Annotated in this window: 54 protein-coding genes (1 of these 54 running past the window's edge); 21 read left to right on the plus strand and 33 right to left on the minus strand. The window is 48.9% G+C overall.

Translation table 11 applies throughout. The features are described 5' to 3' along the window. Positions 1 to 5: 5 nt before the first annotated feature. From ACXIT9_RS07660 to ACXIT9_RS07675, 4 genes are read right to left on the minus strand one after another with little or no spacing between them, the layout of a single operon-like run. Positions 6 to 161, minus strand: a complete 156-nt coding sequence (locus ACXIT9_RS07660; protein WP_458055647.1) for a hypothetical protein — start codon at positions 159 to 161, stop codon at positions 6 to 8. Between the two features lie 21 nt (positions 162 to 182). Next, positions 183 to 3308, minus strand: coding sequence for an efflux RND transporter permease subunit (locus ACXIT9_RS07665; RefSeq protein WP_458055648.1), 3126 nt, complete (start codon positions 3306 to 3308; stop codon positions 183 to 185). Next, on the minus strand, positions 3305 to 4399 hold the full coding sequence (locus ACXIT9_RS07670; RefSeq protein WP_458055649.1) for an efflux RND transporter periplasmic adaptor subunit: 1095 nt from the start codon (positions 4397 to 4399) through the stop codon (positions 3305 to 3307). Before ACXIT9_RS07670 ends, ACXIT9_RS07665 begins: the two co-directional genes overlap by 4 nt. Next, positions 4396 to 5709 carry a TolC family protein gene (locus ACXIT9_RS07675; RefSeq protein WP_458055650.1) on the minus strand — a complete coding sequence of 438 codons (1314 nt, stop codon included), beginning with the start codon at positions 5707 to 5709 and terminating at the stop codon, positions 4396 to 4398. Before ACXIT9_RS07675 ends, ACXIT9_RS07670 begins: the two co-directional genes overlap by 4 nt. 228 nt (positions 5710 to 5937) lie before the next feature. On the opposite strand from ACXIT9_RS07675, the gene ACXIT9_RS07680 reads away from it, so the two are divergent. Both ACXIT9_RS07680 and ACXIT9_RS07685 read left to right on the plus strand, forming a co-directional pair. Then, entirely contained in the window at positions 5938 to 6459 is a 522-nt protein-coding gene (locus tag ACXIT9_RS07680) for a hypothetical protein (protein ID WP_458055651.1), read from the plus strand. A gap of 99 nt (positions 6460 to 6558) precedes the next feature. After that, positions 6559 to 7929, plus strand: coding sequence for a PAS domain-containing protein (locus ACXIT9_RS07685; protein WP_458055652.1), 1371 nt, complete (start codon positions 6559 to 6561; stop codon positions 7927 to 7929). Positions 7930 to 7945: 16 nt separating this feature from the next. Here the strand turns inward: ACXIT9_RS07685 and ACXIT9_RS07690 are convergent, their stop codons facing one another. The 7 genes from ACXIT9_RS07690 to ACXIT9_RS07720 form a co-directional block, all read right to left on the minus strand. Beyond that, positions 7946 to 8647, minus strand: a complete 702-nt coding sequence (locus tag ACXIT9_RS07690) for a methyltransferase domain-containing protein (RefSeq protein ID WP_458055653.1) — start codon at positions 8645 to 8647, stop codon at positions 7946 to 7948. A gap of 61 nt (positions 8648 to 8708) precedes the next feature. Further along, the gene (locus ACXIT9_RS07695) at positions 8709 to 10037 is read right to left on the minus strand and encodes a RagB/SusD family nutrient uptake outer membrane protein (RefSeq protein WP_458055654.1); all 1329 of its coding nucleotides are present in this window, start codon (positions 10035 to 10037) and stop codon (positions 8709 to 8711) included. Between the two features lie 14 nt (positions 10038 to 10051). Beyond that, positions 10052 to 13030, minus strand: a complete 2979-nt coding sequence (locus tag ACXIT9_RS07700) for a SusC/RagA family TonB-linked outer membrane protein (protein WP_458055655.1) — start codon at positions 13028 to 13030, stop codon at positions 10052 to 10054. Positions 13031 to 13253: 223 nt separating this feature from the next. After that, a complete protein-coding gene (locus tag ACXIT9_RS07705) occupies positions 13254 to 14210 on the minus strand; it encodes a DUF4097 family beta strand repeat-containing protein (RefSeq protein ID WP_458055656.1) in 957 nt (318 codons plus the stop codon). Between the two features lie 35 nt (positions 14211 to 14245). Then, complete coding sequence (locus tag ACXIT9_RS07710) at positions 14246 to 14608, minus strand: NINE protein (protein ID WP_458055657.1); 363 nt, start codon at positions 14606 to 14608, stop codon at positions 14246 to 14248. Between the two features lie 2 nt (positions 14609 to 14610). After that, positions 14611 to 14907 (minus strand): DUF2752 domain-containing protein, encoded by a 297-nt coding sequence (locus tag ACXIT9_RS07715; RefSeq protein WP_458055658.1) that lies wholly within the window; start codon positions 14905 to 14907, stop codon positions 14611 to 14613. A gap of 117 nt (positions 14908 to 15024) precedes the next feature. Next, the gene (locus tag ACXIT9_RS07720) at positions 15025 to 16107 is read right to left on the minus strand and encodes an oxygenase MpaB family protein (RefSeq protein ID WP_458055659.1); all 1083 of its coding nucleotides are present in this window, start codon (positions 16105 to 16107) and stop codon (positions 15025 to 15027) included. A 51-nt stretch (positions 16108 to 16158) separates the two neighbouring features. On the opposite strand from ACXIT9_RS07720, the gene ACXIT9_RS07725 reads away from it, so the two are divergent. Further along, complete coding sequence (locus tag ACXIT9_RS07725) at positions 16159 to 17007, plus strand: hypothetical protein (protein WP_458055660.1); 849 nt, start codon at positions 16159 to 16161, stop codon at positions 17005 to 17007. A 224-nt stretch (positions 17008 to 17231) separates the two neighbouring features. Here ACXIT9_RS07725 and ACXIT9_RS07730 read toward each other — a convergent pair whose 3' ends face one another. Further along, a complete protein-coding gene (locus ACXIT9_RS07730) occupies positions 17232 to 18785 on the minus strand; it encodes an AbgT family transporter (RefSeq protein WP_458055661.1) in 1554 nt (517 codons plus the stop codon). Positions 18786 to 19217: 432 nt separating this feature from the next. On the opposite strand from ACXIT9_RS07730, the gene ACXIT9_RS07735 reads away from it, so the two are divergent. The 10 genes from ACXIT9_RS07735 (at position 19218) to ACXIT9_RS07780 (ending at position 28871) form a co-directional block, all read left to right on the plus strand. After that, on the plus strand, positions 19218 to 19907 hold the full coding sequence (locus tag ACXIT9_RS07735; protein WP_458055662.1) for a GNAT family N-acetyltransferase: 690 nt from the start codon (positions 19218 to 19220) through the stop codon (positions 19905 to 19907). A gap of 10 nt (positions 19908 to 19917) precedes the next feature. Continuing rightward, on the plus strand, positions 19918 to 21117 hold the full coding sequence (locus ACXIT9_RS07740) for an argininosuccinate synthase (RefSeq protein WP_458055663.1): 1200 nt from the start codon (positions 19918 to 19920) through the stop codon (positions 21115 to 21117). Beyond that, positions 21104 to 22075 (plus strand): N-acetyl-gamma-glutamyl-phosphate reductase, encoded by a 972-nt coding sequence (gene argC, locus ACXIT9_RS07745; protein ID WP_458055664.1) that lies wholly within the window; start codon positions 21104 to 21106, stop codon positions 22073 to 22075. The genes ACXIT9_RS07740 and argC overlap by 14 nt, the downstream gene beginning before the upstream one ends. 9 nt (positions 22076 to 22084) lie before the next feature. Continuing rightward, entirely contained in the window at positions 22085 to 23245 is a 1161-nt protein-coding gene (locus ACXIT9_RS07750; RefSeq protein WP_458055665.1) for an aspartate aminotransferase family protein, read from the plus strand. Between the two features lie 41 nt (positions 23246 to 23286). Next, a complete protein-coding gene (locus tag ACXIT9_RS07755; protein WP_458055666.1) occupies positions 23287 to 24234 on the plus strand; it encodes an acetylornithine carbamoyltransferase in 948 nt (315 codons plus the stop codon). 81 nt (positions 24235 to 24315) lie between these two features. After that, positions 24316 to 25116 carry an acetylglutamate kinase gene (argB, locus tag ACXIT9_RS07760; protein WP_458055667.1) on the plus strand — a complete coding sequence of 267 codons (801 nt, stop codon included), beginning with the start codon at positions 24316 to 24318 and terminating at the stop codon, positions 25114 to 25116. A 22-nt stretch (positions 25117 to 25138) separates the two neighbouring features. Beyond that, complete coding sequence (locus tag ACXIT9_RS07765) at positions 25139 to 26212, plus strand: M20/M25/M40 family metallo-hydrolase (protein WP_458055668.1); 1074 nt, start codon at positions 25139 to 25141, stop codon at positions 26210 to 26212. Next, positions 26209 to 27543 (plus strand): argininosuccinate lyase, encoded by a 1335-nt coding sequence (argH, locus tag ACXIT9_RS07770; RefSeq protein WP_458055669.1) that lies wholly within the window; start codon positions 26209 to 26211, stop codon positions 27541 to 27543. Before ACXIT9_RS07765 ends, argH begins: the two co-directional genes overlap by 4 nt. Further along, positions 27540 to 28232, plus strand: a complete 693-nt coding sequence (locus ACXIT9_RS07775) for an SIR2 family NAD-dependent protein deacylase (RefSeq protein WP_458055670.1) — start codon at positions 27540 to 27542, stop codon at positions 28230 to 28232. The genes argH and ACXIT9_RS07775 overlap by 4 nt, the downstream gene beginning before the upstream one ends. A gap of 36 nt (positions 28233 to 28268) precedes the next feature. Next, complete coding sequence (locus ACXIT9_RS07780; protein ID WP_458055671.1) at positions 28269 to 28871, plus strand: DUF2911 domain-containing protein; 603 nt, start codon at positions 28269 to 28271, stop codon at positions 28869 to 28871. A 104-nt stretch (positions 28872 to 28975) separates the two neighbouring features. Here ACXIT9_RS07780 and ACXIT9_RS07785 read toward each other — a convergent pair whose 3' ends face one another. After that, positions 28976 to 29665, minus strand: coding sequence for an SIMPL domain-containing protein (locus ACXIT9_RS07785; protein WP_458055672.1), 690 nt, complete (start codon positions 29663 to 29665; stop codon positions 28976 to 28978). A 121-nt stretch (positions 29666 to 29786) separates the two neighbouring features. Between ACXIT9_RS07785 and ACXIT9_RS07790 the strand changes: the two genes are divergently transcribed. Then, complete coding sequence (locus ACXIT9_RS07790; RefSeq protein WP_458055673.1) at positions 29787 to 30335, plus strand: hypothetical protein; 549 nt, start codon at positions 29787 to 29789, stop codon at positions 30333 to 30335. 128 nt (positions 30336 to 30463) lie between these two features. On the opposite strand, the gene ACXIT9_RS07795 is transcribed toward ACXIT9_RS07790, so the two are convergent. Both ACXIT9_RS07795 and ACXIT9_RS07800 read right to left on the minus strand, forming a co-directional pair. Then, positions 30464 to 30721, minus strand: coding sequence for a YtxH domain-containing protein (locus ACXIT9_RS07795; protein WP_458055674.1), 258 nt, complete (start codon positions 30719 to 30721; stop codon positions 30464 to 30466). 152 nt (positions 30722 to 30873) lie between these two features. Further along, on the minus strand, positions 30874 to 31986 hold the full coding sequence (locus ACXIT9_RS07800) for a DUF1573 domain-containing protein (protein ID WP_458055675.1): 1113 nt from the start codon (positions 31984 to 31986) through the stop codon (positions 30874 to 30876). A 72-nt stretch (positions 31987 to 32058) separates the two neighbouring features. Between ACXIT9_RS07800 and trpS the strand changes: the two genes are divergently transcribed. Then, complete coding sequence (gene trpS, locus ACXIT9_RS07805) at positions 32059 to 33030, plus strand: tryptophan--tRNA ligase (protein WP_458055676.1); 972 nt, start codon at positions 32059 to 32061, stop codon at positions 33028 to 33030. Between the two features lie 113 nt (positions 33031 to 33143). Here the strand turns inward: trpS and ACXIT9_RS07810 are convergent, their stop codons facing one another. Further along, positions 33144 to 33569: a hypothetical protein gene (locus tag ACXIT9_RS07810; RefSeq protein WP_458055677.1), complete on the minus strand. Its 426-nt coding sequence runs from the start codon at positions 33567 to 33569 to the stop codon at positions 33144 to 33146. Positions 33570 to 33595: 26 nt separating this feature from the next. On the opposite strand from ACXIT9_RS07810, the gene ACXIT9_RS07815 reads away from it, so the two are divergent. Then, positions 33596 to 34108 carry a nuclear transport factor 2 family protein gene (locus tag ACXIT9_RS07815; RefSeq protein WP_458055678.1) on the plus strand — a complete coding sequence of 171 codons (513 nt, stop codon included), beginning with the start codon at positions 33596 to 33598 and terminating at the stop codon, positions 34106 to 34108. A 21-nt stretch (positions 34109 to 34129) separates the two neighbouring features. On the opposite strand, the gene ACXIT9_RS07820 is transcribed toward ACXIT9_RS07815, so the two are convergent. From ACXIT9_RS07820 to ACXIT9_RS07850, 7 genes are all read right to left on the minus strand, one after another. Then, positions 34130 to 36004 (minus strand): cystathionine beta-synthase, encoded by a 1875-nt coding sequence (locus ACXIT9_RS07820; RefSeq protein ID WP_458055679.1) that lies wholly within the window; start codon positions 36002 to 36004, stop codon positions 34130 to 34132. Positions 36005 to 36191: 187 nt separating this feature from the next. Further along, the gene (locus ACXIT9_RS07825) at positions 36192 to 37871 is read right to left on the minus strand and encodes an AMP-binding protein (RefSeq protein ID WP_458055680.1); all 1680 of its coding nucleotides are present in this window, start codon (positions 37869 to 37871) and stop codon (positions 36192 to 36194) included. A gap of 296 nt (positions 37872 to 38167) precedes the next feature. Continuing rightward, a complete protein-coding gene (locus ACXIT9_RS07830) occupies positions 38168 to 39325 on the minus strand; it encodes an acyl-CoA dehydrogenase family protein (RefSeq protein ID WP_458055681.1) in 1158 nt (385 codons plus the stop codon). A gap of 197 nt (positions 39326 to 39522) precedes the next feature. Beyond that, complete coding sequence (locus ACXIT9_RS07835) at positions 39523 to 41058, minus strand: M20/M25/M40 family metallo-hydrolase (protein WP_458055682.1); 1536 nt, start codon at positions 41056 to 41058, stop codon at positions 39523 to 39525. 160 nt (positions 41059 to 41218) lie between these two features. Continuing rightward, the gene (locus tag ACXIT9_RS07840; RefSeq protein WP_458055683.1) at positions 41219 to 41848 is read right to left on the minus strand and encodes a hypothetical protein; all 630 of its coding nucleotides are present in this window, start codon (positions 41846 to 41848) and stop codon (positions 41219 to 41221) included. 423 nt (positions 41849 to 42271) lie between these two features. Further along, positions 42272 to 42409: a ribosomal protein L7/L12 gene (locus ACXIT9_RS07845; protein ID WP_458055684.1), complete on the minus strand. Its 138-nt coding sequence runs from the start codon at positions 42407 to 42409 to the stop codon at positions 42272 to 42274. Positions 42410 to 42442: 33 nt separating this feature from the next. After that, on the minus strand, positions 42443 to 43936 hold the full coding sequence (locus tag ACXIT9_RS07850) for a hypothetical protein (RefSeq protein ID WP_458055685.1): 1494 nt from the start codon (positions 43934 to 43936) through the stop codon (positions 42443 to 42445). 226 nt (positions 43937 to 44162) lie between these two features. Here ACXIT9_RS07850 and ACXIT9_RS07855 point away from each other — a divergent pair, with 226 nt between their 5' ends. Beyond that, complete coding sequence (locus ACXIT9_RS07855) at positions 44163 to 44912, plus strand: DUF6733 family protein (protein WP_458055686.1); 750 nt, start codon at positions 44163 to 44165, stop codon at positions 44910 to 44912. Positions 44913 to 45047: 135 nt separating this feature from the next. Here ACXIT9_RS07855 and ACXIT9_RS07860 read toward each other — a convergent pair whose 3' ends face one another. The 7 genes from ACXIT9_RS07860 to ACXIT9_RS07890 all read right to left on the minus strand — a co-directional run bounded on the left by ACXIT9_RS07860 (position 45048) and on the right by ACXIT9_RS07890 (position 51163). Further along, entirely contained in the window at positions 45048 to 45569 is a 522-nt protein-coding gene (locus ACXIT9_RS07860; RefSeq protein WP_458055687.1) for an acyl-CoA thioesterase, read from the minus strand. A 3-nt stretch (positions 45570 to 45572) separates the two neighbouring features. Beyond that, positions 45573 to 47522, minus strand: a complete 1950-nt coding sequence (locus ACXIT9_RS07865) for an OmpA family protein (RefSeq protein WP_458055688.1) — start codon at positions 47520 to 47522, stop codon at positions 45573 to 45575. Positions 47523 to 47533: 11 nt separating this feature from the next. Then, positions 47534 to 48505 (minus strand): deoxyhypusine synthase family protein, encoded by a 972-nt coding sequence (locus tag ACXIT9_RS07870; RefSeq protein WP_458055689.1) that lies wholly within the window; start codon positions 48503 to 48505, stop codon positions 47534 to 47536. Between the two features lie 123 nt (positions 48506 to 48628). Beyond that, positions 48629 to 49240, minus strand: coding sequence for an OmpH family outer membrane protein (locus ACXIT9_RS07875; protein ID WP_458055690.1), 612 nt, complete (start codon positions 49238 to 49240; stop codon positions 48629 to 48631). Positions 49241 to 49334: 94 nt separating this feature from the next. Further along, positions 49335 to 49577 (minus strand): hypothetical protein, encoded by a 243-nt coding sequence (locus tag ACXIT9_RS07880; RefSeq protein ID WP_458055691.1) that lies wholly within the window; start codon positions 49575 to 49577, stop codon positions 49335 to 49337. A gap of 69 nt (positions 49578 to 49646) precedes the next feature. Beyond that, positions 49647 to 50549: a histone deacetylase family protein gene (locus ACXIT9_RS07885; protein ID WP_458055692.1), complete on the minus strand. Its 903-nt coding sequence runs from the start codon at positions 50547 to 50549 to the stop codon at positions 49647 to 49649. Positions 50550 to 50599: 50 nt separating this feature from the next. Continuing rightward, positions 50600 to 51163, minus strand: coding sequence for a hypothetical protein (locus tag ACXIT9_RS07890; RefSeq protein WP_458055693.1), 564 nt, complete (start codon positions 51161 to 51163; stop codon positions 50600 to 50602). 350 nt (positions 51164 to 51513) lie between these two features. Between ACXIT9_RS07890 and ACXIT9_RS07895 the strand changes: the two genes are divergently transcribed. Beyond that, the gene (locus tag ACXIT9_RS07895) at positions 51514 to 51948 is read left to right on the plus strand and encodes an AlbA family DNA-binding domain-containing protein (RefSeq protein WP_458055694.1); all 435 of its coding nucleotides are present in this window, start codon (positions 51514 to 51516) and stop codon (positions 51946 to 51948) included. A gap of 53 nt (positions 51949 to 52001) precedes the next feature. Here the strand turns inward: ACXIT9_RS07895 and ACXIT9_RS07900 are convergent, their stop codons facing one another. After that, positions 52002 to 52388 (minus strand): phage holin family protein, encoded by a 387-nt coding sequence (locus tag ACXIT9_RS07900; RefSeq protein ID WP_458055695.1) that lies wholly within the window; start codon positions 52386 to 52388, stop codon positions 52002 to 52004. A 128-nt stretch (positions 52389 to 52516) separates the two neighbouring features. On the opposite strand from ACXIT9_RS07900, the gene ACXIT9_RS07905 reads away from it, so the two are divergent. Both ACXIT9_RS07905 and ACXIT9_RS07910 read left to right on the plus strand, forming a co-directional pair. Further along, positions 52517 to 53266, plus strand: a complete 750-nt coding sequence (locus ACXIT9_RS07905; RefSeq protein WP_458055696.1) for an acyl-CoA desaturase — start codon at positions 52517 to 52519, stop codon at positions 53264 to 53266. Between the two features lie 313 nt (positions 53267 to 53579). Then, positions 53580 to 53936 carry a BlaI/MecI/CopY family transcriptional regulator gene (locus ACXIT9_RS07910; protein WP_458055697.1) on the plus strand — a complete coding sequence of 119 codons (357 nt, stop codon included), beginning with the start codon at positions 53580 to 53582 and terminating at the stop codon, positions 53934 to 53936. A 196-nt stretch (positions 53937 to 54132) separates the two neighbouring features. Here the strand turns inward: ACXIT9_RS07910 and ACXIT9_RS07915 are convergent, their stop codons facing one another. Next, complete coding sequence (locus ACXIT9_RS07915; protein WP_458055698.1) at positions 54133 to 55200, minus strand: agmatinase family protein; 1068 nt, start codon at positions 55198 to 55200, stop codon at positions 54133 to 54135. A gap of 96 nt (positions 55201 to 55296) precedes the next feature. Continuing rightward, entirely contained in the window at positions 55297 to 55773 is a 477-nt protein-coding gene (locus ACXIT9_RS07920; protein ID WP_458055699.1) for a SixA phosphatase family protein, read from the minus strand. A 190-nt stretch (positions 55774 to 55963) separates the two neighbouring features. On the opposite strand from ACXIT9_RS07920, the gene topA reads away from it, so the two are divergent. Next, positions 55964 to 57098 carry the start of a type I DNA topoisomerase gene (gene topA / locus ACXIT9_RS07925; protein ID WP_458055700.1) on the plus strand. The gene runs 1268 nt beyond the window's last position, so the window shows 1135 of its 2403 coding nt (coding positions 1-1135); its start codon is at positions 55964 to 55966; the stop codon falls past the right edge of the window.

Here is a 57098-nt window from a genome sequence, read left to right on the forward strand (position 1 = left end):
CGAACTTAACGACTAGAAAAAACCCTGAAAAATCCTTCGGGAAGCGCTAGAGAGCAGCCCTGCTGTCGGGCCTCTGCCTCCGGCAAAATGTCACAGTTGTCCCAAATCCCCGTACTCAAGGTCAGCGCATAGGCTTCCGGCCGACTGTGGCTAGGGAGCATTTCGTTTCGCTTGCTTCTTGTTTATGCTTTGCGGGAACCGCGCACCCTGGCAATCACCACGTATAAGGTAGGAACGAAAATCAAGGTTAACAAGGTCGCGGCCAGCATGCCTCCAAAAACGGTCCAGCCTATCGTCTGTCGAGCTAGCGCCCCTGCACCTGTCGCGAAGGCCAAGGGCAACACCCCAAAAATAAATGCCAAAGAGGTCATCACGATCGGCCGGAAACGCAGTTGAAAGGCAGTCAAAACCGCTCGAAGCGTGCCCTCCCCTTTTTCCTCCAGCACCTTGGCATACTCCACGATTAAGATGGCATTTTTGGCCGTTAGGCCCACCAAGGTGAGAAGACCGATCTGCGCATACACATTATTATCCAGTGAGGGAAAGAGCAAGAGGGTCAAGATGGCCCCAAATGCACCCACCGGCAGCACAAATAAAACGGTAAAAGGCAGGCTCCAACTTTCATAGAGGGCTGTCAAGCAGAGGAAAACCATGAGAATCGATAAGGTGAAGATAAAAAAGGTCGCCGAACCAGCTGCCACTTCTTCCCGACTGATGCCTGAAAAACTGTAGCTATACCCTGCCGGTAACAGCTCCGCCGCACGCCGCTCCAAAGCCGCAATGGCATCCCCAGAGCTTTTGCCCGGAGCACTTTCACCATTTATCGCCGCCGAGCGGAAAAGATTGAAATGCGTAATCAGGGGCGCCTGTTCGATGCGCTCCACCTCAAATAAGCTGCTGAGAGGCACCCTGCTGCCTTCGGGGCTTTGGACGAAAAGCCGGCGCAGGTCGTCTTCCGAACGGCGGAAAGCGCTGTCAGCCTGTACGATCACCCGGAAATTCCTGTTGTATAAGATAAAGTCATTTACATAAAAACTCCCAGAATACACTTGAAGGGCCTCGTACACCTGCCCGATCCCCAAGCCCAAGCCAGCCGTTTTTTCTCGGTCTAAGTTGTAACGCAGCGCCGGTGTAGAGGCACTGAAAAAGGAAAAAACATTGCCGATAGCCTCGTCCTCACGAAGAGCCGCTAAAAACTCCTGCAAATTATTTTCGAAATCCTTCACGCTCCCGGTGGCATCCAGTGCCTGCAGGTTGAAGGTAAACCCTGCCGTGCTCCCTAAACCCGGTATGGCGGCAGGGGCGATGATCACGACGCTGGCCTCCGGCAAAAGAGCAGCCAGTTCTCGCTCCATGCGCGCTTTTACCGCAAAGGCCCCTTGCTCCCTGCCACTCCGCTTCTCCCAAGGCTGCAGCTGCGTAAAAACAGTCCCCGCACTTGTTTTCGTGGCGAAATTAACCGCATTTAGACCCGTTACGCCGGAGTAATGCAGCACTTCTTCCTGCTCATCCAAGTAGGTCATCAACTTTTGAATAGTGGTCAATGTGCGTCGTGTCGAAGCTCCTTCGGGTAGCTCAAAGGTAATAAACAGGCGCCCTTCGTCTTCTGTGGGAATAAATCCGGTACTTTTCAACGAAAACATGCCCACTGTGGCCAGTGCCAACAGCAGCAAAGCACCTAAAGCAAGTGGGATACGCCGTAAACCATGCCGCATCCCAGCCTGAAAAAGCCCTTGAAAGCGATCAAAACCCCTGTTGAAGGCAGCAAAAAAGCCATAGCGTGTGGCGTTTTCCTCTTTTTTAATCGGTTTTAACAGCAGCACGCAAAGTGCTGGCGTGAGGGAGAGGGCTACAAAACCACTGATCAGGCCAGAGACAGCGATGGCCATGGCGAACTGCAAGTAAAGGCGTCCTACGATGCCCGGGATGAAGCCAACGGGAATAAAAACCGCCGCCACGATTAAGGACATGGCGATGACAGGTCCTGAAATTTGGCCCATGGCCTCCTCTACTGCCTCTCTTACGCTGCGCTTGCCTGATTCCAGAAGCGCCAGGCTGGCCTCCACCACGACGATGGCATCGTCTACCACGATGCCGATAGCGAGCACAAAACCAAAGAGGGTAAGTGTATTGATGGTGAAACCAAGAGGTAAAAACACCGCAAAAGTCCCGATGATGGAAACGGGAATGATCAACAAGGGAATAAGTGTGGCACGCCAGTTTTGTAAAAACAGAAAGACGACGACAGAGACTAGGGCTAGCGCCAAAAAGAGCGTTTTGACCACCTCATTTATGGAGGCCCGGACGACGGAAGCAGACTCGAAAGGCACCACATATTCCAAATCAGGTGGAAAACGCTCCTTTAGTCGCTCCATTGTCTCCCGAATCCCGGCTTCGGTGTCTAGCAAATTACTGTCCGGGGTCTGGTACACCAATAAATAGGCTGCAGGCAGCCCATCGGTAAAGTTATTCGTGGCATAATCGAAGCGCCCCAACTGCACACGGGCTATATCTTTTAAAAACACGAGGGCCTGACTATCGGTGCTGCGCTTGATGATGACGCGCTCAAACTCCTCGACTTCTTGTAGACGGCCATTCGTAAAGACTGTATATTCGAAAGCCTGCGCATCTACCTGCGGTGGGGCGCCCACACGTCCAGCCGCCACCTGAAGGTTTTGCTCTCGAAGTGCGGCGAGCACCTCGTCTACGCTCACTCCGATGGCTGCCATTTGCTCTGGGTCCAGCCAGACACGCATGCTAAAATCCTCTGCCCGCGCAAAAATATCACCCACGCCGGGAACGCGAAGGAGCTCCTCCTTGACGTAGATATTGATGTAATTATTTATAAAATCTATTCCATGCGTTCCATCGGGCGAAAAGAGTGAAACGATGAGTAAGATGCTGGGATTCCGCTTCTTGGTCGTAACCCCAAGGCGGCGCACCTCCTCAGGTAGCAGTGCCTCGGCCACAGCTACGCGGTTTTGAACCTCTACAGCGGCGATGTCCACATCTGTCCCCACCTCGAAGGTTACATTTAGCGTCACACGCCCATCGCTGCTAGCAGTACTTTCGATGTAAGCCATGCCGGGTGTCCCATTAATTTCGGTTTCCAAGGGGGTAATAACCGTTTGTTCTATGGTTTCCGCATCCGCTCCCGTATAGGTGGCTGTTACTTGCACCACAGGAGGCGTAATGGACGGATACTGTGCCACAGGCAGACGCAGGATGGCCAAAACACCAAATAAGGTTATAAAAAGTGAAAACACAATGGCAGTCTTCGGGCGACGAATGAAGTAGGATGCGATCATGCGGGCTCCTCCTCTTTAATACGTACAGGATCCCCTGACTGGAGCTTTTGGACTCCTCCGACAACCACCTTTTGACCATCAGTCAAGCCCTTCTCTATTACCATATACCCTTCTGACTGAAAGGCTCTTTGGATCTTTTGCTCCCGCACGGTGCTATCCGGCTCGAGTACAAAGACCGAAAACTCCCCCATCTGTTCTTTTATTGCGGCGAGCGGGACGCGCAGCTGCTTTCTTTCCTCGAATTCGGGCACTTGTACCTTCAGCGGTAAGCCCGGCTTGAGGCGATAGGCTGGATTGGGAACGAGCAGGCGGACACGAATCGTACCTGTGCTTTCGTCCACAGCGCGGTCTATGGTGCTGATGCGTCCTTTTTCAGGATAGTTTTGATCGCCGAGGCGCAAGGTCCCTACTGCCTCACCGGCTTCTTTCCACTGCATCATCAGGGGCAGCAGAGCAGCATCGGGATAAATATCGACTCCTATAGGGTCATCAGAAGAAAGGCGCGTGAGGAGCGTTTCTCCGGGACGAACCAGTGCTCCTAGCCGGACTTCGCTAAAGCCTACCGTCCCTGTAAATGGTGCGGTTATATTTGCATAAGCGCGGTCGGTTTGCGCCGTGCGCAAAGCTGCCTGGGCCGCCTCCACCTCTAACTCCGCCTGCCGAAGAGCTATTCGGGCATCATCATAGAGCTGTGTGGCGATGGCCTCCGCTTCCTTCAATTCGGTATAGCGCTCAAAATCTTTTTGAACTCGGGTCAAGGTTTCTTTGGCGATGGCCAAATTGGCTTCAGCCACAGCTTCCCCTGCCTGATAACGGCTTTGGTCGATTTCAAAGAGGCGATCTCCTTTGCGCACCCGCGCACCATCTTCCACAAAAATAGCTGTGATATAACCCGCCACGTCACCGCGGATTTCGATTTCTTCCAGGGCGCGCACCGTACCGGAGAAGGGGTAGCTGCGGCGCAGGACGGCCTCTTCTACCGAGGCTACTTCCACCAGTGTAGGGCCGGATGCTTCGGTAGGCGCAGTACAAGAAAAACTTGTGCTTAGGCTGATGAAAAGGAGGCTGTGCAAGTAAAAACGTAGGCTCATAGGTTTAAAAAGCGATTAAGGTCTAAGGTTCCGCGGGCATGTCGCAGCTCCCACTCGGCAGTTTTAAAGCGATAGTAGGCGCTGAGTGCGGTTATACGGGCGGTGGCCAGGTCTGTTTCCGCCTGGATCACTTCCAGAAAGCTTACGATGCCCTGTTCGTATTGGAGTTGGATGGTGCTAAACACCTCCTCGGCAAGGTTTTCAATTTTACGCTGCGTTTCTACCTGTTTAAAAGCACTCAAATAGCTGGCGCTAGCCTGTCCCTCTTCGGCTAGCAGGTCCAGTTCCAACTGCCGGAGCGCCTCGTTTTGTTGGTCAGCGGCGAAGCGTGCCTGTCGTATGCGGAGATTTCGCTCGTTTCCCGTAAAGAGGGGCAGGCTGAAACGAAAGCCCGTGAGCGAATTCGGAAAAGCTTGGTTAAATAGCTCGGGGCCATTGGGGGTTTGAAAGAGCAAATTATAATTAAAAAAGGCGGAAATGTCGGGTAAAAACTGTCTTTTGGCGAAGGCCAAATTCACACGCTGCTGCTCCAGGCTGGCCAGATAAAAGCGGTATTCCGGGCGATTTCGCCAGTTAAAGCGCTCCTCTTCCAGCTCTGGCTGCAGGAGGGTACTGGGTGGATCGGCTTGGAGGGTAAAGGGCAGGGCCGGATCCAGTCCTACACGGCTGACCAGCAAGGTTTTTGCTGCTTTTTCCTGCTGTTCTGCTTCGAAAAGTGCGGCCTCAGTTTGGAGTAGCGCGATTTCTGCGCGTTTGATATCGGTGCGGTCCCGAAGACCGGCGCGGACGAGTGCTTCGGCATCTCGTAATTGTCGTTTTTGACGAGTCAGGTCCTCCTGGCGGAGCAAAATCTCTTCTTGGGCCTCCAGGGCTCGGTAAAAGGCACGGGCAATCTCCTTTTGCTGGTTGGCAAGAAGCGTTTCCAGCTGGGCACGCTGCGCGTTTTCCACCACGTTTTGCTGCTGTTTGGCTTGAATGAGGCGGTTGTTTAAAAGCGGCTGCTCGACGAAGGCATTGACGGTAGAGTTAAAGGGGACACCTGTTTCCACCTCTTGAAATTCACCCGATTCGGGATTATTAAAATCCGGAAAAATAGCTACCGGCTGCTGAAAGAAGCGTAGGTAATCGGCCTCTACACCGACGCGGGGCCACCATCCGGAGAGCGCTACCTGCTGCTCGGTAAGCTGGATTTTTTCTTCGAGCCGGGCTGCCCTTAGTTGCGGCAGTTGGGTGCTGGCCTGCTCAAAAAGCGCTTCCAGATCGTAGGTTTGCTGCGCATGTGCAGAAAAAAACGCTGAAAAATATAGCATCCAGCCCAAGATTAGTAAAAATAGGGTACAAACACGCCTCATAAATACACTGAAATTAAATGTTTAAACACGAAAAACTCCTGATTGTTTGAGCATACAGGTGAAAAAATCTCCTAAAAATCCCGACTGTTATGCGATTTAAGCGTTTTTTAGCGTTTCAGCTCCTACTGTTAGCACATCAAGGCCCTACCTTGCGGACGTACTTATTTTTAACATTAACACTTTTTTATGCATTCTTATTTTTCACGCATCTTCCTGTTTTGTTTGGGTGTCCTACTGTTTTCGCACTGTGCGGAAGTAGAAGCACCCCGGTTTTTAGAAGCCCCAGCGGCAGAAACACCTGACCTTCCGCCTCCTGAGCTGCGGCCTGAGCTGCGGCCAGGACCTATTGAAAATCCCTTATTGGAAACCTTTGGAATTTCGGCTCTTGAATCCATTCGGGAGGTGGAAGGGGGCTGGCACATCACCTTTTTGGTGACCGAACGCTATGAAGAAAAAAACGTTGCAGGTGGCTCCGGCATCCTGAATGTACAGCTCAAGGCCGAGGTGCTGTATATAGAAACCAGAGAAGAGATACGCCTTTGCCTGAGCTCAGGTCAAGTGATGTGGCCTTCAGGAGAAGCGCTTCAGGATTTATCCGATAGCGGGAATCAGGCCATCGAACAGCTCTTGCACTTGTTGCGGCAGCACCTGCTTCCCTCGGAAGCCATAGGCTTGATCGGTTATGTGCCATACCCTCAGCAATGGTAAGCGTCTGAACGTAGTACTGGAAAAAATTAAATTTTAGGCGGCATGCGTAGGATGTGGTACTTTCTACTTAATTTTCGGGAAATTGAACCATATATACGCATGCATCTACCTTTGTTACCCGTTTACCTGCGGCAGTCACGACGTCAATTGTATCTTTTATTTGATGCTAAGGGCCATTTAAAAGATTCGAATTATGAGATTTTTAGGGGTAACTTCGAAGATGCTCAGACTTTAGAAACCTTATTCGCGCAGCCGGCACCTCGTTATTTCCATTCCTTGTTAACTAAAAAGCTAGCATCAGGAGCCAGCCTAGAAGTACAGGCCACCTTCGCTCTCCCCTTTTATACGGCTGCACATGAGTGGGAAATTCAGCTGTATGAACCTGCAGATGCATCTTGCGCCTATTGGCTATGGAGCACCCCATTTTCTGAAAAGCAACTGCATACATTTCCACCGGAGGAATGTCCTGCTATTGAGTTTTCAGCGTATTGTATAGAAAGTGCCTATCTGCAAAGCACATTTTTGAAAGAAACGATTTTGGAAAGTACTTCCGAAAGCATTTGGGCGCTAGATCATGAGTTTCGTTTACTTTATGCGAACCGTGCTTACATGGAGCGTTTTAAGGAAATAACAGGAATGACTTTTCGTGTGGGTGAACAGGTCATCGACACCCAAAGTCAGGAACCTGGGCAAGTCCATTATCGACAACTATACGAACGTGCTTTAGCTGGGGAGACGGTACGCACTCTAGAGCATTTTCCGCATGTTTCAGGGATTTCTTATATAGATCATCAGCTACGCCCCATTATTCAGGCAGGCAAGGTCATCGGGGTTGCAGGATTTGCAGCAGATTTCACACAGCTGAAATACTACGAAAGAGAGCTTGAGCAGTTAAATCAGACCTTTATTTATGTGAATACCCCTGTCCTCTTGCTCAATGCAAAAATGGATGGTTTTTTACGCGTGAATCCTAATGCCCGAAAGACTTTTCAAATCCAGGAGGGTAGTTGTTTTCAGCAATTTTTGCTTCAATTTAGCGATGTGGACCCGCTTCTCACGATGCGTAAGCGGCTGTGTTCTGGAGAGCTTTCCAGTGGGCGTGTTACCTTGCAAACAATAGACAAGAAACACTTTTTGGATGTATCCATTCAAAAGCTGCATCATGAAGGAGAAATTTGGTTTGTCTGGTTCATTCGGGATATCACCGATTCTACGCGGCAACTGGACCAGCTGAAACGTCAAAATGATTTGCTTCATGAGCTAGCGTGGTTCCACGCACATCGACTACGGGAACCCTTAACAAAAATCCTAGCTCTTTTAGATGTGCTAGATGCGATGCCTTTTTCGCTGAAACTGGAAGATATCTCCATCGTCCAGACAATCAGGGAGAATGCCCAATTTATCGATGAGCACTTGCAGGAAAGTGTACATTTACTTCGTGCGGAAGAAGTCATCGGAGCAACTCATTGAGCGCGTATGCCTTAAATCATTGTTTTTTTAGGGCAAAGAGCACACTAAGGGGTATCCCGGATCGCTTCGGCTCCTGAATTGTTGCGATTTGCCAGCCAGAGGCCTCGAAAAGTGCTGCCCATGCTTCGAAGGTAAGCATTTCAAAGGCATGTGACTGCTGAAAATTTCCGGGTAGGCCTTTCCAGGCATCCGGCAGGCAGTGCACGTCATAAGGATGTCCCTGCTGCAAGATAGCGTAGGGATGTAAGGTTTGGATAAGTAATTGAGTGTCGGCTGGAGTATATGCTCCCAGCGCCTGCAGTAATTCCCCCGTTCCCCTGTGGTAAAGGCTGAAGTTGAAAATAAACGTACGCGGCATCATTCCCTTTCCGAAAAGTTGCTCCCAAGTGGATAATCCCTCTTGATGAAGCTCTTGCTGCAGTTGGGCATAACTTTTATGAAAAAACAGCTGCCCTCCCCCTTTTTTGTTTCCTGCCTGAACTAAGGCCTCCGTGCCGTCTACTCCGAAACAGGTAAATCCCTTTGCGCGAAGCGCAAGACTGAGCCAGCCCTCCCCACAGCCCATATCAACTAGTACCTGACCCACTGCCCGTTCTGTAGCAAACTGTACCATCGCCGGGTTGGTTACCTGGCGGGATGAGATCCCCTCTTCAGCTAATAGGTGCATCCAGTCGGATGCATGTCTCTTCCATGCGGCTAAAATTTCATTATCTGTCATTTGGTCTTACCTTTAAAAAGGGGAGCCTTGTGACAGACTCCCCAGGGTGAAGCGACTCTTTCTAGATAGGAGGATTCGCTGGTGTGTTTGCATTGTTATTGCGCTCGCGCAAAGGGAACGGATAGAAATTTCGATTCCGCTCATCGGTAAATACCCGCGAACCTTGCGGTTCTGGGCGGTTAAAGCGTCTGCTGTCTTCTAGGCTCAATCCGGTAAAAAAGAGTTCTGCACGTCTGTTGATGAACAGCTCATCCAAGAGCGCCTCTCCTGTCAGCGGGCCACTATATGGCGCCAAGCCTGCATTTAAACCGAAAGGGTCATTTGTTTTTGTGCGCACCTGGTTCAGCGCCTCCACAGCAGCATTTAGATCCGGGCTTGCCTTGCGGATGTGAGCCTCTGCTGTGATTAGCGCCATTTCTCCTGGCAAGAAAACCGGTATGGGACTGTTGTCGTTCTCGAAAAAGCCCCTTAAGCCTTCCAGCGCAAAACCATTCACGTTCGTATCTTCTGAAGGAATCAGGTAGAAGGCTCTGCGGCCATCAGCAGGCTCAGGTCGTAGCCCTTCTGGTAGTCCGAAGTGGTCCCGTGGACGGAAGTTCGGTACATTGTTTTGGATCACGCGCGCCCAGATAGGGTTTTGGTTCAGCTGATCGTAGATAAATACCGAGGTACGCTGGGTATTTACCTGCGCCGCAGCCTGAATAGCTCCCTCATAGTTTCCACTAAACAGGCGGTATCTTGCCAAATAGGCATGCGCTACATCGCTCAAGTTAAGGTTTCCTTGTAAGATGGCCGCTACTTCGGGAGATAGGTCTCCTTGAAGATCCGCTATAGCTGCTTCCAGTAAACGAATGGCTTCCGCATAGGCCTCAGCACGCGTCACGAAGGTGGCCTCATTTTGGCGATTGGTTTGAATAACCACTTCTGCATAGTTTTGGGCCAAGGCCCCGATGGCCATCGCTCGGAAAATATTCGCATAGGCACGTAAATTATTGCGTGTGCTAGCCAAGAGCTCTACCTCATCTACTGCCTCGACGATATCCTCGCAGGCTCCCATCACGCGCAGCATGGAAGCCCAGAGCCCCTCCACATTCGTGTTAAAGTCTGTCAGCGCATCTCCACCATCTTCTAATTCGATCATGTTGATAAAGGTCGTCGTGATCGCTGCCTCACGCGCTGTGACAGCATTATTTTCCACCATAAAGCGTACCCCAGAAGTTGAATACAGCACGCGGACCCCTGTCGCTAAATTTAAAAGCCCCTCCCGAGAGTTCAACACCTGCGCGTCGGTAGGCGCATTTGGGTTGGTAAAATCTGTCTGACAGGCAGGGAATAGCATCCATGCCGCCAGTGTGAGTGCCCAGAAAGAAAGTTTTGTATGTAGTTTCATCTTATTCATACGATTTAAAAGCTTACGTTAACACCTAACTGTATGGTTCTTGGAATCGGCACAGCGCCGAAATCAAAGCCCCGAACCCCATTGCTTTGTCCAGGAGTGTTAATTTCAGGATCCCAGCCGCTATAGGAATCGAAGGAAATTAAATTTCGGCCAACTAAATTAAACCGAACATTTTGGATGGCTCCGGATTTCGGACGGAAATTGTATCCGATAGCGAGCTCACGTAACTTGACAAAAGATCCATCTTCCACAAATTCCTCAAAAATACCAGCTTGTCTGCCACCTGTACCTTTCGGAATCTCTCCTAAGAGCTCGCGACCTGCATTTTCACCACCTCCGAAAAGAGGATTATCCAGTAGCCGTCGGTTCCAGTTGAACACATCGAAACCCCATACAGCATCGAACTGCACGCGGAAAGTGAAGTTTTTATAGCTGAAGTCATTAATTATAGAGCCGAACCAGTCTGGGTTAGGGTCACCGATGACACGTACGTTCGTGCCGTCTGGATTCACACCACGAAGCGGCAAGCCATTCGCATCTAAACGAATATTTCCGGCATCATCTCGGTCATAAAAACCTTGGAAAAAGACACCGATCGGCTGGCCTTCGATAACTGCAGAGGCACCAAAACTTCCTGGGAGTATGATACGCTCCCCTACCACTTGCGTGACCTCATTTCGATTTGTCGTAAACGTGGTCGTCACATCCCAGTTAAAATCTCTGTTCCGCATCACATTCGCACGCATCAATAGCTCAATTCCCTTGTTCGTCATCGCGCCTACATTTTCGAAACGTGTGGCGAAACCTGTCGAAGTAGCTACCTCACGCTGCAGCAGCAAGTCGGTAATCCGCTGGTTGAAAACAGTAAACTCAAAACCCAGACGATCGCCGAAGAAAGAGGCATCTACGCCATATTCAAACTCGTTCATGATCTCTGGCGCCAGGGCATCGTTGCCCAAAAGCGTGGAAGGAACCACCGCACTTAAGCCTCCGATAGCCAGCGGATTGTAGTTGAGAAAACGATCAAACGCTCCAATCGCAGTTAAATTTCCCGCCTGACCATAGGAAGCGCGCAACTTAAAATTAGAAATCGAGCTGCCGAAGGCCTCTTTAAAGAAACCTTCTTCTGAAAGATTATAGGAAATAGATCCCTTTCCATAAGATTGAATCTTTTCTTCCGGACCGAAGACAGAAGCTCCATCATAACGCAGCGCCCCCGTGACGAATAGCTTTTCTTTAATACCGAAGGTCTGCTGCACGAAAGCCCCATAATAAGAAACATCCGAGCGTGCATCTATCGCACTGATGATCGTCCCACCTACCGCTGTACGTACGGTCGGAGCTAAGCGATCTGAAGTTATCCCGATTCGCTCGAAATTATCCTGCTGCCAAGTACCTCCTGCGATAGTAGTGGAGCGAATATCCGGCGTCAGCATTGTTTCATAGCTGATATTCAGGTCGTTGTTAAACTGTGTCACATTCGCATCTCCACGCGTGGCCCAACCGAGGGCATTCGAGGAGGTGTTGCCCACCGGAATAAATCCAAAGGCGGACTGATTGTAATAATCCAAACCTAAAATGTAGGTGATGTTCCATTTCTCGGAAGGGTTCGCGTTGAGCGTAAAATTGGTAATCACCCTGTTCGTCCGCTGTCCATAGTCGAACCGTGCGACAGCCTCGGCGGGATTGGTCCGTGGGACCAAAAGAGAAGTCACGGGGAAGACACCTGAAGCATCTGGACGTGGATTTACTCGGTTATTTGAAAATAAAAAGCCTGTTATCGCTCCATCCACAGCATTGATCCCCCCATTTGGCATATCCTGACTCTCTGAACGGGTATAATTAAGGCCAAAGCTGAATTTCAACCAGTCGCTCACCGTTTGATCTACATTCAGACGCGCACCTATCCGCTCGAAATTCGTATTCTTCACGATGCCCCCATTGTTTAAGTAGGACACGGAAGCGAAGTACGTTGTCTTATCCGAGCCTCCACTGACCGAAAGGTTATTTTCTGTGCCTCCGGCGCGTCTAAAAATTTCATCTTGTAGATTAAATCGCTCTACCGGAAAGGTTTCTAAATTGGCGTTATCCCCAGGGTTTACCCAGTCTAAAGGTACTTGATTGAAGGGAATCTGCTTGCGCAGCTCATTTACACGTACCGCTGTAGAAAAACTAAACCTTGGCTTGCCGACTTTGCCACGCTTGGTGTAAATCTGCACCACCCCATTACTGGCTCGAGACCCATAAATGGCAGCAGCAGCAGCCCCTTTAAGCACCTCGATGCGCTCAATATCAGCCGGATTAATGTCTACCAATCTGTTTTGGGAAGCCCCCCCGATATCTACCAACTCATTACTGTTATTATTTACCAGCACACCGTCTATGATATAAAGTGGGTCAGAGCTCCCTGTAATCGTACTGGTTCCACGTAAACGAACCGATATCCCACCTGCCGGATCTCCGGAATTCTGCTGTACCAGCGCTCCCGCTATTTTACCCTGCAGGGCCTGATCCACGGCGATCCCCCCCGTCTCGGCCAGATCCCGCTCACTTACAGTGGAGACTGCATTCCCCAGCTGACGACGTGAAGTAGCCGCCGAAGCACCGGTGATGATCACCTCATCTAAGTTCATGACGTCTGTCGTCAGCTCGAAATCATAAGTAAAGGCACTTTGATTTCCAAGCGTGACCACCTGCGTTCTGTTGCTGTAGCCGATAGCACGTACCACTAAAGTAAAGGATTCCTGATTTAGCGTAGTCGAAAGCGCATAGCGACCATCTAAATCGGTTACCGTCCCGATAGAGGTGCCCTGTATAGAAATCGTCGCTCCGATGAGCTCCTCCCCGGTCCGCGCATCGGACACCTTGCCGCTGATCGTTACTGCATTCTGCGCCCGCAAAGACCCAAAGGCACAGCAGAACAGCAGCAGTAAACTGAACAACAATCCGCTTTTCGGCGGAGCATACACGTAAACATTTCTCATAACTGATTTTTAAAGGATAAATGGATAAGGGTTAATCGATTGCTGTTTTAGTTTTTGCTAATTTTAATTCAACATTATGAAGTTATGCTATTTTTTAATAAAAGAAAAATCATCCGCCATTTATTTCGGTAAATTCTCGAATAATGCAGCAAAAAAAAGAAGCGCTTTCTCCTCTGAATGGAAAAAGCGCTTCTTTGCCAAATAATCTTTTCTTATTTGTGTTCTATTTGATCGTTAAACTTCCCGAACTTACCTTGCCTCGCACGGGTACTCCAGTAGCATGAGACAGCGTTAAACGCTTAGCATCAGCTCGTGCTTTGCCCACACGTAGATTACCGGAACTTACCTGTAAATCATAATCATAGGCTGTTAATTCGTCGACTTGCAGCGAGGCCAGACCAGAAGAGACCTGTAGCTCGGCGCCTCCCGGCGCAAAGGTGATTTCCTTTCCATTTAATACCCCAGAACTCACTTTTAAGGCCTTCAAGGCAGCTAAATTTTGCAAGTTCACCACCCCACTGCTCACCGAGACCTCACTATCACCCGAAATATTCTTTAACTGCAATGCTCCACTGCCCACTTTTGCCTGTAATCTCCCCTGAACGCCTCGGAGCTGGGCCGCCCCACTACCTACCTGCAGCTCTACATCAGCCTCGATATCCTCGAAATGAACAGCACCCGAAGAACAAGAAATCTCCAAGCGATCGGCCGTCAACACCTCCCCCCGGAGACTGCCACTAGAAACACTCAACTCGATGCGCTCATGACTCAAGTCACGAACATCGAAAGAACCACTACCGATTTTAGCTTCTAGCCGCAGATACTCCGGTCCTTCGATGCGTACAGTTTTATCCGGTCGGTCCAAGCCTCCCCAACCGAAAACAGGGAAGCTGCTCAACTTAAAATCAAGGTACAGAACACCATCCTTTAACTCGCTTGTCCAAGTGCCCTCCGCTTCTTCAGGGTAAACGAGCGTACCCGAAATGCTTACGTCGGTTTTACCTGGAATCCCCTGGTATTCGAAAGCACCATACGCCAAATTCGCCTGGATCGCCTGCACATCTGCGAAGCTCTCCTCGAGCTCATGCTCCTGATAGCTGGTGACTATTTCATGCAGCAGTTCATCACAACTTACAATAAGGAGCAGAACCGGAAAAATGAGGAAAATACTTTTTTTCATAATATAGGGGAGTTAATAGGTAAACAATCGGTCTCTTAATCCATTTCTTCAGACATCTGAAGCACATTTAGGGTTTCGTAAGCCATTTTAATATTGTATTCGTAAGCAATACTTTTATAATTTACCAAATCTACGATCGTACCGATAAAGCAAAGTCCCAGGGTAAAGAAGTAAAGCACACCTAGCAGGATACTTTGGGTCGCCAAGCGATGCAGCCCTGCAAAGCCCGCAAAGCCCAATAGACACAAAATCAGGACGATATCGCTGCCACGTCGCTTTGTGCGGTATACCTGGGCGAATAATTGAGCTTTCTCCTCAGACATGCCTTTCATCAACCCTTGGATGTAACCTAACTCCATACCTTCCAGCTCTGGAAGGTAGCGTAATACATTTGCCATAACTATCTAAATTTTAAGTAAAATCGAATCAGAGTAAACAGGCGAAAAACGATCGCCACGTAAGCAAAACCTGCAAGGGGATGCATGGCCCAAGAAGCAGCTACCTCGCCCCGCGCTAGCAGATGCATGCCACGCCCTAAACCGCAACCTGGACAAAATTCCAAGCCCGTCAGTGCAAGGGGACAAAGCGTGGCGTGCTCACTGCTCGAAGGATCGATACAGGCAATGCCAATCAAGGCCAGTACCCAAAACCCAATCTCTCCAAATGCTGGATGCCAATGCTTGCGTATGTTCTCCATGCCAACACCTAGTCTAAAAAAATGCCAAAGCAAAAAACGCCCATTTTAGGGCGTAGAAGGAGTTTTACCAAAAAACAAGTGTTCGAATACGTACGGTTTTACCAAAAGCGGACAGTATTAGTGTACGGGCATAGGTAAGCGCAGGGCCACCTCCTGGCCCAATCTTTTGCGGCTCTGCCGCAAAAAATCCCGCCGAAGCGCCTCATAGCCGCTAAAACTGTGCCCCTCTCGAATGAAATTCAACTGTAAAGCCGCCTTGTAGGCAGTGGCGGGCAGCTGTCCGGTCTTCGGGAGTCCGACGGCATCGGCTGCTTCTTCACCCATAAAAAAACGTAACAGCTGCTGACTGAGCGCCAGTAGAGTAGCGTCCTGAAATTGGGTTCGATAGTAGCCTTGTAAGGCATCCATCAGTACTTTCCCTGCCGCTGAAGCACGTAAATTGCGCTGCCGAATACGCTTTTCCAGTTGAAACATCTCCTTCGGATCTTCTGACCAGTAGGTCTCCACGTCGAGTCCCAAATAGTAGCCGATAACTTTCCAGTAGTGCAAGAGAGCGCGGTAGGTTTTCTCGCCAGGATGCTCTCCTACCTTCACCATCCCACGCACCACGATGAGCGAGAAAGCCAAATTCGTCCCGATCAGGTCCTCTTGATTGATCGGGGTTCCCCACTCCGGCTGCCAGTCACGGGCATAGCGCCGAATAAAATAACGGCTAAAGGCATGTATCAGGCGCACGCGCCAAAGGGTCAGCAGCACCTCTTGATCCTCTAAAAAACTTCCCGGTTTAAAGCTGTTCAGCACAAATAGGGCTGTCTCGGTGAGCCGGGTGCCGATGTCCTCGGTAATGCGCTTGGATCGCACCAGCACCTGAGCGCCATCAGCGAAGGCATAGCAGTAGGGCAAGGAATAAAGCCCCAGTAAACTCAGATACCAAGCATGCTGCCGGTAAAAAAACGCTTGCGCCTCACGTATTGCGGCCTCCTCCAGGGGAAAGGGCCGCTCCCGAAACGCAGTATGCAATGCCTTTAAAGGCTCCGGCCAGTGCGGAGGTGCCGTCTCCCACCAGGAGTTGGCTGCATTTATCTCCTCGATACAGGCAGGCTGAGCCAGCAGCGCTTCCACGGCGGCGTCCGCCAAAGGATCGCCTTGCTGCCGGGCTTCTTGGAGGCGCGCATCGGTATAATTTTTGTACGTACTCACATAAAATATAACCCAAAGCGCTACCTTTGGTTCATCGCCCTTACTACTGATATGAAAAAAACGCTTTTAGCCTGCAGCGCATTTTTATTCCACTTCTGTGTGCTGGCACAAGAAAACATTTATACCCTTCCCCTTAAGAGCTCTGCGAAAAAAGTGCGCATCAGCCCCGAAGCACAGCGGCAGGTGACCGCTCGGGCCTCTAAAGACACGGCGCCCCTCTTTATTAATAAGACGCAGCTCGTTTTTTCTGCCGAAGACGAAACTGGACAGGCGGACTTGATCCTCTATTCACTCGATAAAAACAAGTTTACAAACATCAGCATGACGAAGGATCGGCAGGAAGCACTCCCGAAAATGACCGACTGTGGCTTTTACGTGAGTAGCCTGACCCGCGACGAGGAGGGCCTGCAGCGCCTCTACCTCTACCCCACGAACCTGGCGGAGCCGGAACTTCTCTACGACGACCTGCACCCCCTGCTGGATTACTGTTGGTACGATAACCATGCCGTGCTAAGCCTAGGGGGCGAGCACCCACGGACCCTGTATGCGCGTTCTCGGGAACATCCTGTCTTGCTGGCCGAAGAAGCCCTTTCCCTTTTGGCCTACCGGCCAAAGTCCACGCACATCAGCTACCTGGAAGCGGGAAACCTTTTCTTACTGGAGATAGCAGAAAATGCTGTTCCTGAGCGTTTTGTTCGCATGCCCGAAGGAACTACCGCCTACCGCTGGTTGAATGCCAAGCTGCTCTTGGCAGCCAATGCAGAAGGGCTTTTTTATCGGCATGAAAAGGATAGCGACTGGACGCTGCTGACCTCTTTGGATGCCTTAGGTGTTAGCGAAATCACGGGCTTCCATGTGCAGGAAAAGGCGGGCCTTCTCGCCTTTAGCGGTAAGGAATAAGCCTCCTTGGTCTCGGAAAAAACCTTTCCTTCTTGCAAACAGGCAAAGGAAGTTGAGAGAATAGAAAAAATAGGCAAATGAAGCCCAAGTGCGGGATCTTATCCCCGCCATACTGGTGATGGCAACAGCCCAGACGGGAAAAAGCATGAACGGCGTGCAGCCATTCCGCTTAGTTACCTTCCGCAGGCAAGATTTATTTTAGAAAAGAAAGTATCTTTTGGGCTTTAGCCCCCCAAGAAATACTCGTAAGAGGCCTGGATACCAAGTGGAATGCCTAAGGACCAGTACAATAGCAAAAACAGCGTCCAGACCACCAGTAAGACCAGCGAATAAGGCAGCATGACCGATACTAAGGTGCCGATACCTGTTTTTTTCACGTATTTCTGACAGAAGACGACGATTAACGGAAAATACGGCAGCAACGGCGTGATGATGTTCGACACGGAATCACCCACGCGGTAGGCGGCCTGGGTAAGGTCTGGCGAGATGCCTGTCTGCATGAGCATAGGCACGAAGATAGGTGCCAAAAGCCCCCATTTGGCGCTAGCCGAACCCACGATTAAATTCACAAAGGCCGTTAAAAAAACAATGCCTACGATAGTGATTTGGCCCGGAAGACGCAGGGCTTCCAGTCCTTCCGCCCCTTTCAGAGCCACCAGCGCCCCGATGCGGGAATCCGTGAAGGCCTTGATGAAAAGTGCGCAGAAAAAGGCCATGACGATATAATGGGCCATACTGCCCATGGCTTTGCTCATAGAGCCTACCACATCTTTCATAGTGGCATATACCCCCGAGCGGAAACCATAGATAACGCCGGGAATCCAAAACAGCAGGAAGATCAGTGGGACGATGGCACCCATCAGAGGAGCATTTCCTGCAGTAATTTCACCATTCGGTGCTCGCATGGCTGAATCTTCCGGAAACACCCATGCGATAAGGGCTAAGATCCCCAGAAGCATCACGCTGAGTGCCGTCCAAAAGGCTTTACGCTCGCGCGCCGAGAGGGTATCCATAGCCGGTATATCTGTCAAATCCGCATCCACGGGCATATTTCTTAAGCGCGGCTCGATAACCCGATCTGTCAAGTACCAGACTACGGCGATCACCACTAGAGAAGAAGTGCCTGTAAAAAAGATATTGTTCAGCGGATTAATTTCGATCGTGGCATTCAGCACCTGTGCAGCCTCTTGGGTGAAGGATTGGATCAGTGGATCGATGCTGGAGGGGATAAAGTTTGCCGAAAAACCACCCGAAACACCGGCAAAGGCTGCGGCAATGCCTGCGATCGGATGTCGCCCTGCTGCATAGAAGATGACCCCTCCCAGCGGGATAACCAATACATACCCAGCATCAGCAGCGGTATGGGAGACGATGGCCACCAGCACCAAGATCGGGGTTAAGAGCAGCTTAGGCGTCACGCCAAGAACCAGCTTCAGGCCCGCATTGATGAAGCCAGAATGTTCCGCCACACCGACGCCCAGCATGGCCAGGAGCACGACGCCTAAGGGGGCGAAGTTGATGAACACGGCCGTCATCGTGGAGAAAAATAAGGCCAGACGCTCACCGGTCAACAGATTTTGGACGCGTATTTCCGCTCCACTTCCCGGGTCTACGGCGCCGAAATCGAAGGGAGCCAGCAGTGCGGATAAGCCCCAGGTGATCAGCATCAGTATCAAAAACAAAATGCCCGGGTCGGGAAGCTTGTTGCCAGCCTTTTCGATTACATCTAAGAAGCGGTCCAGCAGCCGGTTCGTGGAGGGAGTATGCGTTTCTGCCATTCGGTACTTATAAAAGGTATAAGTTGCTAAAATACACCCAAAAATCAGAAAGCAAAAATCAGCTGGCATCAGGGCTTCACGGGAGCGCCGCCTCGGAAAAAATAGCTACAGAGGAAAATTCTTCGCTTCTATAAAAAATCAGCAGAATAAAAGGAGATTTTCATTCGGGGCGTTTGTTTTTCTAAAATAAAGATGCAAGCTTTGTGGTGTAAATGCAAGCACAAAATCCATATCCTTCTGTAAACGCTTCAGGCGTAGCACTTCGATTTTCGAAGCAGCAGGAACGTGCTATTTTTTTTGTATTCCGTTTGAGGACCACCCTCAGGGCATAGTCCCTGTTGTATGTTAATGGATCACCTATGCGGTAGATCCTGTTTCGCCTTATCGTCATTTCTATTTCCTTTCCACTTCTTCACAGCCCGTAATTTCACTATGGAAATCACGCAAGCCCCTAAATTTCAGGTCATCCCTGCTACTTCTAAGCATATCGACTATGCGACCACCATCACTGATGAGATGGAAAACTCTGCGAAAGCTCGGGGAACGGGCATCGCCAAGCGTACGCCTGCCTACATCCAGACAAAAATGGAGGAAGGGAAAGCCATCATCGCCCTGACAGACACAGGCGAATGGGCGGGCTTTTGCTACATAGAAGCTTGGGGTCATGAGAAATTTGTGGCCAACTCCGGCCTGATCGTTGCGCCCAAGTTTCGCAAATTTGGTCTGGCCAAACGCATCAAAGAAGAAATCTTTAAGTTGAGCCGAAAAAAATACCCGGAGGCGAAAATTTTCGGCCTGACGACCGGTCCTGCTGTGATGAAAATCAACAGTGGGCTGGGCTACATCCCTGTGTCGTATAGCGATTTGACAGACGATGAGGCCTTCTGGAAGGGCTGCCAAAGCTGCGTGAACATCGAGATTTTACGTATGAAAGAGCGCCAAAACTGCCTTTGCACCGCCATGCTCTTCGATCCTGCGAAAACCAAGCAGGAAAAAGAGAAAAAGGCCCTGCGCCCGGATTTCCGTAGCAACCTCAAGCTTTTTGAGCGCTGGGTGAGCATCAAGCAGGCCATCTTACTGAAATACAAAAAAACCAAACAAAAAACATTTTCTATCTTTTAAGGACGCCATCATGAAAAAAGTAGTTTTAGCCTATAGCGGGGGATTGGATACCACCTTCTGTGCCCTCCACCTTTCTCGGGAGAAGGGGTATGAAGTGCATGCGGTTCTCATTAACACCGGAGGCTTTACTTCAGAGGAACTAAGCACCATCGAAAATAGAGCAGCCACTCTCGGCATCGCCTCCTTCACGGCCCTTGATGTCACAGAAACCTATTATACCTCTGTCCTGAAATTCCTAGTATTCGGAAATGTACTAAAAAATCAAACCTATCCCCTTTCTGTCAGTGCGGAACGTATCCTGCAGGCCAAAACCCTCGCCGAATATGCCCTTTCTATCGGTGCCACCTGCATCGCGCATGGCAGCACTGGCGCCGGAAACGATCAGGTGCGCTTCGACATGATCTTCCAAACTTTAATTCCCGATATCGAAATTATCACCCCCATCCGGGACCTGAAGCTTAGCCGCGAGGAAGAAATCACCTATCTGGCCGAAAATGGCATCGAAATGAATGCCGAAAAGGCAGCCTATTCCATCAATAAAGGCATATGGGGCACCTCTGTGGGCGGAAGAGAAACATTGAGCTCTCACTTGGGTCTTCCAGAAAGCGCTTGGCCGACAGCCAAAACCAAAGATACTCCAGAAACTATTTCCCTAACCTTTAAGAAAGGAGAGCTTGTCGGCCTTAACGGCCAAAATCTCGGCCCCGTGGCCGCTATCCAAGCCCTTCATGAGCTGGCAGCACCCTTCGGCATCGGTAGAGACATTCACGTTGGCGACACTATCATCGGCATTAAAGGACGCGTAGGCTTCGAAGCCGCCGCACCGCTAATCATCATAAAAGCCCATCAGCTGCTCGAAAAGCATACCCTCACCAAGTGGCAGCTTTTCTGGAAAAATCAGGTAGCGGAGTTTTATGGCAACCATCTCCACGAGGGCCATTATCTAGATCCCGTTATGCGCAACATCGAAGCCATGCTCGCCGACACCCAGACCTTTGTGAGCGGCACGGTGACGGTCACCCTACACCCCTACCGTTTTGAACTTCAGGGCATCCAGTCGGACCATGATCTTATGGCCGCCAAGTTCGGAAGCTACGGAGAGATGAACAAGGGCTACACCGCCCAAGACGTAAAGGGTTTCACCCGTATTTTAGGCAATCAAACCGCTATCTTCCATCAAGTAAATTTCGGGCAGCATGAAGAAAATTAAGACAGCCGTTATCGGCGCTGCAGGCTACACAGGGGGGGAACTCCTCCGCCTGCTGGTGCATCACCCGAATTGTGAATTGGTAAAAGTGCACAGCAACAGTCAAGCGGGTAAATCCGTGAGCGAGGTACATCCCGACCTGCTGGGCGACTGCGACCTGCCGTTTACAGCGGACACCGATGTGAGCGGTGTGGATGCGGTTTTTCTCGGCCTTCCCCATGGGGAAAGTAAGCACTTCGTGCAAAGCCAGGACTGGGAACCCGACACCTGTATTATCGACCTGAGTACCGACTTCAGAGATGAGTCAGCCGACTTTGTCTATGGCCTTCCTGAGCTACATGCAGCGCGTATAAGCACCGCGAAGCGTATCGCCAATCCTGGTTGTTTCGCCACTGCCATCCAGCTCGCCCTTTTGCCCCCCGCGGCGGCCGGCCTGCTATCGGGTGCAGCCGTACACATCAGCGCCCTTACAGGCAGCACCGGCGCTGGCAAAAAGCTTTCCGAAACGGCCCATTTCAGTTATCGAGACAATAATTTATCCGTTTACAAGCTTTTTGACCACCAGCACTTACAAGAAATCCGCCAAAGTCTTCGTTTTATAGGCAAGGAAGAGGCGCCGGAGCTGCTCTTTGTGCCCTATCGGGGGAATTTCACCCGCGGCATTTGGGTGACAGCCTATTTTCCTTTTCCCGGCAGCACGGCAGAAGCCCATGCGCTCTATGCCGACTACTATAAGGATGCCGCCTTCACCCATGTTTCCGAGCAGGACATCAGCCTAAAACAAGTGGTTAATACCAATAAAGCTTTCCTGCACGTCCAAGTGAAAGCCGGCCAGCTAGTGGTCTATGCGGCCATTGACAACCTGCTAAAGGGAGCTAGTGGTCAGGCGGTGCATAACTTTAATTTGGCCTTCGGCCTGCCCGAAAAAACCGGTTTACATTTAAAAGCCAGCGCATTCTAATCGCGTATCATGAAAAATTTCGATGTTTACCCCCTTCTGTCGATCACGCCTGTTCGCGCAGCTGGCGCCCTTTTGTGGGATGCTTCCGGTCAAGAGTACCTCGACCTCTATGGTGGCCATGCCGTCATTTCTATCGGGCATAGCCATCCGCACTATGTGGCCCGCATTCAGGAGCAAGTGGCCAAGCTGGGCTTCTATTCCAACTCAGTTCACATACCTGTTCAGGAGGCCTATGCAACAGCTTTAGGGCAGGCAAGCGGATTAGAGGACTATGCGCTGTTTCTGTGTAACTCTGGGGCCGAGGCGAATGAAAACGCCTTGAAACTCGCCTCTTTTGCCACTGGAAAACCCGGACACATCGCCTTCACGGGAGGCTTCCATGGGAGAACAGCCGGCGCCGTGGTGCTGACCGATAATCCCGGCATTATCGCACCCTCAAATCAGCGTGCTGACGCCCATATTTTGCCCTATGGAGACTTGGAAGCCGTAGAGCGCTGCCTGCAGACAGGAGCCATTGCCTCCATCTTAATCGAGGCGATACAGGGAGTCGGCGGCATTCATGTGGCTTCGGATGCCTTTCTCTTGGGCCTAGGCCGACTGGCCAAAACCTACGGGGCTAAATTGATTCTCGATGAAGTCCAATCGGGATTCGGACGAAGCGGAAAGTTTTTCGCCTATCAGTGGGTGGAAACGCTTCAGCCCGACTTGGTGAGTATCGCTAAGGGAATGGGCAATGGCTTTCCCATCGGCGGCGTACTGGTACATCCGGATATCCAGGCCAAGCATGGCATGCTAGGAACCACTTTCGGAGGCAACCATCTTGCCTGCGCCGCTGGTCTAGCTGTCCTCGAGGTGATGGAGGAAGAAAAGCTCGTAGCGCAGGCGCAAAGTAGCGGCACCTACCTCATGGAAGCCCTGAGTACCCTATCCGGCATTCAAGAAATTCGGGGGCGAGGCCTGATGATCGGCATCGACTGCGCACAAGAGGCCAGCAAGGTGCGTTCTGAATTAATCCATAAACACAAAATATTTACAGGTAGTGCGAAAGGAAAATTTACAATTCGTTTGCTACCTCCTTTAAATATTAAAATAAATCAATTATCTTCGTTTATCGAAGCGTTCCGAAATGTGCTGGGAGAAGCAGCTACGGAAATGGTGATTTCCAAATAATAGGTGGTGAAGCGACCACAGTTACAGGAATTTAAAATTGTATGCAGACATTTATTCGATTTGAAAACGAATCATTGGCACAGAAGCTTATCGCCTCTGCCTTACAGTATAAGCAAAACCCCCAGGCGGATGCACTTTTAGGAAAAGGAAAGCGCATCGGCTGCATCTTCCTAAACCCTTCCCTGAGAACCCGTGCGAGCACGCAAATTGCGGCTTTGAACTTGGGCATGGAGCCTATCGTCATGAACATGGACAAGGAAGGCTGGGCCTTGGAGATGCGTTCAGGCGCTGTCATGAACACGCATACGGTAGAGCACATTAAAGATGCCGCAGCGGTTTTAGGCACTTATTTTGATGTTTTGGCCCTACGGGCATTCCCTAGCCTGACCCAGAAAGAAGAAGATGTGACGGATTTTGTGTTACACCAATTTATCCGATATGCAGGTATTCCCGTTGTCAGCCTGGAAAGCGCTACGCAGCATCCGCTCCAAAGCTTGGCGGACATGGTAACGATCCAAGAACATGCGATTAAAAAACCGAAAGTGGTGCTCACTTGGGCGCCGCACATCAAAGCCATCCCTCATGCGGTCGCCAATTCTTTCGCTGAATGGGCGCTCGGCTGTGGACATAATTTGACAATCGCACATCCCGAAGGCTATGCCTTAGATCCTGCCTTCACAAAGGGAGCCACTATTACCCATAACCAAGCTGAAGCACTGGAAGGTGCCGACTTCGTGTATGTGAAAAACTGGTCCTCCTTTACTGACTACGGAAAAATTCTAGGCAGCTATCCAGAATGGATGTTGCGCGAAGCGTCTCTGAAGGCAGCCCCTGAGGCGAAGGTCATGCACTGCCTACCCGTCAGAAGAAATGTAGAACTTTCGGATGAGATACTCGATGGACCGCGTGCCCGCGTCCAGCAGCAAGCAGAAAACCGCATCTATGCGGCTCAGGCAGTACTGGCCGAGATCCTTCGGGAAATCGGCTAGGCAGAAGCCGCTGGTTCCCACCGCTGAACCCACACGATGAAGCTATAAATCCTACTCTTCACCTATTAACAACCACTATTTATGACCATCAGCGTAATTAAAATCGGAGGTAATGTCATCGATTACCCAGAAAAGTTAGCCGAGTTTTTAGTGCAACTCGCACACTTCCCTGGCCCGAAAATCTTGGTCCATGGGGGAGGTGTTATGGCCTCTAAATTTGGGGAAAGCCTCGGTGTGATGCCGAAAATGATCGACGGGCGCCGCATCACAGATGCCGACACGCTAGACATCGTGACCATGGTCTATGCTGGTCTGATCAACAAGGACATCGTGTCCAAGCTACAAGCTATCGGCATCAATGCTCTCGGCCTAAGTGGAGCCGACGGAAACTTAATCCGCTCGAAAAAGCGGGGTGTCGGAAAAATCGACTATGGCTACGTCGGCGATATTCAGGAGGTAAATACGGCGCTGCTGAGCTTATTATTGGAAAACGAAATGCTTCCAGTGATTTCGGCCATCACACATGACCAGCAGGGGCAGCTGCTGAATACTAATGCCGACGGTATCGCCTCCCATATCGCCACATCTCTGGCTAAAAAGCATAAAGTCAATCTGTACTTTTGTTTCAACAAGCCGGGGGTCCTGCTGGAAGAGCATAATGACGGCTCCATCGTTCCGCTGATAAACGAAGACATCTACGAAGAGCTCAAGCAGGAGTCTGTCATTCACTCGGGCATGATCCCTAAGCTGGACAATGCGTTCGCAGCCCTGCAGATGGGCGTTAACCATGTCTGGATCGGAAAGGCGGAAAACTTGAGCCTGGCGGCCAAAGGAAAATTATCTGGAACTATTATCGAAAATCATCGCTACGACTTATATTAGTAAAGTTGATTTTTAGTGCTGCATGAAAAATAATTATTACGAGGAGGCTGTTCGCCTCCTCAAAACTTTAATCCAAACGCCCTCATTTAGCCGAGAAGAAGGAGAAACTGCTCGGCATATTTCTCATTATTTGAGTGCTTATCCCCTCACCCTAAAACAAATCGGTCATAATATATTAGCCTTTCCGCAGGCCTTTGATCCCAAAAAAGCTACTGTATTACTGAATTCACATCACGATACCGTAAGGCCGAATGCGGGCTACACCCGTGATCCTTTTTCTCCAGCGATAGAAGACGGAAGGCTCTTCGGTCTAGGAAGTAATGATGCAGGAGGTCCGCTGGTCAGCCTGATCGCTACCTTTCTCACCTGGAATGAACGTGGGAGCAGCAGTCCTTTTAACGTGGTCCTGGCCGCCACCGCCGAAGAGGAAATTAGCGGCACAGGAGGCATCCAATCTATCCTAAGCGAACTACCCGCCTGTGAAATCGCCATCGTAGGAGAACCTACCCTACTGAAAGCAGCCGTAGCAGAAAAAGGCCTGGTCGTTTTAGATGCGACTGTGTATGGAAAAGCAGGACATGCCGCCCGGGAGGAAGGGGAAAATGCCTTGTACAAAGCCCTGGAGGATCTCCTACTTATTCGCTCGTTCGAGTTTAAAAAAACATCTCCCTACCTGGGCAAGAGCAAGGTTAGCGCAACGGTCATCCAGGCGGGAAGTCAGCATAATGTCGTTCCAGACCGCTGCACCTACACGCTGGATGTTCGTGTGACGGATGCCTATAAATTAGAAGAAATCATCGAGGAGCTGCGCGAACGCTTGAAAGCGGAGCTGGTGCCTCGTTCCCTACGCCTGAATTCCTCTAAGCTACCCCTCTCCCATCCCATGCACCGCGCCTTAGACCTACTGCGTATCGAAAAATACGGAAGCCCTACCCTTTCCGATCAAGCACTCATCCCCTTTCCGAGTGTGAAATTAGGCCCGGGCGACTCGGCACGCTCTCATACTGCCGATGAATTTATTTACCTCCATGAAATCGAAGCGGGAATTTCCCGTTATGTCCAACTACTAGACTATTATCAGCGCGTACGCTTATGAAAATTTGGGAAAAAGACAGTAGCGCCTCCGCTGCTGTAGATCGTTTTACCATCGGAAGAGACCCGGAATTTGATGCTCTCCTCGCCCCCTGGGATGTGCTAGGCTCCATCGCCCATGCCCGCATGCTACAAGAAATCGGCTTGCTCGAAAAAGCAGAATGGCAGGCACTGGACAAGGGCTTGAAGACCATCTATCAGGAAATCCAGGCAGGAACCTTTTCCATCGCCCCCGGCGTGGAGGATGTGCACTCGCAGGTGGAGTTTTTGCTCACTGAAAGACTAGGCGACGTAGGAAAAAAATTGCATTCCGGACGTTCTCGAAATGATCAAGTTCTAGTGGATCTCAAGCTATTTTACCGCCAAGCGGTACGGGATATCGTGGAGGAAATGGAAGCCCTTTTTCAGCTGCTGCAGACACTGGCGGCGAAACATGCTGATGACCTCATGCCCGGCTATACCCACACCCAGCTGGCCATGCCCTCCTCTTTTGGGCTCTGGTTCAGCTCCTTTGCCGAAGGCCTGAGTGAAGACCTCGACCTGCTACATGCTGCCTACCGGCTCGTAGATAAAAACCCCTTAGGATCAGCAGCCGGATATGGCTCTTCATTCCCTTTAAATCGTGCCCGAACAACGGAACTATTAGGCTTTCGCCAAATGCATTATAATGTGCTAAACGCACAAAACAGCCGAGGCAAAACAGAGCGCCAGCTGGCTTTTGCGCTCAGCGGGGTGGCAGCCACACTGAACCGACTAGCGGCAGATGCCATTTTATTCATGAACCAGCATTTTGGATTTATCCGCTTTCCAGATGCGCTTACCACGGGTTCCAGCATCATGCCGCACAAAAAAAACCCGGATGTATTCGAGTTGATCCGTGCGAAAACCAATCAGCTCCAAGGACTGCCTGGGCAGCTCCAGCTCTTGCTCACCAACCTCACCACTGGCTACCACCGCGACTTGCAACTGTTGAAAGAAGGGATTTTTCCTGCTATCGACACCCTGAAAGACTGCTTGCACATGACACGCTACATGCTGGAGCATATCGAGGTTAAAACAGAAATTCTACAAGATCCCTTTTACAAACATGTTTTTTCAGTGGAGGCTGTTAATAAGCTGGTAGTTGAGGGAATGCCTTTTCGGGATGCATATAAGCAAGTGGGTCGGGCGATCGAAAACGATACTTTTACGGTAGACCAAAGTCGCGTGCACCATGTGCATGCAGGTAGTATAGGTAATTTATGTTTGGAAGAAATCAACGCTGACTTTCAGGCAGGCCTGCAACGCTTTGACTTTGAGCCAGCTTCACGAGCACTAAAGGCCTTACTGGCATGAAAAAAAAACTTGTGGTCTTTACAGGTGCTGGCATTTCCGCGGAAAGTGGCTTAAAAACCTTTCGTGACAGCAAGGGCCTCTGGGAAGGTCATGATGTGCTGGAAGTGGCCAGCCCAGAAGGTTGGGTCGCCAATCCAGAGCTGGTCTTGGATTTTTACAATCAACGGCGCAAACAGGCGCAGGAAGTAGAGCCAAATGCGGCGCATCGGCTTTTGGTGGAACTGGAGGCCTATTTCGAGGTAGCCATCATCACTCAAAATGTGGACGACCTCCATGAACGGGCGGGCTCCAGCAGTGTCTTGCACCTGCATGGAGAATTAGACAAGGTCCAAAGTACGCTTAATCCTGATTATATCGTCTCCATGAAAGGAGCGCCCATTTTCTTGGGAGATCAGTGCCCTCAGGGGGGGCAGCTGCGCCCTTACGTGGTCTGGTTTGGAGAACCAGTACCGGCTTATGAAGAGGCGCTAGCGCGCACCCGTGCAGCAGATATATTCGTCGTTATCGGCACCTCTCTGCAAGTCTACCCTGCAGCTGGCTTGCTGTACGAAACAGCAGCCGAAATCCCCATTTTTATCGTGGACCGCCACATTCCGGAGGTACGTATGCCTGCCACTTTTACCCCTTTGGAAGGAAGCGCTTGTGCTATGGCACCGATTTTAAAAACCCAATTGCTGAAGCTCCGTTAAAACTTAGATTCATCGATATAATGACCTTTCTTACACATGAAAACTATTAAACTTTATGGCCTTCTCGGCCTTTTGGCCACTGCTATGGCCTGCTCTGGTGGTGAGCATACTGCGGAAAAGACTGTTGCAGAAACCCAAAACCATGCCCACCATGAGCATGCAGCTCATGCGAGCGCCTCCAATGCAAAAAGTCCGCGTACAGCTGTCATGGCGATTATCGGTAGCAACCATGTCCATATCGATTATTCGGCACCCAGTGTCCGGGGGAGAGAAATTTATGGTGGCTTAGTTGCCTGGGAGGAGGTCTGGGTGACAGGTGCACACACAGCTACTAGTGTTTCTTTTGATAGCCCTGTCCGAATCCAAGGAAAAGAGATCCTGGCGGGCAAGTACGCACTTTTCACGATTCCGAGTCAATCCGGCTGGACGGTTATTTTGAATAGCAATTATGAGCAGCACTTAGCGGATGAATACGAGGAGTCTGAAGACATCGCCCGCTTCACGCTGGAAAACGAAGCACCGGAGAACGTCGTGGAACAGCTCCGTTTCGAGGTGCTCTCTTTATCCGATACCCAAGGAGAAATTCGCTTTGCTTGGGCTGACCGTGGCTTCCGATTAGCCATAGAAAATATCCAGTAGGCATCATCCGGGATAAGCTAGAAAAGGCCCCTGCGAACCCTAAGGACAAGCAGGGGCTTTTTTATGTCGGCATACCGCCTTTTTGGCCTTCGGCCAAAGTAGGGTTAATCCAAGAGGCGAAAATGCACCTGCAAGCGTGACTCCAAGCGAATCGGCTTGATATCCAGGAGGGCTAACTCCTCCATATCTGCCATCATTTTTACAGCAGCACTGCCCCTTAAGCGTACCACCGTATTCGGCGTGTAGGTGTCTACGATGTAGACCGCAGGACCGACCTGCTGGTTTAAGGTTGCCGCCATCACTTCTGCCTTATTCTTGGCATCTACGATGGCCTCTTTTTTAAGCGCTAGCAGCTCCTTTTCGATGGCGCTATGCTCCATCCTGTTGAGTGCGATTTCGGTGATTTTCTTTTCCGAAAGTTGCAGCAAAACAGCGTCTACTTCTGCCGCATTTTTTAACTCTAGCTCAAAGGTTTTGGTGTTTTGCACCTCATTTTTGCGCAGTAGACGAGATTCTAAACTGCCGAAGGCATCTTTTACTTTTAGCTGTTTTTCAACATCCACACCTGCATCACGAAGGGCTCGCTGCAGGTCACGCTCCAAAGTATTCATTTTCGTCCGCGCATCTTTTTCGGAGAGTGTTATATCGAAAAACAAGCGATCAGGAATCAGCTCTTTAGTGGCCATTCCCGTTACCTCCACGCGAGGGTCATTTGGATGATACTGGCTAAATGCTTCAAAACCAGAAAATAAAAGCATGCCAAGCATACTGAGGGAAAGAAAAGATAGTCGCATAAAGAATGTTTTTAGAAAAAAGATTTACGGAAAGATACTGAAAAAGCTTGATAAAATAGCTACATTCGGTAAACTTATATGATTATTTAAATCGAAAAACACCAAATTAGATATATATTTTATGACGCATACCCTTACGTTATTTTACATAAAAGCTTTTTGGAGCATCTTCCTTTGCTTACTTTTCACCTGTAGCCTGAAGGCGCAGCAGCTACCTTACTACCAGCTAGAGCTTGGTACTGAACGCTTTCATACGCGTACGTTTGATGTAGAGCCGAACCCCGGTGGTTCAGCATTCCCTTTACCTCCCGCCTCTGCCTACGCGCTGGATGTAGGATTGGGCTTACAAAACCAAAAGTGGGGCTCCATAGGCATCGGCCTTGGCACCTCCTTTTTTGCTGACAATACCCTCCTACGCGCCTCTGTGGTGGGTGACTTCCACCCTATTAAGGGAACATGGATGCCTTTTTTAAGGATGCGCCTGGGTTATTCCTCCTTAGACACCTTCCAGCAGGAAAATAGACAGTCCCCCTTGGCGGAAGGTACCTGGGGACTACGATATGCCCTTACCCCCCACCTGGCCCTTGAGCTGCAAACAGGAGTTTTGTTCACACAGCAAACCCTATTTATTCCCATTCGCATCGGCTGCCGCATGATGCCAAAGAAGTAAACATAATCAAAGGATGTTGCTCAGGGTACTTCCCACGTCTCTTCTTCCAAACAAGAGACCTAATAGGCACAAAAAAGACCGGATATCCGGTCTTTTTTTTACAGTATACACTGCCGCTGTCGAATGCTTTACTTAACAGCCTTCTCAATCTCATTTTTCGTCTTTTTGGCGAGTTTATCCACTTCCCCACTTACTTCATCGACTTTTTTATTGAGGCCATCCAAGAGACCTCCTAGTTTATCACTCGCCTCATCCCAATACTTTTCTCCTTGCTTGGTTAGTTTTTTGCGGGTGTTTTTTCCTTTATCTGGGGCAAGTAAAATCCCCGCCTGTACACCTACCGCTGCACCTAATAAAACACCTAATAGAAATTTCGTAGAGCTCATCTTTTTATGGTTTTGATTTAAAAAACATTTGTTAAAAGGGAACAAAGAACATGCCAACTGACAGATTGACAAGAAATATCTTTATTTACACTATTATTAACGCACAAAAAGAATCAAACGTTACAAAATCGGCAATTCTAAGGGCAAAACCTTTACTGCAGACTACTTTTGAGGCGAATTGTCTGGACGGGGCGAATCGGGTCGTTCGAAAATACATAAATTTCCTTATGGTCGATACCTTGGCGGCCGGAAGTGTCGAAGCGCAGGCGTAAATGTCCTTTTTGGCCAGCGGCCAAAATCATTTCATCTACTTCCACCTCCAAACAGGTACAGTTGGCCATCACTTTGCGCAGCACCAATTCCTCCTGTCCCACATTTTCAAATTCCAGTTCACGCTCTACTACCGTCCCGGCGCGCAGCTGCTTTAAATCCAGCGTCGTTTCAGCCAAAAGAAGGCGTGGCACGATATCTTGCATCGAACTCGGCACGGGGTCAAAATACTCCAGAACCGTCACCAGATAGGGTATCCGCAGGGTGTCCTGCTCTCCCTTATTTCCCTGAAGCAAAATGGCTATCTGCTCGGAAAACTGACCCAAATCATTACGCAAGGCGCCATCATAACGGATAGAAAGTAGCGCGCGCGTCTCGCTGGCTAAGGTATCTCCCTCAATGCCTACCTGGATAAAATCAGGTACCAACGGCTGCTCTCCAGCTAAAAACCAGTCACTCGAGCTAAAATTATGGAGATCAACCCGATATGCTGTCGGCTCGTGGGTAAAAACACGTCCTAAGTTCAACGGCAAACTACGAAATGCGAGCGCTCCCTGTCGGGCTTGATACACTACCTGAGGGTCCTCTACTGTGGGAATGAGCCTGCCCTGCACATATAAGGTATCTCCTTCTGGGTCTGCAGATGTTTTTACCCACAGCGGGTGGGTGAAGCTACCTACCTGATAATCGGGCGTGTAGGTCACCTCAAGTGCAGCTACCTTCGAAGGAGCTACGCTGTCCCGTGCAAAACGCACTTGGAGGCAAGCACAGTCGCTCCCTACTTCCTCGATTACGATCGCCAGTTCCTGCTGGTTTAAGCCATAGAAGGTCAGCACCTGTGGGCCGGATTCGGCCAAAAAGGTCCCCAAAGACAGCACTTGCTTTTCCCAAAAAAGGGGCAGTCGTTCCGGGACCTCCTGGGCGGAAAGTCCTCCCGAAAACAGGATGAAAAAGGCCCATGATAACACAGAAATGAGGGTAATTTTTCGCTTCATGAAGGCAAATAACGGAAAAAAGTAGGCGACTCTGTCAACTATTATGTAATTTGCGCGAAAAATTTAAGCATTATGGCAAGAGTTTTAACCGGTATCCAAAGCTCGGGCAGGCCGCACTTGGGAAATATCCTTGGGGCGATTTTACCTGCAGTGGCTTTAACCCAAAAGGAGCAAAACGATTCTTTCATCTTTATCGCTGACCTTCACTCCCTTACTACCATTAAGGAGGGGGCGACCAGACGTGAGCATGTAGATGCGGTAGCTGCTGCCTGGCTTGCCTTCGGTGTGGACACCGATAAATCCGTTTTCTACCGCCAATCACGCATACCAGAGGTGGCTGAACTAACCTGGTACCTGTCCTGCTACACCCCTTTTCCGATGCTGGCCAATGCCCATAGCTTTAAAGACAAATCCGATCGTCTTGCCGATGTGAACGCTGGCCTTTTCACCTATCCCGTGCTTATGGCCGCAGATATTTTGCTCTACAGCGCAGAAGTAGTGCCTGTCGGTAAGGATCAGTTGCAGCACCTCGAAATGACCCGCGACATCGCCAGCAGCATAAACCATAAGCTAGGACAGGAGCTTTTCGTTCTGCCTGAGCCCCGCATCAGCGAAGAGGTCATGATCATCCCCGGTATTGATGGCCAAAAAATGAGCAAGTCTTACAATAACTTCATCGACATTTTCCTGCCCGAAAAGGCACTGAAAAAAAATGTAAACAGTATCGTGACAGATAGCACCCCGCTCGAAGAACCGAAAGTGGCCGAAACCTGCAATGTGTTTAAGCTCTACAAGTTGCTCGCAAGCCCTACCGAAACTGATGCACTAAAAGCCCAATATGAAGCCGGGAATTTCGGTTATGGCCATGCGAAAAAAGCCCTTCTCGAGCTGATTTTGGAGCGCTTCGCGGAAGAGCGTAAGATTTTCTCCCATTACATGGAAGATAAAGCTGCTTTAGACCGCGTACTCCAAATCGGAGAGGAACGCGCACGCACAGTAGCACGAGAAAAATTAAGGGAAGTACGTGCAGTATTGGGCTTTTAAGTGCCGCTATACGGCTTTAAAGTATAAAAAAAGGAAGCCACAGTAGACTTCCTTTTTTTTAGGGTCATTTACCATTTTTTAGTTTGCTCTCACCCAGCACAATAGCTGAAAACTTAAGCGCGTCCCGTCCAAAGTACCTTGAGCGTCTTGCCATTAATCTGCATTGCGATGCGCGATGGGTTCGGAATGAGAACCAGTCGCACATCCTGTCCATCGAACTGCTCTGACTCTATCGGCACCCCTTCCTTCCCTTTCACCTCATAGTTCACCTGCCCATGTGCATCAGGAAGCATAGCCGTGTACTTATTCGCTAAATAGGCGGTAGGGAGCAAAATTTCATTATCAGAACCTAAGGTATCGTAAATTTCTTCCAAAGCCTGCTGGAAAACAGGCTCGTACTCCTCATTAAAATCATCTTCTAAATCCTGCATCTCCTCCTCTATGTCATCATATGCTTGATCGGCATAGGAGAGTTTACTCAACTGAATACGCTTCTCGACGATGGAGCGCAGGAGCTCGTTCATTTTGTTGTAATCCATAAATCTAAGATGTATCTTGCTGCTGTATGCGAGCGCAAGTTAACCATTCCCGTAAGGCTATCCAAACGGCAGAGCCGGGCATTTCTGGGGCCTATCTCCCCCTAGGCCTTAAATTCACTTTCTATAAACTCCTGTATACCAGCTGGCTACCTTGCCTCCTTTTTAGCTTTGCCGCTTCGGCCTACGGCCAAAAAAAACCGCAGCCTCCTGAGCTCTTACGCGCTTATTGCGAAGCTTTCCAAGCCCAAGATGCAGTGGCCATGGCGCATCTCTTGCATGCGGACTTTCAACTGCTTGATGTAGAAGGGGGCCTTATCGTAGCTGGTCGTGAAGACTTTACCGCACTTTACAGCCGCTTCTTTTCACGTATGCCTGACATGAAAGTCACTTTTTCCATCTACCAAGAGCGTGGGGGTACTTGGATTGTGGAACAGGAAATACAGCGGCAACCAAACGCGAAAGTACAAAAAGAGCGCTTCGCGTTTGACTTTGATGACACTTACATCCATAGCATGCGCTACCGCTTCGTTCATAAATAAACCGCAGGGACTGCTGATGCCCTAAGCACTAACCACCCCCTCGGCACGCAGCTCCTCCACAAAGGCCTCGAAAACCTCCACATGGCGTTCCAAATCGAAATCCGGCGCCACAGCCACTCGAGCGATATAGTCCTTGTCCTCTTCCTTCGTCGTGCCCTGGGTGGAGGTGGCAGGAATCGTCCAGTAACAGCCTTTTAGCTGCCCATAACTCACACAGTACTTGCTTTGATCCGGTAGGGCCTTAATCATCTTGTGTATCAAGCGCAAGTTTAACTCACGTTTATAGGCTTCTCGCTCCTGCGGTGTCTGGCCTCGAGTCGGCAAATCTAACGAAAATACCGAGGGCGTGAATCCCCGCTCGACGAGGTCTATCGGTACAAAATGTATCCCCGCCTCCGGTAACAATCGACGAATGTGTCCGATAAAAGCCGCTGTGTGCTGATAGGCTTTTTGAATACGTGCCAACATGCTCGGGAGCTGCTCCTGTAAGAGGGCTAACTGTTCCATAGTCGCTTCATTATCACAAAGGCGCAGGTGCTGCCCGATGACGGGCATAAAGGAGCTGGCGGCAGGGTTAGCCGCAGCATAAGCAGCCGTACACTTGCCCCCACTTGGAAACTTGGAGCCACTTACATAGGCGATTAAGGGTACCGCATAGAGGACACTATCGGGCGCTAAAAAGGGAACATTCGGGCAGAAAGTCTGATCCAGCACGAGCAGCGCGGGGGTAGCTGGCTGGCCTGAAGCGGTTTGGCGCTGCTGCGATAAGCAGGCGGCTAAAGCGGCTAAATCTGGCACTTCTACGCGTGGATTCGTAGGGATTTCTGCGATCACATAGGGAACGCTATCTTCTTCCGCCAGTTTGGCTAGGATGGCCTGCAGGCTTCGGACCATATCGTGTTTCCCATCCACCGGAAAGTCTACGATTTCCACCTGCGGCAGGATGGCTGCCACACGTCTCGCCTGATCGTTTGTTCCTCCATAACAATTTGGAGGCACCACAAAGGACACCTTTTTATCTGGGTGCTGCTCCTGAGCATGTGCCACCAGCCCCATCATCAGGGCATACTGCATCGAAAGCCCGCTAGAGGCAAAAAGAGGCTTTCCGGAGGTCTGGGTGATCCACTGCACCTGCTGCTGGAGGTCTGGCAGATACCGCTGGCGCTGCGCTGGATCGGGTAGAACCGCCGCCGCCTCCCCACCTAACTGACGTAGGGCGATCCAACAGAGATGAGGGGTCATCGCGATGGTTTCTCTTCGCCTTACATGTTGAATTTCAGCTACGTAATCTTTTACCTCCTCTTCTGCCAGCCATAGTAGGGTGCCCAAACCTTGGACCTGCATCAACTGAATCTCACAGCCCGCTCGCTTCTGAAATGGGCGCATCTTTTCACATTCCTCATACCAAACGGTAATTCCGTCAAAAGGATTCGGCTCCTGCCCTGCCGCTAGCTGCTCCAGCTCGAAAACATAGCCATACACCCGTCGCAAGGTATGGGGATCTAGTTGGACCGGTAGCGTGCCGGCATGCAGTAGGCGCGTCGCTTTGCCTAAGAGCTTATTTTGGCGGAGTACCGCCAAAAAAGGCATGGTCGTCGAGGTAAAACTGATGCAGTGGCTAGCATCGGCACCTCGCTGAACCATGAGCCCCCACTCCAGTAGACAGGAAAGCGGATGTCCTAAGCGAATATAATCGTATGCAGTGGGGAGTTGCGCTAAAGAGTCCGTATCCAGTTGCTCGGCCTGTATCAAGGCTTGAAAAGCATCTAAAAAAGCTGTTTTTGCTCGGCTTTCTTGGTACACATCCAAGCGGTGGGTGGTGAGGACCAACCAATCCGCCGGCATATGCTCTAAGGTCTGGCGCAGTGCCGCCAGAGGAAGTTCTCTATTGCTCATGGGGTTTAGTCTTATCTGTACAATACTACGAAATTTAAAGACAAGCAGATAGGGATTGGCCTTGAAATGCGGCCTGACCACTATTCAAGATTTATTGACCTGTGTTCAGTGTAGGCATTAAAAAAGGAAGGTCTTAACCAGACCCTCCTTGTATATTTTGGCAGCGCACAGCCACCTGAAGCTAATTTTAGGCGTTTAATTTCGCCTCATGTGCTTCTTTAATCTTTCTTCTTAGGATCTTACCCACATTCGACTTAGGCAGTTCCTCCGTAAAATAAATTTCACGTGGCACTTTATAGTTGGTCAAATTTTCTTTTGCGAAAGCGATCAACTCTTTTTCGGTAGGATTTCCTTTGGGCACGACATAGGCAATTACCTTTTCGGTAGATTTTTCATCCGGCATACCGATGACCCCCACCTCGAGTACCCCTTCATGGGAGGCGAGAGCATTTTCTACTTCGTTTGGATACACATTAAAACCAGAAACGAGAATCATTTCTTTCTTGCGGTCGACGATTTTCACGTAGCCATCTTCATCGATAATGGCGATATCTCCCGTCTTAAACCAATCTCCGTCCATCACCTTTTCCGTCTCATCAGGACGGTTCCAATAGCCTTTCATGACCTGTGGCCCCTTCACGCAGAGCTCTCCTTTTTCCCCTGTACCCAGGGTATTTCCGGCATCATCGATCACCTTCACCTCCGTATTCGGTAAGGGTACCCCGATGGTTCCGATGCGCTCCGTTCCATCGATCGGATTACAAGTTGCCACAGGAGAAGTTTCGGTCAGCCCATAGCCTTCAGCCAGTGGCGTACCTGTTACGGCTTGCCATTTTTCAGCAGTCGCTTTCTGCACGGCCATGCCCCCACCTACGGTAATTTTCAAGCCTGAGAAATCCAATGCGCGGAAGCTTTCTTGGTTGAGCAGGCCATTAAAAAGGGTATTGACACCCGTGATAACGGAGAATTTGTGCTTGCCTAGCTCCTTAATAAAAGCCGGCATATCGCGAGGATTCGTGATCAAAACATTATGCGCACCGATTTTGAGCATCGCGAGACAGTTGACCGTCAAGGCGAAGATGTGGTACAGCGGCAACGCCGTGATAACGATCTCTTCCTTCTCCTTCAGTTTCGGCTTCATCCAAGAAGAGATCTGTTGCATATTCGCTACGATATTCCCATGCGTAAGCTCTGCCCCTTTCGACACCCCAGTGGTACCCCCGGTATATTGCAGGTATGCGGCATCCTGTAGCCCCATCTCGGTAGGCTGGAAGCTGCTGTTTTGGCCCTTGGCCAAAGCCTCCTTAAAGCGAATGGCGCCGGGCAAGTTATAGGTAGGCACCATCTTCTTGATGTATTTCACCACAAAGTTGACGATACCGCCTTTTAATCCACCGAGCAAATCCCCAAGCTCGGTGATGATCACGTGCTTAGCAGGGATGTCCCTACGGATTTTCTCTAGGTTAAAGGCGAAGTTGGCCAAAATCACGATAGCGTCCGCCTGTGAATCTGTAAACTGATGCTTCATTTCGGAGGCCGTATAGAGCGGGTTTGTATTCACTACCACCATTCCAGCCCGTAAAATCCCAAACATGGCCACCGGGTATTGCAGACAGTTGGGCATTTGTATGGCCACTTTGGCCCCTTTTTTTAATTTCAGGTCATTTTGTAAAAAGGCAGCGAACTGCCGAGAAAGTCTGTCCAGCTCTTGAAAGCTGATGGTTTTGCCCATGCACTCATAGGCAGTAGCTGCGCCAAACTTACGCACCGACTCCTCGAAAAGTGCTGTAACGGATGCATACGCCTGAACGTCAACTTCTTTATCGACGGATTTGGGATAAAATTTCAACCACGGATATTGTTCCATTCCTCCTGTATTTTGGGTTTTAGACACTTTATAAGCAGTAAACAGTTTCCAATATAGGAAAAAGTATCGATTCCGAGCCGCTGGGGGCCGTTTTTTCTTAAATAAACGCAAAAAATGGGAAATGGATTTAGAAATTATTTCCAGCGCATCCCTATCCTACAGCGCACGGACAAACAGAAGACGTTCGTATAAGGAACAAAAAAACCTCCATCTATCTGCCGATTGGAGGTTTTTTTATCGTACACCAAGCGCGGAAGTGCAAGCCAAAGACCTATGCCGCTTCCCTTTCACTCGGGCTACTGCAACACTTTTCGAGCGATTAGCTCCTTCATAATTTCATTCGTTCCTGCATAAATACGCTGCACCCGTGCATCCGCATAGGCACGTGCCACCGGATACTCCCACATGTAGCCGTAGCCACCATGCAGCTGCACACATTCATCGGCCACCTCACACTGCAGCTCAGTCATGGTATATTTCGCTGCAGAAGCCATGGCCGCGTCCACCTGCTTATTTTGGTGCATAAGCACCAGCTGGTCACAGTAAATGCGTGCCTGCTCTAGCTTAGCTGCCATTTCTGCTAATTTAAAGCGTGTATTTTGGAAATCCGCCACTGTTTTGCCGAAGGCCGGACGTGACTTTACATAATCCACTGTAGCATGAAAGGTAAATTCTGCCAGCGCTAGCGCTGCAAAGGCCACGATCAAGCGCTCCTGAGCGAGCTCTGTCATCAGGTATTTAAAGCCCTCTCCGATCTTACCGAGCAGGTTCTCCTTAGGCACCTGTACGTCTTCGAAAAAGAGCTCGCAGGTATCCTGAGCATGCAAGCCCACCTTTTCGAACGGCTTGCCCTTACTGAAGCCAGCCATGTCCTTATCGACGATAAACAAGCTTATCCCCTTGGCTCCCTTGCTTGGATCTGTTTTCGCTGCCACCACGACCACATCGGCGAGGTAGCCATTCGTGATAAAGGTTTTTGATCCATTAATCAGGTAGTGATCCCCTTTATCCTCAGCCGTGGATCGGATGTTTTGGAGGTCACTCCCAGCACCTGGCTCGGTCATGGCTACAGCGCTGATCAGCTTGCCCTGCACCATCCCCGGGATATAGCGCGCCTTAGCGGCTTCGGTTCCATAGTGCAGGATATAGGGAAATACGATATCGCTATGTAGCGGGTAGCCGATCGCTGGACCTGCGCAGCCGCTTAAGCCCAGCTCCTCCACGAAGATGGCATTATAGCGGAAATCGTCGATGCCCATGCCGCCATAGGATTCCGGCGCCTGTAGGCAGAGGAAGCCATTTTCTCCTAATTTTTCCCAGGAGGTGCGGGATACCATTTTATTTTTCTCCCATTCTGCATTATGCGGAATGATCTCACGGGCGATAAACTCCCGTACGGACTGGCGAAACATTTCATGTTCTTCGCCATACATGCTGCGTGGAAAACTGTTCATTATCATCGGGTTTATAGCTGCGGAATTTTTTCTAGATTTTAAGGCAAGGATTTGCCCTAAAGAGCATAAATATAAGGAATCAAGCACATATAAAAAATAATCTGCCGTTTATTTCCTAAACCTATCCCCTAGTCCTTGTAGATAAAAAAAGCTGCTTCCGAAGAAACAGCTTTTAAATTCTTATGATTGCCTCAGATTTACCAAGGCTTTCGTGGTAATTTTTGATCTCGCTGTGCTGTATGATACACCATTGCCGCTACGATAATGGCTGCCTGCTGCATGTCCGGCATCTGCATGCGCTCATACAGGTCCATATTGGTGTGGTAACCAATCCCATAATCGATTGGGTCCTGAATGAACTGGAAACCTGGAACGCCTACCGCCTGAAACGCCACATGATCAGTAGAGCCGGTGCTGCGCGTTGTCACCGTATTAGCTCCCATTTCATGGAAAGGCGTAAACCATTTTTCGAATATAGGCACCAGCTGATCATCACCTTCCAGGTAGATGCCACGCAGTTTACCTGAGCCGTTATCTATATTGTAGTAAGCTGAAATTTTATCCCATTCTGCTTTCTTTTCTTTTGTAGCGCGGTTCGCTACATATTTTTCTACATACCCTCTCGATCCGAAAAGTCCCTGCTCCTCTTCTCCCCAAAGGGCGATGCGGATAGTTCTTTTCGGCTGAAATCCAATGGCTTTTAAAATGCGCATCGCTTCCATCATCACTACCACACCAGCTGCATTATCATTTGCCCCAGTGCCAGCATGCCAGCTGTCTAAGTGTCCACCGATGATTACAATTTCTTCTTTCAGCGTACGGTCAGTGCCTGGGAAATCGGCCAAAACATTATACCCCTTATAATCATCATCCAACCACTCGACCTGAATTTCTGCTTCTATGCGCACCTCTTTACCATTTTGCAGCAAGCGCTGCATGCGGCCGAAATGCTCCATAGCGATTTCCATTTCAGGAAGCGTAGGCTTTTTGTCGGTAGAAAAAGAACCTGCACGCGTATGGAACACGGTTCCAAAAGAACCTCTGGTTCCCGTAATCTTTAAGGCTACACCTTCTTCAAAAAGCAGATTGGCAAGCTGCGCATCTAGAGCGCGCTGTGCACGCATAGCTTCCAGCTGTGCTGGTGTGTAGCGACCCCGGAACACACCCAAGTTTACCATTTTGAGCGCTTCGAGCTGCTCATCGGTAAATCTGCGCGCCTGCGGCTCAAAGCCCGGGCTCAGTGAAACAGGAGCCTGAGCCACCATCACAGCCTTCCCACGCAGCTGCCCTTTGTACTTTTCTAAATCCTCGGCTTTATTTACCTCGACAAGCACCACTTCTGAGTCGATAAGCCCAGCAGTACCATCTGTCCACGCTTTCGGATAGCCAATAATCTGCGCATAATACGGCGCTTTCATCGCGATATAGGACTTTTTTACATCCCAGCCACGGCCAAACTCCCCATAACTATCGATGCGAACGTTTTGTAAACCCCACTCCTTAAATTTCTCAGCCGTCCACTCGCGTGCATTGCGCAAGTTGGTAGAACCCGAAAGACGCGGGCCAAGAAAATCCGTGAGGTGAAAGCTTAAATCTTCTACCTGAGAGTTGTTTTTGCCCTCATTTTTAATTTTGTACACGGCATCCAGCTCTACCTTCTCTTGGGCAAAAGCCAGACTGCTCAGCATACAGCAAGCGAGTAAAAAATACCCTCTAAGTGTTAATCGTGTCATTGTATGTGCGTTATCTTTAGTGAAAAACGTGTGAAGTACACGGTTTAACAAAATTCTAAAATCTTCTCACATCTAACCAACCATTCATATAATTTAGAGAAAAAGGAAAAGCCCAAGAAAAATGGATTCTCGAGCTTTTCAACAGTTGGCAATCGCCTATTTAAAAGGTGTGGTAAAAGCTTGTTTTACCTTCCTGAGTTAGAATGAGCTGATGTCCACGTAAACGACTTCCCTTCACGCGAAAACGACGCTCTCGGTCATCCCCCTCTAATACCAACTCTTTATGGAGCAGCCGACCATCTGCATGGAACAGCTCGACCTGTACCGCGCCTGCAGAGGCGATGGCTATCTGAAACTGAGCGTAATCTGTTAGTTCAACCTTTGCCTGCACAGCCTCTTTTTGTGGAGTCGTTTTAAAAACGATCGGATAGAGGGCCTCTGCGCCACTTTCGAGATGGGTGATGCGCACTTGTGCGGCTTGGTCTTTGCTATCGGCGAAACGAAAAGGCTGTAGGATTCCGCTCGCATTTTTTCGAATATGACGCCTGACCATGGACTGTCCGGAGGTACTGAGTATTTCTACTTTAATAGCACCAAGTGCTGCATCTGCTTGAACATAAAGTCGGTCGACCGAACAATGAACATGCGTATGAGCTTCCAAAAAGCGTTCCATTTTAGCATTTTTTTCAGCATCGTTTTTTTCGTGGGCGATGGGCAGAGAAGTGCTTGCTGCTAATGGGCTCATGGCCATAGAAAGAAGTAAGGCGAGTGTGGAAAGAGAAGTTTTCATCGTTTTCTTGTTTTTTATTTGAGAAATGTTTGCAATTGCTTCGTTTGATTAAGCTTTATGCGAATCTCTGGCCAAGGAGAGCAGCAGAACTGCTGGCGAAAGCAGCAACTTTTAGCTAAATTTTTTGGCACAGCCCTAATAAAAAAACAATGGTGCTAAACTGGATAAAAATGAAACAAACAGCTGGACATTTGTCCCTTTTTGAGACAGTAGGTTGGCGTAAGGACGCCGAGAAGAAGATCAAGAGACTACTTAAAAAGTAGAAAAAAAGTAAAAAATAAATTTTTATTTCGAAATAGCCCGATTTCTTCCCGCTAGTCGCTGTTCGCTATCGAACAGGAGCGGGTACAAAATGTACGTTAAAAATCAGGCGACATTTGATAAAATGTCGCCTGATTTTTAACTTCATTAGGAAAATAGCCCTTACTTCAAATCAACAGTGGCTCCAACAGCTTCCAGGGTGGCTTTTAATTGATTTGCCTCTTCCTTGGAAGCTTTTTCTTGAATCGTGATTGGTGTGCGAAGTGCGATCTCTATACGCTCTTTTTCACTCGTTTTCAAAAATGACTGGATAACTTGAGCGAGCAAAAAATACTACGGAGCCTTATCTTCTTTTGGGGCATCTGCCCAAAGCTGACGCAAGAGAGGCATTGTTTTTTCTAAATAGGCCAAATACTGCACCCTAAAATCTACCTCCTTACTTTTTTTATTGCGCCCACGTCCTTCCTCTGGCTGCGGAAAAGGGTGCAATCTTTTTCCTCCATTCACCTGAAACTGCTTCTCAAGAGGAAGCTGCTTGCCTAGGTCCGCTGCAACCTTGTGAAACTGCTCCCGAGAGAGAGTGGAAGACTGCCGCCAATAAGTGGGTGAATACGCCACCATGCTTTCCAGTCCTATATATTTCATAGCAGCAGGCATAACCTTGGCTTCCTCATTTTCGAGAGGCGTAAAGCCCCCAAGATGTATTTTTTCAGAAATACTTACCTCTTGGCCAGCTTCAAAAGGCCTTGGACGCCCTAGGTTTAGCTGTCCAAAGAACTTGGCCTCCAAGCTAATCTCCTGCGGGTAAATTACATTTTCCTTATGGCCATAGTTTACTTCCAGCTGCCCACTTATTTCTCTGTTGCGCAGTGTTCTGCCCAGTTCAAAGTTGATATACCGATAACTTGAAAAGGAAAAGCTCACCTTTTCTACACGGTCCCCGCTGCTACTTGGATAAATTTTGCCCTCACCCACCAAAAAGATGGGGAGCTTTTCATCCGCCCTATACCTTTCTCTTATCGTAAAATAGATCACGTTCTCTTCTCCTTCAGCACCATATTTAAAAGCATAATAGGGAATACTTTTTTCATTTAAAGGGCCAGAAACTTCTAAGGCTCTGTAGATTTCTCGCGCATAAAAGGGGGAAATCACGTACGTATTGTTCCGATTGTCCGGGTCAATGAATTTACTCGGAAGGGTATCCCCGGCTAGCGTCCAGTGAAAACTTCGTCTTTGTTCCAAAGGAACAAAGTGACTATAAGCACTACCTGTCCCATCATTAATGGAGAAATCCCAAGGCTTCCAGTCGATATTCCCGGAAAGTAAGGATAGTCCCGAAGCTTCGAAAAAGTCGATCACCTGGCTTTTCTGTTTGACGAGAAAATAACCCTTAAAAGTCCCTAGATGGGGAGCTTGGAGATACTCCTTCTGCATGGACTTACTCAGCGCTTGCACGTGGTCTGCCGCTTCTGCGAAGAAATGTACATGTACAGCGTCTAAAGGTAGGTCTTCTCTTTGTAAAAAAAAGGTCAAAGAGCGAGCATCTGGCACCTGAAAGAGCGTATCGCGGTAAAACAAACTCTTGATGTGAAAGGATTTGCCGACAGGCAGCAGCGCCGTACCCGTTTCGTCCGCCAGCGCTTCCACCTCCCCCAGTTGATTATACACGGGCAAAAAGGAAATAGGAACAGCTTCCTTTCCCTCCTGATAAAAGAATTGTACCTGGGAATGCCCTTCCTGCTGCTGCGCACTGGCTTTTTTACTGACAGTGAAAAAGAAAAGCCCACAGAACACCAAACCCTTGGAGAAAGAAAAAAAAAGAGACATAGATGGGGATTTTAACTCTCGAAAAAAGATTTTACTTTCTTTTAGTATCCAAAATTAACCTTTCTACGAGAATAAACAAGTCAAGATTATCCATGTAAGATTAATCTCCGGATGTAATTTTTTTAAAAAACCTTTTTTTCTAACCATACTTCTCGTTTCTAAGTTAATTTTGCGCTCTTTTGGGAGAAAAATGAATCTACTCTTTTTTCTAAATAGCTTTAAAATAATGCTAAACAGGCTTTTACACATTCACTTAGGTACGGTACTTTTGGTGCTGTGCTCTCTATGGGCAGGACATCCCACTTGCTTTGCGCAACAAAACACCACTGAGGAAGATCGATTTAGTCTCGATATTACGCTATTTTCAGATCAGTTTTGGGGTTTCTACCCTTATTTTTCAGGATCCTACAAGCTCCATGAGAACTTAAACTTCACTTTTTATGGGATCATGTGGGCTGGTGGTGAGGGAGCCGCCTGGGGTAACTGGACCGAATTTGGCGTAGGTGTCGGTCTTAAGGTCGCAGACGGTATTTATATTAGCCCGCAACTAGGTATATTGGGAGGAAGTTTACTTTCGAAAGGTGCGGATGGCGCTGGTATTCTGGGAGATGGAATCGTACCAAGTGTGAGCATAACTTTTAAAAAACCGAAAACAGAAGGAGAAGCTAGCCTTTGGTACTACGCGCCCCTGCGTAATGAAGCTCCCTCGGGAGGCACTACCCTATCCTACTTACACTATTTGGCAAATTATGGCTTTAAGGCCACCGACTTTTTTTCGTTCGGGGCTCATTATGAACATTTAATAAATACGGGCGGATCAGCCGTATCCAGTAGCTCCACTGAATTACAATGGTTAGGAGCCTACCTGCAGTTTAAAAATCCAAAAGGGGATGCATTCGTCCGCTTTACCTTTGGCACTGACCTGTATGTAGGAAATGAGTCCTTTTACCGCCTAGCAACAGGCTTCAGCTTTTAGAAGGATAAAAACCTTCTCTACCCAATTGTGTGCCTAAAAAGTTAATGTGAGTAGTCTAAGGTAGACGATCTGCTATCATGTACTTAAAAATGAAAGAGGACGACTCTTGTCGTCCTCTGGGGTATTGATTGGCTGTTACGGCTTTTCTGCCAGCAGGGCCTGCTTCAACACCTTTACTCGTTCGCCGATAGACATTCCCTGTATGTCCAGCTGTAGCGAAGTGGCCTTTAGGAAGTCCACTACCTCTCCACTGTGCTCCGTCGTTCTGCCTTCCTTTAAAGTTACATAGCGCATCGTAGTCCAAAGCACATTTTTTAGCTCCTTCCCACTGTCGTCGGTCATAAAGTACTCCAGCACCACGGTGTGCGCATTATACCATAACACCCTGCTGTGAATACGCACCCACTCCCCTACCCGGGCAGGACGCACATAGCTGATGTTATGGTTATACACCACCCACGCGGCCTGGTACTTCTGAATCATGTCGATCATCTCCACTCCATAGAGCTTCGGCACCTGATCCTCTCGTGCATTAAAAAAATAATCAAAGTACTTCGCATTATTTAAGTGACGTAAGGGATCACAGTCCTGAAAACGGATGACAACTCGACTTTCGGTTACCTTCGGATATACCTTCTCTGGATTATAACTAAACATGACTTACTGGATTAAATACATTTCTACACGCCTATTTCGCTCACGCGCTTCCTCCGTGGCTGCATTTTCCACTGGACGTGTTCCTCCAAAACCCGCGATACGCACGCGCTCAAAGGCGACTCCATTTAGGGTCAAATAACCCCGAATTTTCGAAGCACGCTGCAAACTTAATTCTTTGTTTAGCCCAGGGTCCCCTACATTATCTGTATGGCCTTCCAAACGAACTTTTAGGCTTTTGTCCTCTTGCAACAAGCGGACGAGCTCATCTAACACTTCAATCGACGTGGCGTCTGCAAAATCCGCTGTCCCCCTGTTGAAATTAATCTTACTCAGAACCAAGCTCGTCCCTACGCGTGCAGGTAACAGACTAACTTGTTGCCCATCTAAGGCCACCCATTCTTCTACCGCAAAATACTGCGGCACATAACCACTCGCACGCACGGCGATAGTCTTCCAGTCCATGCGCTCCGCACGGGTTTGCATGTAGGCAGACTGACCAGAAATTTCTTTGCGCACGCCGCGCTCATTACTGAAAATCAAGCTGTGGTTTAGCGCTTCCTCCGTGTCGTGCGCTACGACAGTGACACGTACGGGCTGAATCTGCTCACCGACAGCATTTTTAAAGCCTGATTCCGCCTTACCTGTAGCGGCTGTTGCGCTCTCCGTACTCGGAGTAGAAGTACTTGCCTGATTGCGTAGCGCTTCTGCCGCTCGTGCTGCTTCTGCCTCTCTCGCAGCTTCTGCCTGAGCAGCGCGCTCGGCGCGCGCTACACGCTCAGCTTCCTCGCGCCTTGCCAGCTGTTCAGCCTCTCGCTTGCGGGCTTCTTCTACTGCTGCTGCCTGTGTACGAAGCTCTTGCTCCTGCTGGGCTGCCGCCGCTAGTGACTCTCGCTCACGGCTTGTACTTGCTGCTTCCTGCACAGATTGGTTTTGACCCCTGGTCAAAACCTCTTGTCTTCTACGCGCCTCTGCTTCTGCGCGACTCCCTGTACTTTCCTGCTCCTCGGATACACGGGTGGTAGCATCGGCCTGCTGCACAGGTGCACCCCTACGGATGGCAGCAGCTTCTGCCACTAAGGCCTCCGCTCTGTCCGTGCCCAGACGAAACGTATAAAAATCCCCGAAAGCATTTGAATTAGAAGTTTGGACCACGATGCCACTAAAGTCCTCCGTATTTAGAAGCATAAATCCCGTCTGACGACCGAAGCGTCCTGGAATCTCAAAAGGCTTCGGGCGACTCCAGCTGGTCCAGTCCTCTCCTTGACGCACGGCATAGAAAACCTCTTTTCCCCCACGGCTATCTGCCTGGTTGGAGCTAAAATACAAGATGCCATTTTTTTCATCGTAAAACGGTGACTGCTCCTCTGCAAAGGTATTGACCACAGGTCCCAGGTTCACCGGCGAAGTCCAGTTGTCTCCTTCCATCTGCGTGCTGACATACAAATCATCATTGCCAAAGGATCCAAAAGAATTCATCGCCATCAAAATGGTTTTGCCATCAGCGAGCAGCCGTCCACTAAAATGATTGCTGTTGTTTCGGAAATTACCCATTTTCAACATCCCTACCAGGTTCCAGTTGCTCCCGCTTTTCAGATAGCGATGCACCCCTTGGCCGAGAGGCCCACGCGCATGATACACGTAGGCGGTCTGCGCATCAGGAAACCCGACCAAGACATCTAGGCCCTGGGTGGAAAGATCGCCCACCATTTCGGCCGCTTGTTCGAGGCCACCACTGCGGTACACATCCCCGGGATCAGTGGCGCCCCCTTTGTTGTTCGGGTGATATCCGATGGTAAAATACAGCTGCCCATCAGGTGCCTGAACAGGATGCTGTTCATCGTAAATCGTATTTACAGCTGTGGCGGGAGCTGGCGCTTGCGCAAAGAGCGAAGCTTGCATTGAAAAAAAAGCAAGTGACATCAGGCCACTTGCTCTCCAAACTAATTTTTTCATGAAACGTAACGTTACTGATCGAGAACGATGGCAAAAATAAGGGGTGCCACGATCGTCGCGTCTGACTCTATGATAAACTTAGGTGTCTCCAGTCCCAGCTTGCCCCAAGTGATTTTCTCATTGGGAACTGCTCCGGAATAAGAACCGTAAGAGGTCGTCGAGTCAGAAATCTGGCAGAAATATCCCCATAGCGGCACATTATCACGCTGCAGGTCCTGGTGGAGCATCGGAACGACGCAGATCGGGAAATCTCCTGCTATGCCTCCTCCTATTTGGAAGAAACCTACAGTAGATTCCTCTTTCGCATTTTCCGTATACCAGTCGGCCAAAAACATCATGTATTCGATACCTGTTTTTACCGTGTGCACGTTTTTTACATCACCGCTAATTACGTGCCCCGCAAACATATTGCCAAGTGTAGAGTCTTCCCATCCTGGAACGATAATCGGTAGATTTTTTTTCGCTGCTTCGAGTAGCCAGCTGTCTTTAGGATCGATTTGGAAACTTTCATCTAGCTTCCCGGAAAGTAAGATCTTATAGAAAAACTCATGCGGAAAATACCGCTCGCCAGCCTGATCTGCGCGCACCCATTCTTCTAAAATCACGTTCTCAATACGGCGCATGGCTTCCATCTCAGGTATACAGGTATCTGTAACGCGGTTCATGTGGCGCTCGAGAAGGTCTTGCTCCTGCTCAGGAGAAAGATCACGGTAATTCGGGATACGCTCGTAAAAATCATGGGCCACAAGATTAAAGACATCTTCCTCTAGATTGGCGCCAGTACAGGAAATGATGTGCACCTTATCCTGCCGGATCATTTCGGCTAAAGAAATGCCTAACTCAGCAGAAGACATGGCCCCGGCCAAGGTGATCATCATTTTTCCATTTTCGTCGAGGTGTGTTTTATAGCCTTCTGCCGCGTCGATAAGGGCCGCCGCATTAAAATGTCTAAAGTGGTGTTTTAGAAAGTCTGTTATTTTCATAGCTTATTTTTCGTGCAGTCGGCAGCTGGCCGACTAAAGAACAAAAATAGAAGATATCCGAAGGAAAAAAAATACCCCGAGCTGATTTCCTCAACTCGGGGCTTCGTCTTCTAAAAAGACCTGTTATTCGTTGCCTTTCGCGTAAGCCTCATTTAATCCTTTTACCACATCGTCTGTGATATCTAGGGATTTTTTAGAGTACCATACAGCCCCACCTCGGGTGTTCGAAAGAATCATTTCTAAGTCATTTTGCTTCGCGTAGCTATCTAAAAACTCATGGATACGCTCATAAACATCTGCATAGAGTTTCTGTTCATCACCAGAAAGCTCCTGCATGATATTATCCCGGTAGCTCATCAGGTTACGCTCTTTTTTCACTAAATCTTCCTGCTTAGCCCGCGCCTGATTCGGCGTCATAGACTGTGCGGTCTGCTCGAAGTTAGCCACTTCCTGCTCGAAGCCGCGTGCTCTACTGCTCAGTTCGCCTTCGAAACGACGGCCCTTCTCAGCGATCTCTTCAGACTTTTTCTTAAAAAATTCATAGTTGGCGATAACGCTATCCGTAAGGATGTAGGCGATTTTCAAATCCGAAATACTTACTTCCGTCTCAGCTCCTTCTGCAGAGGCAGAACCTGCGTCCGACGCCGCCGGACTATTGTTGGCTCCCTGCTGACAGGAGGTGAATAAAAATGCTGCCAGAGCAAAGATTCCTAGAATGCTGTTTAAGTGCTTCACGTGTTTTAAATGTAGGTTAATCGGCGCAAATATAACCAAACAATTTGAGGAACAAAGTTTCACTTTCGGGCGAATTGTTAATTTCCGTTAAAAGCTACTTGTCCTGTCGCTCCTTTTTTTTTGCATCGAGCTGCCCTTTCAGCACTACAGCCTGTCCGAAGAGGGAAAGGCCTACGAAAAAGGCCGCCAAGCCCCCCGTGCCCCAGAGGACCCATTCCAGGGCTCTTGCACCTTGAATCTTCATTCCTGTGGCCTCTCCGATCACACTCAGCCCGAAGCCCATAAGTATTATTCCTGCAGGGGCCAGCTGGAGCCACTTTTTTTTGATTTTATGCATGGTACGTTTGCTTTGGCCGGAGGCCGCCCACCAGCTTCATGCCGTGCCGCCCTCCAGGCCAGATAAAGGTTAAAAGAAAATTTCCTGAGCCAGGCGATACGTGTTCGCATGTGCCTCGATAATATGCGCGATCTTTTCGGAGTAGCCCCCGCCCATGCAGCACATGATGGGCAGCCGATTTCGGTGAGCGGTTTCCAGGACGATGCGGTCCCTTTCCTTACAGCCCTGCAAGCTCATGCCCAGACGCCCCAGCTTATCGGAGGCCAGTACATCGACCCCACACTGATAGAGCAGGAAATCTGGCTCTTCCGCATCGATCAGGCGGGGCAGTGTCTCGCGGAGCAATGCCAGGTAAGTAGCATCATCTGTTTTATCCTTCAGTCCGATATCTAGGTCTGACTTTTCCTTATGCATGGGGTAGTTCGCCTGGCCATGCATGCTGAACGTAAACACCTGCGGCACGTCGGCGAAAATGGCTGCGGTTCCATTCCCCTGATGCACGTCCAGGTCGATGATGAGAATTTTCGTAGCCAGCTTTTTTTCCACCAGATAAAAAGCCGTAATGGCGAGGTCATTCAGCAGGCAGAAACCCTCTCCCCTATCTTTAAAGGCATGGTGTGTGCCTCCGGCAATGTTCATGGCGACGCCAAATTCCTTTGCATACAAGGCCGCCTGCACAGAGCCGTGCATGATATGTACCTCACGGTCCACCAGCTCTTGGCTGAGCGGAAAGCCCGTGCGCCGGATCTCAGACTTGGAAAGGCGCAGCCCCTTCAGCCGCTCATAGTAGGCGAGGTCATGGGCCTTTAAAATCCAATCATCCGCCAGCGCTTTGGGGCTAAAGAAATTTTGGCTACGCAGTGTACCCTCATAGAGGAGTTGCTCAGGAAGGAGCTCATATTTTTCCATCGGAAAACGATGCCCTTCGGGCAAAGGATGGGCATAGCGCTCCGAATATGCGACTTTCAACATATCCTTTTCAACCGTTTTTAGGTTAAAATGTTAGCACAGGGAGCGCTGACTTAGGCTTCTTCCTCGTCCTCTTCTGTTTGAAAGGAATAAAAAGTATCATCTAACTGAAGGGAGTCCTCATTAAAGGCCTGCACGAAATGGGCCACCTCTTGCTCGCTAATGAAATCACGGTTTAAGGCAGCATCTAAGCCAATTCCCAGATCATGATTCGTGTCTAAGTCGATAAACTCCTGCACTTTCACGGTCTCTTCGTCTTCGATTTGATGAATCATCTCGGTGATAAACCAGCCGATCTCCTCCTCTTCTGGACTAAGCGGCTTTAGGTTGCCATCATCATCTTCCTCGTAGCGAATGGAGGAAAAGTTTTTAAACTTCTTGGCGGCTTCATGCTCTGCCAGCTCGATTACCTCTGAGGCATGGTGCAGGCGTAAGGTGTAAAGGGCCGCATCATAGAGTACATCTTTGCCTTCATATTTTCCGATAAACTGAAAGCGCATATACTCTTCCGTGTTGTCTTCTTCATCTACCAAGCGGAAATTTTTTCCTGTAGCAGCACAGGCCGCTTGAAATTTTTGTATAAAGGTTGGGTCAAAGCCCTCATTCGTGCTTTTCATAGGAGCTATAAGTTAAGAAATGGGATGCTATTCTATTTTACAAGTTACAAGGAACTGCGATAAGACCAAAATCGTAGGCATAAAATTGTATATCAACCACACAATTAGCGAATTACCAAGGGTTCAACACACTTCGACGAAATTGGTTTATGATTTTATGAAACTAGTTAATTTTTGTTCGCACGAAAACGTCTTTCTACAGTTTTTTTTGCGCCAGGGCGCAAAGGAAGGGCTTTAAAGAGGTAAAGGACTGACACTAACAGGTAAAAGGACGGTCATCTGCGAAGCTGAGGCTAGGAATAGTAGCGGTGCTTCCGAACAATTTTCGCCAAATCGCTGTATCTAGGGAGATGACAGTTTTACTTCCAGAGCCGGACCATGGTCCTCTTCTGCAGCTTTTACAGGCTAGGGAGGGCATCGATTTAGATTTTAAGCAACGGGTTACGGACCTCTTTAAAATAGCGCGTTCCATCGCGGGTTTTGCGAACACCCTGGGCGGTACACTGCTGATCGGTGTAAATGATCAGCGCAAGATAGCAGGCATAGACGCCGAGGAAGAGCAGTATATGATTTTAAAAGCGGTGGACACCTTTTTATCTCCCGCGCCGACGCTACGCTTTACGCTTTATGTCGTTCCTGAATGGTCGGGGGAAGTGCTGCTGGCGGAGCGACAGGTACTTGTGGTCCATATCTCTAAGGCCAGCTCTCCCGTCCTTACCCTATCCAAACAGGGCGAGGCGGTCATTTACATACGACAAGGCGATCGGACGCTTTTATCCCCTTGAGCTCTTTTATTTCCGGTGGCTTCTCGGAAGGCTTCTACACGATGTGTATTTGTTTAGGGCCTTCTTCTGGGGGGGCTGGCTTCGCCAAGGCTGACGCCAAGTAGGCTGTTGATCAAGCTCAAGATGAGGGAAAAAAGTAGCGCCCACCAGAAGCTATTCACTTGAAAGCCCTGAATAATTTCTGCTGCGATCAAAATAAGGATAGCGTTTATGGCAAGTAAAAATAATCCGAGTGTTAAAATGGTAATGGGAATGGTGAGGAAGATGAGCAGGGGCTTGATCGTTAAGTTTAAGAGTGCGAGCATGGCTGCGACGATAATCGCTGTCCAGAGATCCGCCACGAGCACACCTGGGAGTAGGTAGCTGGTGATGACGATGGAGACGCCCCCAAGGGCGAGTTGTGCTAAAATTCCTAATGCTTCTTTTGTCGTTCGGTTCATGAGCGTGGCCTTTCGTGTTCGCTTAAGTGAAATTACTTTCGTTTTTTAAAGAAAATACGTTTTGACTTCTTAAAAGTAAGGGTTTCGCCGTATCTTTACATCAATTCATCAACAAAATAATTACCCAAGTGATTTTAATCGTTTTATTTCTCTTGCATTGGTACTTCAGTTTGTTTTGCCAAAGCTTCTTTCTTCACCGGTATGCAGCGCATCAGATGTTCACGATGAACAAGTTTTGGGAGCGCTTCTTCTATGTCTTTACATGGATTTCTCAGGGGAGCTCCTACCTATCGCCTCGTGCCTATGCGGTATTGCATCGCATGCATCATGCTTACAGTGATACCCCGAAGGACCCGCACAGCCCGCATCACACAGAAAATCTGTTTACGATGATGTGGAAGACAAAAAATATTTACAACGACTACTTTAGCTTCCGTTTAAAGCCTGAAGAGCGTTTTTCAAAAGACGTTCCCGATTGGCATGCCTTCGACCTATTCGCTGACCGCATGTCCTCGCGCGTAGGTTGGGGTCTGGTGTACGTAGCCATTTACGTGTTAAGTATTTCTGTATTTGAGCTTGCAGGAACCCACTGGTGGATGTACTTTTTGTTACCACTTCACTTCTTAATGGGTCCGGTACACGGAGCGATCGTCAACTGGTCCGGTCATAAGTATGGCTATGCGAACTTTGATAATAATGACAAGTCCAAAAACAGCTTGTTACTAGATGTTTTGATGTTAGGAGAGTTATTTCAAAATAACCATCACAAGCTACCGAACCGCCCGAATTTTGCGGTAAAGTGGTACGAGTTCGATCCTACCTATCCGATTGTAAAGCTTCTGCATTTTAGCGGAATTATTAAACTGAGAACGGCATAGATTCCGTAAAAAATTCTTTTAGTTGTTTATGAAATTTTAGCTAGTGACCAACGGTACGATTCGAAAGAATAATCGTTGGTCATTTTTTTTAAAATACCACGATCCTATCGGTATTACCTGCACTTTTTAAAGATTGGCAAGAAAATTATTCGTTCTTTTTTCATAAAACCTTTGTTTGTAAATATCTGATTTTCAACATTTTAATTTATTTTCAGACAAACCCTATTGGTTTACAGGTTGAAGTTTACCCCCCTTCATTTGCATTTAAAAAACTAAATGAATAAGTTGGATGCAAATTTAAACTTAAACACTTATGAGAGAATTAACACGAGCAGAGGAGCAGGTGATGCAAATCCTTTGGAGTATCGAAAAGGGGTTCGTGAAGGACTTGTTAGAAAAAATGACTGAACCAAAGCCCGCTTACAACACAGTATCCACTATCATTCGGATATTGGAGCGAAAAGGTTTCGTAGCCCATAAGGCGTATGGAAAATCCCATGAGTATTATCCTATTATTTCTAAAGATGCTTACCGTACGTTTACGATCGATAATTTACTAAAAGGATACTTCGATGGCTCAGTGGCCAGCTTTTTAGCCTTTTACGCTAAAGACAACAGTCTAAGTAACAGCGAATTAAACGAAATTGTAGAAACTGCCAAGGCAGAATAAATCGTCCTGTCTCAAAAATATTTCTCTTGCTACGGATCCGTTCGGAGATTTGGATCTACGTGCTTCACCCGAGTACAAAGTCGTAAGGAAATGAAATTAAAAAACAAAAAGTCTTAGCTGCTGCGCTAGGACTTTTTGTTTTCGAAGAGGGGAAGGTAACTAGGAGCTGCATGCTCCGCACCCGAGATAGTACAAGCTATTTTAGTCTCAATTTCCCTTGGCTAGCACCGTAAAGATTAGCCATCCTGTAAAGCACGCGTGCACCTACATTTCCGTCCCACTGGTCTTCTCCAGGTCCTGGTGCGACTTCCACTAAATCAAATCCAATAATTTTTTTACCTGCACGAACCAGCTGTTTCATCAGATAGAGCATTTGCTCAAGCTCTAAGCCACCAGGAACAGGCGTACCGGTATTCGGGCATAGTTTCGGATCTAAACCATCGATATCAATCGTCACATACACTTCTTCCGGAAGCTGAGAGATGATTTCATCACAGATGATCCTCCACGCCTTACCTTCGAAAGCAGCTTCTTGAATTTGTTTGTCATAGAAGGTGGTGATGCGATTATTTTCTTTGGCCATGATGGCCTCCGCTTCACAGTAATCTCGAATACCCACTTGGACGATTTTACTGATTTCGGGGAATTTCAGAACATTATATAAGATGGAAGCATGAGAAAATTCGAAATCTTCGTAAGCGACACGTAAGTCCGCATGAGCATCGATTTGCAGAATGCCGAAATTAGTATGCGTTTCCGCTACTGCCTTAATGAGTCCGTAGGGAGTAGAGTGGTCTCCACCTAGAAGAGCGACGAGTTTACCCTTTGCACGGTAGTGCGCTGCCTGTGCATAAACCCATTCGTTCATTTCTTTACAGGCTGTATTTATTAAGTCCGGCACAGCCGCAAAACGCTCTGCGTCATAGTCTGGTGCTCCCTCTTCGAGCCAGTTGATGTAATTGGCCGCCAGGATGCGGTAGTTATCGCTTTTATTTTTAAACTCTTCCGGGATGGGAAGCATATAAACACCCATCTTCCAAGCATCCTTAATATCGTCTTGGAAGAGATCCAGCTGGGGGGATGCGGCCAAAATCGCCGCGGGCCCTTCTGCTGTTCCTGGGCTGTAGGAAACGGTAACCTCCCAGGGCACCGGGATTATAATTAGTTCGGCTGTGTCTGTATTAAATGGGAGACCAAAAAGTGCGTCTTTAGTCCCTACCCCGTTTGGGTCAAAATTAGAAATTTGTTCGTGTTTCTCTGACATAAGTTAAACTATCGTGTAAATAAGTAAACGTGTTTTAGAAAAGAATGGTTTTCGCTGTAAGCTACCACGAAATTTGCGTCCTTGGTTTTCAGCGCATTACACGTGATGCCAAGTTCCTTTTAGGTGGGCACAGGACCGTGTAATGGCGGACCAGTCATCTAAAGGAATCTCTAAGTGAAGCAGCATGCCTGTTTCCAAGTGTAGTCGATGCCCTGTAAGCGTATGGACAAGTTGGCTAAGGCCGGGATTATGTCCAATGAGCAGCACGTGCTGCAGCTTTTTCGGCCAAGAGGTGATATACTGAAGGAGTCTCTCCGGTGGAGCGAGGTAAAGGCTGACATCGGTATAAAGAGGCGGAGGAGTTCGAAAATGCTGGGAGACGATCTCAGCGGTTTGTTGTACACGTATGGCTGTGCTGCCGTGAACTTCTTGGATAGGCTGCTGCCAGCTACCAGAGGCACACTTCAGCGCATGAAGCTGGCGAATGCCTGCCGGGCTGAGGGGGCGCTGCTCGTCCTGACTCGCGGGAAGAGGGGCCGCTTCGCCGTGTCTTAAAACCAAAAGTGTCTTCATATCGTTACATTTTTATCCCTACAGGTTAGTAGGCGGATGCAAAGTGGGGGAAAAATACGCATTTTTCATGTAGAATAAATCCTCCCTTGAAAAATTAGAGTTAAAGAATTATTTGGAATAGAGTATTAGTAGCTCTATTTTTAGGGCTTTTAAGGCGGTTTTTCGCCAGAAATTGGAGTGGAAGGATACTATGTCAAAAAATTTAGTAATAGTCGAGTCACCGGCAAAGGCCAAAACCATAGAGGGTTATCTAGGCAAAGATTTCAAGGTAACTTCTAGTTATGGGCATGTGCGGGACTTGCCGAAAGGAAATGCGGCCATCGATATCAAGAATAAGTTTAAACCTACTTATGAGGTCACCCCTGATAAAAAGGAAGTCATCAAGCAGTTAAAGAAGTTAGCTAAGGAAGCGGAAACGATTTACCTAGCGAGTGATGATGACCGTGAGGGAGAGGCCATTTCTTGGCATTTAAAAGAAGTTCTAAATTTAAAAGACGAGCAGACGAAGCGCATTGTTTTTCGTGAAATCACGAAGAAGGCGATAACGAAGGCCATCGAAAATCCACGTACCATCGACATCGACCTGGTTAATGCGCAGCAGGCAAGAAGAATTTTAGACCGGCTTGTGGGCTTCGAGCTTTCTCCGGTGCTTTGGAAAAAGGTGAAGGCGGGGCTTTCGGCAGGAAGAGTACAGTCTGTGGCAGTTCGACTGACGGTAGAGCGTGAGCGGGAGATAGAGAAGTTTAAGTCTGTCTCCAGCTACCGGATCACGGCACAGTTCGATGTAGATGGAAAGGTGCTGCAAGCTGAGCTTCCCAAAAAACTGGAAACACGCGAGGAGGCGGAAGCATTCTTAAAAGCCTGTATAGGTGCGGATTTTTCCATAGATAACTTAGAGAAAAAGCCTGGCAAAAAAACCCCTGCGGCTCCTTTTACCACATCTACTCTGCAGCAGGAAGCGAGTAGGAAGCTGAGTTTTTCTGTAGCACAAACCATGTCCGTGGCACAGCGACTTTACGAGGCGGGGCATATAACCTATATGCGGACGGATAGTGTCAATTTATCCGACGATGCGCGTGCGGCTGCCAAGCAGGAAATCACGCGTGCTTACGGAGCTGAATTTCATAAGGAACGTAAACATTCCACGAAATCGGAGGGGGCGCAAGAGGCACACGAAGCCATTCGCCCTACCGACTTTAATCGCCATCAGATAAGTGGCGAGCGCAATGAAATGCGTTTGTATGAATTGATCTGGAAACGTGCCATAGCAAGCCAAATGGCCGACGCCATCCTAGAAAAGACACAGGTGACAATAGGCATTTCCT

It is taken from the genome of Nitritalea sp., assembly GCF_054166705.1.

Excerpts from the sequence above, each read along its gene's own strand:
- ACXIT9_RS07660 (WP_458055647.1), bottom strand. The coding sequence starts at position 161 with ATGCTCCCTAGCCACAGTCGGCCGGAAGCCTATGCGCTGACCTTGAGT.
- ACXIT9_RS07665 (WP_458055648.1), bottom strand. The coding sequence starts at position 3,308 with ATGATCGCATCCTACTTCATTCGTCGCCCGAAGACTGCCATTGTGTTT.
- ACXIT9_RS07670 (WP_458055649.1), bottom strand. The coding sequence starts at position 4,399 with ATGAGCCTACGTTTTTACTTGCACAGCCTCCTTTTCATCAGCCTAAGC.
- ACXIT9_RS07675 (WP_458055650.1), bottom strand. The coding sequence starts at position 5,709 with ATGCTATATTTTTCAGCGTTTTTTTCTGCACATGCGCAGCAAACCTAC.
- ACXIT9_RS07680 (WP_458055651.1), top strand. The coding sequence starts at position 5,938 with ATGCATTCTTATTTTTCACGCATCTTCCTGTTTTGTTTGGGTGTCCTA.
- ACXIT9_RS07685 (WP_458055652.1), top strand. The coding sequence starts at position 6,559 with ATGCATCTACCTTTGTTACCCGTTTACCTGCGGCAGTCACGACGTCAA.
- ACXIT9_RS07690 (WP_458055653.1), bottom strand. The coding sequence starts at position 8,647 with ATGACAGATAATGAAATTTTAGCCGCATGGAAGAGACATGCATCCGAC.
- ACXIT9_RS07695 (WP_458055654.1), bottom strand. The coding sequence starts at position 10,037 with ATGAAACTACATACAAAACTTTCTTTCTGGGCACTCACACTGGCGGCA.
- ACXIT9_RS07700 (WP_458055655.1), bottom strand. The coding sequence starts at position 13,030 with ATGAGAAATGTTTACGTGTATGCTCCGCCGAAAAGCGGATTGTTGTTC.
- ACXIT9_RS07705 (WP_458055656.1), bottom strand. The coding sequence starts at position 14,210 with ATGAAAAAAAGTATTTTCCTCATTTTTCCGGTTCTGCTCCTTATTGTA.
- ACXIT9_RS07710 (WP_458055657.1), bottom strand. The coding sequence starts at position 14,608 with ATGGCAAATGTATTACGCTACCTTCCAGAGCTGGAAGGTATGGAGTTA.
- ACXIT9_RS07715 (WP_458055658.1), bottom strand. The coding sequence starts at position 14,907 with ATGGAGAACATACGCAAGCATTGGCATCCAGCATTTGGAGAGATTGGG.
- ACXIT9_RS07725 (WP_458055660.1), top strand. The coding sequence starts at position 16,159 with ATGAAAAAAACGCTTTTAGCCTGCAGCGCATTTTTATTCCACTTCTGT.
- ACXIT9_RS07730 (WP_458055661.1), bottom strand. The coding sequence starts at position 18,785 with ATGGCAGAAACGCATACTCCCTCCACGAACCGGCTGCTGGACCGCTTC.
- ACXIT9_RS07735 (WP_458055662.1), top strand. The coding sequence starts at position 19,218 with ATGGAAATCACGCAAGCCCCTAAATTTCAGGTCATCCCTGCTACTTCT.
- ACXIT9_RS07740 (WP_458055663.1), top strand. The coding sequence starts at position 19,918 with ATGAAAAAAGTAGTTTTAGCCTATAGCGGGGGATTGGATACCACCTTC.
- argC (WP_458055664.1), top strand. The coding sequence starts at position 21,104 with ATGAAGAAAATTAAGACAGCCGTTATCGGCGCTGCAGGCTACACAGGG.
- ACXIT9_RS07750 (WP_458055665.1), top strand. The coding sequence starts at position 22,085 with ATGAAAAATTTCGATGTTTACCCCCTTCTGTCGATCACGCCTGTTCGC.
- ACXIT9_RS07755 (WP_458055666.1), top strand. The coding sequence starts at position 23,287 with ATGCAGACATTTATTCGATTTGAAAACGAATCATTGGCACAGAAGCTT.
- argB (WP_458055667.1), top strand. The coding sequence starts at position 24,316 with ATGACCATCAGCGTAATTAAAATCGGAGGTAATGTCATCGATTACCCA.
- ACXIT9_RS07765 (WP_458055668.1), top strand. The coding sequence starts at position 25,139 with ATGAAAAATAATTATTACGAGGAGGCTGTTCGCCTCCTCAAAACTTTA.
- argH (WP_458055669.1), top strand. The coding sequence starts at position 26,209 with ATGAAAATTTGGGAAAAAGACAGTAGCGCCTCCGCTGCTGTAGATCGT.
- ACXIT9_RS07775 (WP_458055670.1), top strand. The coding sequence starts at position 27,540 with ATGAAAAAAAAACTTGTGGTCTTTACAGGTGCTGGCATTTCCGCGGAA.
- ACXIT9_RS07780 (WP_458055671.1), top strand. The coding sequence starts at position 28,269 with ATGAAAACTATTAAACTTTATGGCCTTCTCGGCCTTTTGGCCACTGCT.
- ACXIT9_RS07785 (WP_458055672.1), bottom strand. The coding sequence starts at position 29,665 with ATGCGACTATCTTTTCTTTCCCTCAGTATGCTTGGCATGCTTTTATTT.
- ACXIT9_RS07790 (WP_458055673.1), top strand. The coding sequence starts at position 29,787 with ATGACGCATACCCTTACGTTATTTTACATAAAAGCTTTTTGGAGCATC.
- ACXIT9_RS07795 (WP_458055674.1), bottom strand. The coding sequence starts at position 30,721 with ATGAGCTCTACGAAATTTCTATTAGGTGTTTTATTAGGTGCAGCGGTA.
- ACXIT9_RS07800 (WP_458055675.1), bottom strand. The coding sequence starts at position 31,986 with ATGAAGCGAAAAATTACCCTCATTTCTGTGTTATCATGGGCCTTTTTC.
- trpS (WP_458055676.1), top strand. The coding sequence starts at position 32,059 with ATGGCAAGAGTTTTAACCGGTATCCAAAGCTCGGGCAGGCCGCACTTG.
- ACXIT9_RS07810 (WP_458055677.1), bottom strand. The coding sequence starts at position 33,569 with ATGGATTACAACAAAATGAACGAGCTCCTGCGCTCCATCGTCGAGAAG.
- ACXIT9_RS07815 (WP_458055678.1), top strand. The coding sequence starts at position 33,596 with ATGCGAGCGCAAGTTAACCATTCCCGTAAGGCTATCCAAACGGCAGAG.
- ACXIT9_RS07820 (WP_458055679.1), bottom strand. The coding sequence starts at position 36,004 with ATGAGCAATAGAGAACTTCCTCTGGCGGCACTGCGCCAGACCTTAGAG.
- ACXIT9_RS07825 (WP_458055680.1), bottom strand. The coding sequence starts at position 37,871 with ATGGAACAATATCCGTGGTTGAAATTTTATCCCAAATCCGTCGATAAA.
- ACXIT9_RS07830 (WP_458055681.1), bottom strand. The coding sequence starts at position 39,325 with ATGAACAGTTTTCCACGCAGCATGTATGGCGAAGAACATGAAATGTTT.
- ACXIT9_RS07835 (WP_458055682.1), bottom strand. The coding sequence starts at position 41,058 with ATGACACGATTAACACTTAGAGGGTATTTTTTACTCGCTTGCTGTATG.
- ACXIT9_RS07840 (WP_458055683.1), bottom strand. The coding sequence starts at position 41,848 with ATGAAAACTTCTCTTTCCACACTCGCCTTACTTCTTTCTATGGCCATG.
- ACXIT9_RS07850 (WP_458055685.1), bottom strand. The coding sequence starts at position 43,936 with ATGTCTCTTTTTTTTTCTTTCTCCAAGGGTTTGGTGTTCTGTGGGCTT.
- ACXIT9_RS07855 (WP_458055686.1), top strand. The coding sequence starts at position 44,163 with ATGCTAAACAGGCTTTTACACATTCACTTAGGTACGGTACTTTTGGTG.
- ACXIT9_RS07860 (WP_458055687.1), bottom strand. The coding sequence starts at position 45,569 with ATGTTTAGTTATAATCCAGAGAAGGTATATCCGAAGGTAACCGAAAGT.
- ACXIT9_RS07865 (WP_458055688.1), bottom strand. The coding sequence starts at position 47,522 with ATGAAAAAATTAGTTTGGAGAGCAAGTGGCCTGATGTCACTTGCTTTT.
- ACXIT9_RS07870 (WP_458055689.1), bottom strand. The coding sequence starts at position 48,505 with ATGAAAATAACAGACTTTCTAAAACACCACTTTAGACATTTTAATGCG.
- ACXIT9_RS07880 (WP_458055691.1), bottom strand. The coding sequence starts at position 49,577 with ATGCATAAAATCAAAAAAAAGTGGCTCCAGCTGGCCCCTGCAGGAATA.
- ACXIT9_RS07885 (WP_458055692.1), bottom strand. The coding sequence starts at position 50,549 with ATGTTGAAAGTCGCATATTCGGAGCGCTATGCCCATCCTTTGCCCGAA.
- ACXIT9_RS07890 (WP_458055693.1), bottom strand. The coding sequence starts at position 51,163 with ATGAAAAGCACGAATGAGGGCTTTGACCCAACCTTTATACAAAAATTT.
- ACXIT9_RS07895 (WP_458055694.1), top strand. The coding sequence starts at position 51,514 with ATGACAGTTTTACTTCCAGAGCCGGACCATGGTCCTCTTCTGCAGCTT.
- ACXIT9_RS07900 (WP_458055695.1), bottom strand. The coding sequence starts at position 52,388 with ATGAACCGAACGACAAAAGAAGCATTAGGAATTTTAGCACAACTCGCC.
- ACXIT9_RS07910 (WP_458055697.1), top strand. The coding sequence starts at position 53,580 with ATGAGAGAATTAACACGAGCAGAGGAGCAGGTGATGCAAATCCTTTGG.
- ACXIT9_RS07915 (WP_458055698.1), bottom strand. The coding sequence starts at position 55,200 with ATGTCAGAGAAACACGAACAAATTTCTAATTTTGACCCAAACGGGGTA.
- ACXIT9_RS07920 (WP_458055699.1), bottom strand. The coding sequence starts at position 55,773 with ATGAAGACACTTTTGGTTTTAAGACACGGCGAAGCGGCCCCTCTTCCC.